Raw genomic sequence first — 57,671 nt, 5'->3', positions numbered from 1 at the left:
AACGTCGCCCTCGCCGTCGCGCTCGGCACGGCCGCCGCCCTGGCCGCCGCGGACCTCGCGGACGGCGCACCCGGGCGGCTCGCGGCGCTCCGCGACAGGCTGCACCGGCGTCTGGACGTCGCCCTGCCCGGCCGGGTCCGTCTCAACGGTCCGGTGGAACGCCGGCTGCCCAACACCCTGAACGTCAGCGTCGACGGGGCCCCCGGGCACGCGCTCCTCGCCTCGGCGCCCGGCCTCGCGGCCTCCACCGGGTCGGCCTGTCACGCCGGGGACCGCCACCCGTCGCCCGTCCTCACCGCCATGGGCCTGGACGGCGACCGGGCGCTCGGGGCGCTGCGGCTGTCACTGGGCCGCTGGACCACCCCGGGGGACGTGGAGACGGCGGCGGAGCTGCTGGCCGGCGCCGCGCGGTCGGTCCGGGCCGGGGTGTCCGCGCGGGCCTGATCGGGCCGTTGTGTGAATTCCGGCGCCGGCTCCTGAAATACTAGGGAGTATCATCATCGGGGCGGCCCTGCCCCGTGAAGAGTGCACCGGACACGTACCGACCGAGAGAAGGTTCTGGATGGCAGTCACGGACGGCGTCGAGGCCGACAATGCCAAGCGCCGCATTCTGGACGCGGCGGCCGAGGCTTTCATGGAGCAGGGATTCGGCGTCGCCATCGACGACATCGCGGACAGTGTCGGCGCCACCAAGGGCCTGATCTATTACCACTTCCGCTCGAAGTTCGATATCTTCCTGGCCGCCTACGAGCACGGAATGCGTACCGTCCGCGCGCAGGTGGAGCCCTTGTCGCAGGCCGGCGGCACCGGACGGGACCGTCTGGTGGCGATGTCGACGCAGCACGTGATGAACCTCATGACGAATCTCGCCTATCACCATGTGGTCCATCTCGGGGTCAGGGAACAGTCGTCGACGGCGCTGAAGCCGCGTCAGCGCAAATCCCTGGACGCGCTCAACATCTTGCGGACCGAGTACGAAGACCTCTTCCTGCGGGTGGTCCAGGACGGAATCGCCGACGGAACACTCCGTCCGGTGCGCGCGAAATTGGCCGCGCGCACCCTGTTGTGCAGTCTCAATGCCGTCGACATGTGGTTCCACCGGATCGAGGGCCAGTCCGCGGACGACCTGCGGCAGCTCGCCGACGACGTCGTGGACATCGTGGTCGGGGGCCTGGTCCTCGATCCGGTGCGCTGAACCGGCGTACGGGCTCACGCGCCCGGCCGCCGGGCGCCGCCGCCGGTCAGAGGGTGCCGGCGGCCATCGACTGGCGCAGGGCGGCCTTGGCGAACTTGCCGGACGCCGTCTTGGGGAGGCCGTCCCGCATCACGACCCGCTCGGGAATCCACCACTTGGCGACCCGGCCGGCGAGGTGCGCGCGGACGTCCTCCGCCGTGAGCCGCGCGTCGGGCAGCGGCACCACGCAGGCGAGGGGCCGCTCCCCCCACTTGTCGTCCGGCACCGCGATCACCGCCGCCTCCAGCACCCCGGGCATCGCCATGATGGCGTTCTCCAGCTCCACCGAGGAGATCCACTCGCCGCCGGACTTGATGAGGTCCTTGGTGCGGTCGACGATGCGCACCACCCCGTGCCGGTCGATGGTGGCCACGTCCCCGGTGCGCAGCCAGCCGTCCTCGGTGAAGGCCGAGGGCTGGGGGTGGGCTCCGTAGTAGCCGGCGGCGACGGTCGGCCCGGCGACCTGGAGTTCGCCCCGGTGTTCCCCGTCGCGCGGGGCGAGGGAGCCGTCCTCGGCGACCAGGCGCAGCGAGCACAGCATCGTCGGGGGGCCGGGGGCGGCCAGGGCGGTGACCCGGTCGTCCTCGCTCAGTGTGGCCGCCTCCTCGCTGGAGATCCGCGCGCTGCACACCAGGGGGCTGGTCTCGGTCATGCCCCAGGAGCTGCGCAGCGGGAGCCCGGTCTTCTCCAGGAAGACGCGGGAGAGGGACTCCGGCAGGGCGCCGCCGCCGCTGACCATGTGCCGCAGCGCGCCCAGGTCGGCGCCGTCGAGGTGGGGCACCATGCCGCGCCAGACGGTGGCGACGGCCGCGGCGAAGGTGACCCGGTGCTCCGCCATGGTGCTGACCAGGCGGTCCGATGCCATGACGGGGCCGGGCATGACGAGGTCGGCGCCGGCCATGAGGGCCGCGTAGGGCAGTCCCCAGGCGTTGACGTGGAACATCGGGACGATCGGCATCACCGTGTCGCCCTCGCTGATGGCGAAGGTGTCGGCCATCAGCAGGGTCATCGCGTGCAGCACGATCGACCGGTGGTCGTAGAGGACGCCCTTGGGCCGGCCCGTGGTGCCCGAGGTGTAGCAGAGGGCGGCGGCGGTGCGTTCGGCGACGGGCTCGAACGCCTCGACCGGCCGGGCGGCGGCGAGCAGGCTCTCGTAGTCGTGCACGCGGGGGTCGGCGGACGGCTCGGCCGGTGAACCGTCGTCCATCACGATCAGGTGGCGCACGCTCGGGCAGGTGTCGAGCAGGGGGCGGACCACGTCGAGGATCGAGCGGTCGACGAAGAGGACGTCGTCCGCCGCGTCGTCGACGATGTAGGCGAGGTCTTCGGTGAAGAGGCGGTGGTTGATGGTGTGCAGCACCCGCCCCGTGCACGGGACCGCCATGTACAGCTCCAGGTGGCGCTGCGAGTTCCAGCCGAAGGAGCCCACCCGGGCGCCGGCCGGGACGTCCAGGGCGTCCAGTACCCCGGCGAGCCGCCGGACGCGCCCGGCCACCTCGCCGTAGGAGGCGGACACCGTGCCGTCCGGCTGGGTGGTGGTGACGTGCTTGCGGCTGAACCGGTGCTCCATGCCGTCCATGAGCATCGGCAGTGACAAGGGGCGGTCCTGCATGAGGCCGTGCATGTGCGTTTCCTTCTGACTCGTTGCGTGTGCCGGCGAACGGGCGGGCCGGACCCCGCGTGCGGGCGGGGTCCGGCCCCGGGGCCCTAGCGCGACACGGTTGCCGCGGTCTCGGCCTCGACCGCGGCGGCCTCGGCCTCGGCCTTGGCCGCGTCCTCCTTGCGGACGGCGCTGGCCAGCAGCGGGGTGAGCGCGACGCCGACGACGGAGCAGGCGATGACGACCCACAGTCCGGCGCTCGGGTTCCCGGTCGCGTCCTCGGCCAGGCCGAAGGCGTACGGGCCGAGGAAACCGCCGAGGAGTCCGATGGTGTTGATGAACGCGAGGCCGGCCGCGGCGACCAGTCCGGACATCCGCGCCATGGCCACGGACCAGAACAGCGGCAGGGTGCCGAACACGAAGATCATGGACACGGCGATCAGGACGATCTGCATCACGGGGGACGAAGAGACCACGTACGCCCCGGCCAGGACCGCCGTCAGGGCGGCGAGGACACCGATGAGCGCCACCTCGTTGCCGAAGCGCCGGTGTACGACCGGCACGAGGAGCACGCCGATGGTGGCGCCGACGCCGGAGCTGCCCGAGACGAGGCCGATGAGGAAGGACCCGCTGATGTTCAGGTCCTCGACGATGGACGGCAGGTTGAAGACGATGCCGACGTTGGTGATCTGGTTGAAGAGGTAGATCAGGGCGACGATGACGATGAAGGGGCGGCCGAAGGCCGACTTCAGGTTGCCCTTGATGCGGCTGTCGCGCTGCTCGCCGCCGGCGGTGGCGCGGGCGGAGAGGATCTCGGCCTCCTCCGAGGTGAGCCACTTGGCGTCACGGGGGGTCTCGGGGAGGCTGACCCAGACGAGGACGCCGACCAGCATCGTCACGATGCCCTCGATGAGGAACATCCACTGCCAGCCGTGCAGGCCCATGGCGCTGTCCAGCTCCATCAGCGCGCCGCCCATGGGGTTGCCGACGATCAGGGCGACGGTCGGCGCGAGGTAGATGAAACCGACCACGGTGGCCCGGTGCTGCTGGGAGAACCAGACCGTGACCATGTACATCAGCGTCGGGTAGAGGCCGGCCTCGGCCATGCCGAGGAAGAAGCGCAGGAAGTAGAAGGACCACTCTCCCTGCACGAACATCATGGCCGCGGAGAGCGCGCCCCAGGTGAGGGCGATCCGCGCGATCCAGCGTCTTGGTCCGATTCTGTGCATGATCAGACTGCTGGGGACTTCGAGGAAGGCGTAGCTGACGAAGAAGATGCCGGCGCCCAGTCCGAAGGCGGTGACGCTGATGCCGACGTCGGCCTGGAGGTGGGTCTTGGCCAGCGCGACGTTGGTGCGGTCGATGTACGCCATGAAGTAGGCGGCGAGCATGATCGGCAGCAGCCTGACCAGGGCTTTGCGGGTGGCGCGCGCGTGAAGCGTGTCCGCCGCCGAAGAAACCGGATGAATAGCCATCGAAGCCCTTCCATCGGGGGTGAGGTGCTCGTGGGTACGTGGATCGCACCCTGGGTGGTGGCGACGTGTCGCCTCGGTACGGCAGCGGGCTCGGCGTGATGCTGTGCTGGGTCCGCGGGGGGACGAAAGGGCGGTGTGCCCGTCCGGTCAGAAGATCTCGAAGAGGCCGGCGGCGCCCATGCCCCCGCCGACACACATGGTGACGACGGCGTACCGGGCGCCGCGCCGGCCTCCTTCGAGCAGGGCGTGGCCGACGAGGCGCGCTCCGCTCATGCCGTAGGGGTGGCCCATGGCGATGGCTCCCCCGTTGACATTGAGTCTGGCCGGGTCGATGCCCAGGCGGTCGCGGCAGTGTACGGCCTGGGAGGCGAACGCCTCGTTCAGCTCCCACAGGTCGATGTCGTCGACGGTGAGCCCGTGGCGGTCCAGGAGCCGGGGGACGGCGTGGACGGGGCCGATGCCCATCTCGTCCGGTTCGCACCCGGCGACGGCGATGCCCCGGTAGGCGCCGAGGGGGGTCAGTCCGCGCCGCTCGGCCTCGCGGGCCTCCATGAGGACGGCGGCGGAGGCGCCGTCGGAGAGCTGGGAGGCGTTGCCGGCGGTGACGGTGGAGGTGGCGCTCACCTTCCCGTCGGGGAGGACGGGGCGGAGGCCGGCCAGGGCGTCGAGGGTGGTGGAGGGGCGGTTGCCCTCGTCCCGGTCGAGGGTGAACTCCTCGGTGGCCGGCTCCGCGGCCGGATCGGTCTCCGCTCCGGCCGGGGCGGCACGCCGGCCGGTGAAGGCGACGATCTCCTCGTCGAAGCGTCCCGCCCGCTGGGCGGCGGCGGTGCGCTCCTGGGAGAGCAGGGCGAACTCGTCCTGCTCGTCGCGGCCGACGCCGTACCGCTCGGCGACGATCTCCGCGGTCTCCAGCATGGTCGCGTAGACCGTGGGCTTCTCGCGGGCCAGCCAGGGGTCCGTGGTGCGGTGGCCGTTGCGGTGCTCGTTCTGGACGAGGGAGATCGATTCGACGCCGCCGCCGATCACGATGTCCATGCCGTCGAGGACGATCTGCTTCGCCGCGGTGGCGATCGCCATCAGGCCCGAGGCGCACTGCCGGTCGATGGTCATCCCGGCGACCGACGCGGGCAGCCCGGCGCGCAGGGCGCCCTGCCGGGCGACGTTCATCCCGGTGGTGCCCTCCTGCATGGCGCAGCCGAGGACGACGTCCTCCACCTCGTGGCCCTCGACGCCGGCGCGGTGCAGTGAGCCGGTGATCGCGTGGGCGGCCAGGTGCTGGCCCGAGGTGTCGGCGAAGGAACCGCGGTACGCCTTGCCGATCGGCGTACGGGCGGTGGAGACGATGACGGCTTCCCTCACGGCACGGCTCCCAGCTCGGTCCCGGCGATGGCCGCGTACCGCTTGGTCTGGTCGAAGGCCGAGCCGGTGATCACCGGTGCGCTCATGTCGCTGATCTCGGCCCACCGCTCGGCGATGACCTCGGGAGAGCGGTCGCCCTCGTGAAGGAAGACGCCCGCGGACTCCTTCATCTGGGCCACGGCGAAGACGCCGGCGCCGGCGGCGAGGATGGTCTTGGTGGGGGCCTCCTCGCTGACGAGGAAGAGGGCGCCCGGCGCGATCGACTCGGGGGTGAGCATGCCGAGGATGTGCTCGTCGATGAGGCCCTCGGTCATCTGGGTGGCCGCGGTCGGGGCGAGCGCGTTGACCCGGATGCCCTTGCGCTCGCCCTCGATGGCGAGGACGTTCATCAGGCCGACCAGGCCGGACTTGGCCGCGCCGTAGTTGGCCTGGCCGAAGTTGCCGTAGATGCCCGAGGCGGACGTGGTCATCAGGACCCGGCCGTACCCCTGCTCCACCATGTGCGGCCAGACCGCCTTGGTGCAGTGGACGGAGCCCATCAGGTGCACGTCCAGGACCTGCCGGACCTGCTCCGTCTCCATCTTGGCGAAGGACTTGTCCCGCAGGATGCCGGCGTTGTTGATGAGGATGTCGACGCGGCCCCAGCGCGTGATCGTCTCGGCGATCATGCTCTCGACGGCGTCGGCGTCCGTGACGTCGCAGAGGTGGGCGAACGCCTCGCCGCCGGCGGCCTGGATCTCGGCCGCGACGTCGGCCGCCGCGCTCTGCCCGGTGGAGACTCCGCTGGGCGTGCCCATGTCGTTGACGACGACCTTGACGCCGCGCTCGGCGAGGGCGAGGGCGTGCGCCCGCCCCAGACCGCCGCCCGCGCCGGTCACCACCGCGACCTGTCCTTCGAAGTTCATCTCGCTCCTGTCATACTACGGAGTATCATGATGACCGTGGCGTGAATGGGGTGTCAACAGTCAATTTCGCGGGAGTGCGGTGACTGATTGGCGGGGGGTTCACGGGGGTGGGCTCGGGGGTGGAGTTCACAGGTCGCCCGGTGTTCACGAGGAGGGGTGCTGTGAACTGGTGTGGGTGGCGTTCACGGCGGGTCCGGGTTCACAGGGATGCCCGGGGTGTAGGGGTTCACAGGGTGGGCCCGCGTTCACGGCGGGCACGCCGTGAGCGGCGCTCACAGTCACCGTGTCGGCGTGGCGCGTTCACGGGCGGCCGGGCGGTGGCGAGCGGTTAACTCGACCGCCACCGTCACGGCCGCCACAGCCCCGACCGCCACAGTCCCGACGCCACCATGTGAACCCGATTCACAACTCCCTTGGTCGCAACCGGAGTTCACCAGACCGACCCCGCCCGTGCTCACTACGCTGGGGCCCCATGACTCACGGGGACCGCACCGCATCAATCCGGCCCGACCCCGAAACCCCGGCCTGGGAACGCACCCGGGTATGGGTGGAGCGCGCGCTCGGCCCCGGGGAACGCGTCGGCGCCGTCACCTCCCTGCGCGGCGGCTGGACCTCACGGATGCGCCGCCTCGACATCGAAGGGCCCGGGGAGCCGTACGCCCTGGTGCTGCGCTCCTTCGTCACCCCGTTCTTCGTACGGCACGCGCCGGGGCTGCTGACCCGGGAGGCGGACGTCCTCCGGTTCCTCGCGGACACGCCGGTGCCCGCCGCCCGGCTGCACCGCGTCGACGCGCGGGCGCGGCACTGCGACCACCCCTCGCTGCTCATGTCGCACCTGCCCGGACGGATTCGGCTCGACCCCGGGACCGCCGAGCGCACGGCTCGGCTCCTCGCCCGGCAACTGGCCGAGATCCACGCGCTGTTCGTTCCGGAGGAGGCCCGGCCCCGGGTCTACGAGGCGTGGACGTCCCCGGACCGGGTACGCGTGCCGGCGGCGACCGGACGGCCGGAGTTGTGGGAGCGGGCCGTACGGGCGATCCGGCGCCCTCCCCCGGACCACCGGCCCCGCTTCCTGCACCGTGACTTCCACCCGGGCAACGTCCTCTTCACCGGGGACGGGGACGACCTGGCCGTCTCCGGGGTCGTGGACTGGGTGGAGACCTCGTGGGGACCCGCCGACCTGGACGTGGCGCACTGCTCCACCGCCCTCGCCCTGCTGTACGGCGCACCCGCGGGGCTGGGATTCGCCGGTCACTACACCGCGGCCGGCGGGGTCCTCGACGACGACCCGGCCGGCCATCTCTACTGGCGGATGCTGGACGCGCTTGCCTTCGCGCCCGACGCGGACAAGGTCGGCACGCCCTGGCGGGAGGCGGGACGGCACGACCTCACCCCGGACCTCCTCGCCGGGCGCCTGGAGGAGTATCTCCAGGGGCTGTTCGACCGGTACGGGTGAGGCGGCGCCGGCCGGCCGGGAGTCGTACGGAGACGGGAATCACCCGGGGCCGACCGCGTGGCTCCCGTAGCTCCCGGGGCTCCCGTGGCTCCCCCGGCGCCGTCCCCTCCCCGCCGACGGCCCCCTCCTCATGCCGCCGTCCGTCAGCCTCCCGTCGACACCGTCTCCGGCCGGGCCGCAGACACCGTCTCCGGCCGGGCCGCGGGGCGCAGCAGTACCTGGGACGCGCGGTCCACGAGGTCGCGGAGGGCGGGCACGTACCCTTCGTGGCCGCCGAGTTCGTCCAGCAGCCGGTGGGCCTGTCCCCGGAAGGCGTCGACGTCGGCCTCGAACCGCCGCAGCACACCCGCGTCGAGGAGGACGCCGGTGAGTTCCGTGCGCGCGTCGGCGCTGCCCTGGGCGGCGGTGTGCAGGGCCGTGATCCGGCCGGCCGGGACGGGGGCGGCGCCGTCGTCGAGGGCGCAGGCGAGGAGGTAGGTGACGGTGCCGTTGCGGAGGTCCTCGTTGCGGCCGGTGAGGATGTCGTCCTGGTCGTTGAAGAGCTGCCACAGGATGCCGAACACCTCGCCGAACCGGCGCCACCGCCCGACCCGGGTCGCGTCCGCCCCCGCCAGCGTCGCGGCCATCGCGGTGACCATGCCGAAGGGCGCCCCGGACTTGCCGAGGTAGACCTCGGTGACCGAGTCCCGGGTGGCGCCCTCGGCTTGTCCGGCGAGGTCCCTCAACTGCCCTTCGGTCGCGTCGACCCAGCAGCGGACGATCTCGGCGGCGAGGGTGCCGCGTAACGCCTCGGGGACGGAGTCCGAGCCGACGACCAGCAGCGGCAGGGGCGTTCCGGCGATGACGGTGGCGAGGAGTGCCTCGCTGTCGTCCAGATCACCGGCGGTGTAGGCGCCTTGGGAGTCGGCGAGGTCGTCGAGGCAGCAGGCGGAGGTCCACCACAGTTGGTGGACGACGGCCAGGGGAAGCGCCGGTTCGGGGTCGCCGGTCTCCGCGGCGTGGACGAGCAGCGGCAGGACGGACAGGGGGTAGGTGAAGGTGCGGTCCGCGAGGAGCGCGGAGACTGCGGTGCGGACGGCGGGCGCCGACGGGCCGAGCAGGCCGAGGGCCTTGTCCGTCTCCGCCTCGATGCCCGCGGCCATGCGCCGGTGCAGATCCAGGTACGACATTGTGGTCACGTGAGCCCTCCATGGTGGGGTGCGGTTTCGCGCACAGATTCGATCATGGAGGGACCGCCCGCGCCACGGCCACCCGGCTCACCGGGGGCGGCCGTTCGTCGTCGTCCGGCCGGGCCCCGCGCGGCCCCGGGGGAAGCGGCCGGGGTCAGATGCGCGGGAGGCCCCGGTGGGGGCTGCCCCTCCACCACGGCCGGCTCAGGGCGGCCAGGCGGATCAGCGGCAGGAGCAGCAGCCAGGTCACGGCGACGCCGACCGGGCCGGTGAAGTCCCCCACGAAGCGGGCCGGGAGGGCGGCGAGGGCGGCCCAGAACGCGTGCGCGCCCAGTGAGGCGAGCCGGGCGGGCAGTCCCTGCCGGGCGTGGCGGCGGGCGTGGCGGACGGCGACGGTCCCGGCGTGGGCGCCGTAGAGCCCGGCGGCCGTCAGCGCGCAGGCCAGGGCCGTGGCCGACTCGGGCTCGCCGACGGGGGTGTCGGCGGATTCCTGGGTGACGCCCTCGTGGGTGACCGCGACGGTGTGGTCCCGCCAGACGGTCAGCGTCACCCAGTCGCCCTCGCGCAACCCGCTCAGCACGGGATCGGCGCCGTACATCTCGAGTTCGGCGGGGACGTCGCGGTCGCCGCGGAGCAGCAGGTGGTACTGCTGGTTCCTGCCCTCGTCACGGATGACGGTGCCCCGGACGGTCGCCAGGACCGGGCGGAGGCAGTCGGCGGGCGCGGGCCCGGCCGTCGGGCACGGCCGGGCGTTCTCGAAGTCGCGTACGTCGTCGAGGAGTTCGGGGACGAAGGCCACCGACACGGCCGCCGTCACGAGGGCCGCCGCGCCGAGGAGTGCGGCCACCGTGCCCCAGACGCGGTGCCACCGGGTCCACCGGCGCTCGTGCCGGACGCGTCGGGGCGCGCGCGGCGAGGCGGCCCGTGCCCTGCTCACGCCGTCCGTCCCCGGCCGGGGCGGATGCGGGAGGCGGTGGTGAACACGGTCAGCGCGACGAGTGTGCCCGCCGCCGTGGCCAGCGCGTCGGCCTCCGGCCGGTCCAGGTGCCGCCGCAGGACGTCGACGAGGAGGAACAGCGCGGGGCAGCCCAGCAGGAAGGCCGCCATGCCCGGCACCCAGCGGCGGTGGCTGTTCACGAACCACCAGCCCAGCAGGGACACGACGGGCGCGGCGACGGGCAGCGTCGGCTCGTCGATGGCCCACAGCACCCCGTACGTCAGGGCGCAGACGGCCCAGCAGCCCGCCAGTACCGCGGCGGCCTCCCGCCAGGGCACGCCGCTGTCTTCGGTCGCGCTGCCGTCCCCCGTCCCGCTGCCGTCCCCGGTCCCCCTGCGGTACATGCGTCCACCCCTCGCCCTCGCTCCTGCCGCGCGTCTGCTTCCCTGCGCGCCGGTGCGATTGAGCCACACGTGCCTGGCACGATGACAGGCGGGTCACCGGCACCCGACAACCGCCCGGGACTGCCGGAGCACGGCAGGCGGCCTGCGCCGCGGAGCGCCGTTATCCGGATGCCCCGGCGGCGCGAACGTGCCTAGGGTGCCGGTGTGAAACCGGCAGACTTTTACACGGGTATGGTCGCGGACCTGTACAGGCCGCTGAGAGGGTCCTCCGAATCCCCGGAGCCCTATGCGGAGTTCGTCGAGCGGTACGGCGGACCGGCGCTGGAGTTGGGATGCGGGGACGGTGATCCCCTGGTGGAGTTGCGCCGGCGCGGTCTGGACGTCGACGGTGTCGACTCCTCGGCCGACATGCTGGAACGGCTACGGCGCCGCGCGGACGCCGCGGGTGTCCCCGTCACCGTCTTCCACCAGCGGATGGAGGCCCTGGACCTGCCGCGCCGGTACCGGGCGGTGTTCCTCGCCGGGCCCACCTTCACCCTGCTTCCCGACGACGCCACGGCTCTGGCCGCGTTGCGCGGCATCCGCGCCCACCTCACGGAGGACGGCACCGCTCTGGTCCCGCTGTACGTCCCCGAGCCGACACCGCTCGAACAACTGGGCCGGCCGCGTACCGCCACCGCGCCCGACGGCGCGGAGATCCGCGTCTCCGTGATCGCCGAAGAGCGCGACGAGACGGCCTGCACCCAGACGTCGGTCCTGCGCTACGAGCGCCGGCACGGCACCGAGAGCGGCGTGCTGGAACGGCCGTGGCTGCTCCACTGGTACCCGAGCGGGGTCTTCGAGGGGCTGGCCGCCGAGGCCGGACTCGCGGTGAGCGCGGTCACCGGCCCGGACGGCGAACCGGCCGCCGAGGGCGCCACGGAGCTGCACTTCCTGTTGCGCGTCGCCGGCTGAGCGGGACGGGCCCCGGCCCGCCGGCCGTTGACCGCTCCCGCCGAGCGGGGCCGGCCCGGACCCCCGGCCTCCGCCGTCGCGGGCCGAGCCGGACCGAGCCGGACCGAGCCGGACCGAGCCGGGCCGGGCCGGGCCGGGCCGGACCGAACCAGGCCGGACCGAGCCAGGCCAGGCCGGACGGCCCCGGCTCGCCCGCCCCGGGCCCGTCGCCCCTGGCCGTCACCGGCTGGGGTCGCGTGGGCCCGGCCCCCGTGTTTCGCTGGAGGTGGACGTGACGTCCCCTCGCCGTGTTCCCTCGCCGCGCGCCCTGCCGACTCCGGCCAGGAGGAGCGATGCTCGACCTCATCAGCCACTTCGCCGTCCTCGACACGCTGCGCGTGAACCTCCGGGATCGGGTGGACTCCGGCGCCGTCACCGACACTCGCGTCGAGGACGCCCTCACGGCGGTCGAGGACCACTATCCCTATGCCGCCTTCGGCAGCGTCGTCGACCACCTGCTCGCCCACGACGGCACGTCCGACGCCGAGATCGGCCTGCTGCGGGCGGCGGCCACGGTGTACGCCGACGCGCACTCCTTCGTCACCGACTTCCGGGACGTCCGGCAGCGGTTCGAGGCCCTGGCCCAGCAGCCGGGCGTCTCCGCCGACACCTACAACGACCTGCGGCTTTCACTCGCGGGGCTGGTGGACCGGTGGGAGCCGCTCGTCTCCTCACTCCAGGAGTACGCCTGGAACCGGCTACAGCGTCCCCTGGACCACCTGGTCCGGCATCCGCGTGCCGACGACCGGCCGGTGGACGCGTGGCCCTGGCGGGACGTGGTCCTCTCCCGCCGTACCGGGGCGTTCGCCGCGTCGCTGATGCGGGGCGCCCGCAAGGCGGGGACGCCGGAGGCGACGGCGTTCGGGGTCGGCGCGCTCGCCGGGTACGCGGGCAACGCCATCGGCAGCCCCTATCTGGTGCGCGGCACCGGCGGGCCCCGCCGCTCGCACCCCTACCGGGACCGGATGGCCGCGTACGCGGTCGGCGCCTGGTTCCGCAACGGGCTGCCGGGCGTGCCGGTCGGCTTCCCGACGGTCCGGTACGTGCCGGTCTTCGGCCCGTACACGAGTCCCCGGCTGCCGGACTGGCTCTCCACCCTGCTCACCCAGTCGCTGGACGACGTCTACGGCGGCATCGGGCTCCCGCTCCCCGATCTCCAGGGCGCCTACGAACGGCTCGTGGAGCACTGGCGGCTGGTGAACGGCTTCCCGCCGCTGCCGCCCGCGGCGCCCGTCGCGGACCCGCTCGACCTGCGGATCGCCACCACGCTCACGCCGCAGGACATCTACCGCCCGCCTCCGCCCCCGGGCACCGGCGGTACGCCGGGCCCCGGGCCGGGCGGGGGCGGCGGGAGCATCTTCGACCCGGGGCCCGGAGCGCCGCCGTGGTACATGCCGGCGCACGAGAACGCCTGGGACTACGTCAAGGAAGCCTGCCTGGACATCCTGACGCTGCCGGTGTTCCTGATCCGGGTCGGCTTCTGGATCGGGCACGAGGCGTCCGACAGCGAGCCCACGCCGCAGCCGACGAGTCCGGCGCCGCCGGTGACGGGGGTCCGGCAGCGGCTCGAAGTCCCGTTGTCCCAGGCGCAGGTGGACGCGGTGACCGGCGGCAAGGACGTGCTGATCGCGGTGGACCTGCTGTCGCAGATGGACCAGTGCCTGCACCGGATGACGGCGGACTGCCTGCGGGTGATGAAGGTGACGGGGCTGCTGTACCCGGAGCCGGAGGAGCTGGCGGACCCGCTGTTCCGGCAGTTCCTGGTGGCGGCGCCCGACGGTGACCTGCGGTGGCCCGCCCGGCCCCAGAGCGACCCGGACCGGTACCTGCGGTGGCCGGACACCCTCGAAGAGCCCCTGAGGGACGCGTCGTCGTGCGTCAACGGGGCGAAGCCGGTCGCGGTCCTCCTCGACGGGTACGGGGGCGGCCCCACGGTGAACCGCGAGGGCGTGGACCTGCTCGTGGCGGAGTTGCTGGAGGACTCCTCCTCCCCGGTGCGGGTGACCAACCTCGACCTGGACGCCGACCGCGGCCTGGGCGAGGAGTGCTGGACACCCCGGGCCGGGACCTCGGTGACCGACGATCCGGTCGTGCCGGAGCGGCTCGGCTACGACGATCTGTGAGGGAAGGTGGCGTGGGGCCATGAGCGTTCAGGGCATGCGCCGGGGCGCGGCGGGCGACCGGCGGGCGGCGAGCTTCGCCCGGTTCTCCCCCGGGGACTCCGGCAAGCCGGACACGGCCGTCCCTCATCTGTACATCCCGTACCACGAGGACGACGACGGCGACCGGCCGCAGCCGGACCCCTTCCCGCCCGGGGTGCTGTCGTACTGGTGCGAGGGGATCGGCATCTTCCTGCCCGACGGCTCGCCCTACACGGGCGGGGAGATCCCGCGCCGGCCCGCCTCGACCGTGCTGGTCGACGTGGTGAACTCCGGGGACCGGGACGCGTCGGCGCAGGTCGGGCTCTACTGGTGCGATCCGGCCGCCGGTTTCGGCGCGGCGAACCTGCGCCGGGCGCCGGTGCTGGGGTCGGCGGTGACGGTCCCGGTCCAGGCGAAGTCGCGGGCGACGGCGCCGCCCGTACCGCTGCTGCCGGGGGACGTGGCACCCGGGCACATGTGCCTGCTGGCGGTCGTCAGCGACCTGTACGACGCGCCGTCCGGCTCCTGGAACCCGCTCGCCGACCGGCACTACGCCCAGCACAACCTGTCGGTGGTGCCCGTCACGCCGGACGGTACGGGGGCGGTGACCTTTCAGGCGGTGAACCCCTTCCCGGACCTCGCGGCGCTCGTCGAGGTGTCCGTGCGCCCCGCCTCCCGGGAGGAGGCGACCACGCTCACCGGGCGGTTGCACGCGCGGGCGCGTGAAGTCGACGCGGACGCGCTGCGGTTGCTGGCCGCGGGTGAGGACCGCGAGCCGTCGCCGGCGCTGCGTTTCACGCTGGACGGCGGCGAGTCCCGCTCCTGCCAGGCGCTGCTCTGGGCGGAGTCCCTGGCGCCGGACGAGTTCACGGCGGTGCAGGTCGAGACCCGGGCCCGGCCCCTGGACGGCGCGCGGACGCCGCCGAGGCTGGGCTCGTTCGGCGCGGTGTTCTTCTCCCGCCGGTAACGGCCGGCGCACGCCGGAGCATCCCGGCGGGCCCCGCGGAGGGCACGCGGGAGCCGGTCGCCGCGCCCGGGTGCGAGCCTGACCTATTTTCACAACCCCCCGTCGTAAAAACCAATCTGCTTCGGTACTACGCTGCCCGCAGGACAGGGCGTCCACCCCTCACGGGCGCCCGCTCTTGAGAAGGGCATGCTCATGGGAAGAGCAGCGGCGGGGCGAGGGTCCCTGCCGAAGTCCGGGGAAGCGCCCCCGAGTCGGCGCCCGCGGATGATCGCCCGCGGATGGGTCCAGGCGGCGGTGCTGGTCACGCTCGGCGGATTCTTCGTCCTCGGCTTCCTCGCGTTCCGCACCTACGAGGCGCAGCCACCGATACCGGACCGCACGGTCAGCGCCTCCGGAGACCTCGTCTTCACCGGCGACGACGTCCGCGACGGCCAGAAGGTGTTCCTGCGCACGGGCCTGATGCAGTACGGCTCGATCTACGGCCACGGCGCCTACCTGGGACCGGACTTCACCGCCGACTACCTCCACCGCAGCGCCACGCTGGTGCGCGAGGCCCACACCGGCGACGGCTCGGCGGACCCCGGTGAGCGGACCGTCGAGGAGTACCGCGCCAACCGCTACGACGAGGCCACCGGCACCCTGGTGTTCAGCGACGCGCAGGCGGCGGCGTTCACCGAACTGACCGGCCACTACGCCGACTTGCTCGGCAGCCCGGACGGCAAGCAGGGCCTGCGGCCCCACGCGGTCACCAACCCGGGCGAAGTCCACGACGTCACGGCCTACTTCGCGTGGACCGCGTGGACGGCGGCGGCCGAACGCCCCGGCCACGACTACTCGTACACCAACAACTGGCCGTCGGAACCGCTCGTCGCCAACGAGCCGACCGGGCACACCGTGACCTGGAGCGTCCTGTCGCTGGTCTTCCTGCTGGTGGGGGCGGGCGCGCTGTTCACCGCGTTCGGGCGGTGGAACTTCCTCGGCTGGCACCACCGCGACCAGCGCGAACTGCGCTTCCACTCGCCCGACCGGGTGCGGCTCACCCCGGCCCAGCGCACCACGGCCTGGTTCTTCCTGGTGATGGCCGGGCTCTTCCTCGTGCAGGTGCTGCTGGGGTCGGCCGCCCAGCACTACCGGGCCGACCTCGCCTCCTTCTTCGGGCTGCCCCTGGACCGCTGGCTGCCGTACAACCTGGCCCGCACCTGGCACACCCAGTTGTCGATCTTCTGGGTGGTCACCTCCTTCCTGGCCATCGGCATCTTCATCGCGCCGCTCATCGCGCGCGGCTGGGAGCCGCGCGGGCAGGGCCTGTTGACCAAGGTGCTGCTCGGCGCGCTGGTCGTCGTGGTGACCGGCAGCCTGCTCGGCGAACTGGCCGGGCAGCGCGGCTGGCTCGGCGAGCTGTGGAGCCTGCTCGGCAACCAGGGCTGGGAGTACCTGGACCTCGGGCGCGTCTGGCAGGTCCTGCTCACCCTGGGCATGGCGGTCTGGGTGGTGATCCTCTTCCGCGGGCTGCGCCGCAGGCTCCAGCAGGAGAGCGTCGCCAACATGCCCTGGCTGTTCTTCCTGGCCGCGCTCGCCCTGCCGTTGTTCTACGCCGTCGGTCTCCTGGCCGGCCCCGACACCCAGTTCACGGCGGCCGACTTCTGGCGCTTCATCGTCGTCCACCTGTGGGTCGAGGACTTCATGGAGCTGTTCACCACGGCGACCGTGGCGTACCTCTTCGTGCTGCTGGGGGTGGTCCGGGAACGGGTCGCGCTCGCCGTCATCTTTCTCGACATCGTGCTGTACGGGGCGGGCGGCGTGATCGGCACCATGCACCACCTGTACTTCTCGGGCGAGCCCGCGGAGCATCTGGCACTCGGGGCGACGTTCTCCGCGCTGGAAGTGGTGCCGCTGCTCTTCCTCACCGTGGAGGCGTGGGGCTTCCTTCAGATCGGGGCCCGGCGGCACAGCCCGTCCAGCACGCCGTTCCCGCACCGGTGGGCGGTGATGTTCCTCGCCGCGGTCGGCTTCTGGAACTTCCTGGGCGCCGGGGTCTTCGGCTTCCTCGTCAACCTGCCGATCGTCTCCTACTACGAGATGGGCACCGGCCTGACCGCCAACCACGCGCACGCCGCCATGATGGGCGTGTACGGCATGCTCGCCGTCGGGTTCGCGGTGTTCGCGCTGCGCTACCTCATCCCGGAGGACCGGTGGTCCGACCGCTGGCCCCGGATCGCGTTCTGGTCGCTCAACCTGGGCCTGGCCTGGATGTCGTTCGCCACCCTGCTCCCCGGCGGCGCCCTCCAGCTCTACAAGGTCGTCGAGAGCGGCTACGCGGACGCGCGCAGCCTCGGCTACCTCCAGGGCGGCACCAACGTCTTCCTGGAGTGGCTGCGCCTGCCCGGGGACGTGGTGTTCATCGCGGGCGGTGTGCTGCCGCTGCTCTGGATGACCTGGCTCGGCGTGCGGCACCGCGCGGGCCGGACCAGGAGCCCGGAGGACGCCGAACTGAGCCTGCTCTTCACGGAGGTGGGCCCCGAACCGGCCCGCGCCGGCGACCACGACGGCGACGGCGTCCGCGACGACGACCGCGACGGTGACGAGGCCGGCGACGTCGCGCGCCGCGACCCCGAGCCGCCCGCCACCGAGGCGGTGGCCCCGTGAGCGGGGAGGCGCTGCTCGCCGCGGGCTACGTGGTGCTGCTCCTGCTGGTGGCGGCCGGCCTCTCCCTCTACGACCGGCAGAGCACCGGCGCCTGGGAGTCCCGCGTCTTCGCCGGCTACCACCGGGCGACCGAGCAGGCGCCGGAGTCCCCCGGGCCGGACACCTGGCCGCACTCGGAGGTGCACCGCTTCCACGGGGCGGTGTCGGTGTCGGTCTGCGTGATCGCGCTGGTGCTGGCCTCCGCGGAGGCGGTACGCCACCACGCCCCCGCCGAGATCGCGCTGCTCGCGGCGGTCTGCCTCCCGCACGGCGGCTACCTCGCGGTGCTGGTCCGCCGGCTGCGGCGGGCGAGGGTGTCGCCGCCCCGGTGAGCGGGGCGCACGGGGGCGGGGGCAGGGACGGTGTTCCCCGCCGTCCCTGCCCCCGAAGGTACGATCCGGGCATGGCCGCCCGACGACAGCTCACCGATCCCCCCGCGGGCAGCGCGCCGCGCCGGGGACGGCGGGCCACCGTCCTGGAGGTGCTGCGCCGGGCGGACGGCCCGATGGGCGCGGCCGAGGTCGGCGAACGGGTCGGCGTCCACCTCAACACCGCCCGGTTCCACCTGGACGCGCTGGTCGGCGACGGGCTGGCGGTGCGCGACACCGCGCCGCGCGACGAGCCGGGCCGGCCCAAGGTGGTCTACGCGGCGGCCGTGACCGGCGCGGCGGACGCATCGCGCAGCTTCCGGCTCCTCTCCGACATCCTTCTGGGCATCGTCTCCTCCTCGGTGGACGATCCGGTGGCCGCCGCCACCCGGGCCGGCCAGGTGTGGGGCTCCTACCTGGCCGAGGCACCCCCTCCCTCCGTACGGCTCAGCGCGGAGGAGGGGGAACGCCGGCTGGTGGCGACGCTGGAGGACATGGGCTTCACCGCCGAGCCGGACGGGCCGATCGAGGCGACGCACCCCGGCCCGCCCACCGACCCCGCCGACCCCGCCGAGGCCACCGAGCCCGCCGAGGCCACCGAGCCCGCCGAGGCCACCGACCATGCCGAGCCCGCCGAGCCGGTGTCCGGCGCCGCGACGGGCGAGGTCCGCCGGCTGCGGCTCCACGGCTGTCCGTTCCGCGAAGCCGCACAGCAGCGGCCGGACATCGTCTGCGCGATCCACCTCGGCCTGCTCCGGGGCACCCTGGAGACGCTCCGAGCCCCGCTGGCCGCCGAGGAGTTGGAGCCCTTCGTGACCCCGCACCGCTGTGTGGCCACGCTGCGGCGCACCGGCACCGCCTGACCGCCCCGGCCTCCCCCTTTCCCCTCCCCCGGCACCACCACCGCCGCTTCGCGAGGGCGCTCGGGCCAGGCGGTACCCGGGCCCCAGGACGGTATAAAGAATTCCTATGCCTGGGGGAACGCGCCTCGCGGTTAGGCTCAGGGCTCACTCAACCGGGGCCGAGATCTGGGCCTTCCGCATTTCGCAGCGCAAGAGGAGTCCACCCGTTGAACGCGATGTGGCGCGTGAATCCGAAGAATACGGCACTGCTCGTGATCGACATGCAGAACGACTTCGTTCTGGAGGGGTATCCGATGGAGGTGCCGATGGCACGCCGGCGGATACCGCAGATGCAGGAGGTCATCGCCGAGTGCCGGGCCGCCGGAATTCCGGTCGTCTACAGCCGGCACGTCCTTCTCGACACGTTCGACGTGTCGCCGCTGGAATCCACCTACAACCCGGCGCTGCTCACCGCGGGAATGCGCAGCGGTACGTCCGGGGTGGAGATCGTCGACGAACTCGCGCCGGAGCCCGAGGACGTCGTCATCCCCAAGCACCGCTACGACTTCTTCCACAACACGCCGCTCGAAACCGTGCTGAACAGCATCTCGGGCCTGCGGCAGGTGGACACGGTCGTCATCATCGGCACCCTCACCGAGGTCTGCTGCGATTCGACGGCGCGCGGCGCCTACATGCGCGATTTCAAGGTGGCATTCGTCGCGGACGCCACCGGTGCGCGCAGTGAGGCCGCGCAGAAGGCCACGGAGGAGAACATCGGCACGTTCTTCGGCCGTGTTCTCCAGACCCGAGAGCTGGTCGCGGAAATCCGCGAGAGCACGGAAGGAAGAGCGGCATGACGACAAAAGAGTACGACGTTCGCTATGAGCGTTCCGCGGTACTGCTGCTGTCCCTCGGTTTCGGTCTCGTAGGTCTGGACCGCTGGATCATCAGTCCGCTCTTCCCTTCGATGATGAAGGAACTCGGTCTGAACTATCAGGACCTGGGGAACATCATCGGTGTTCTCGGTCTGGCCTGGGGCGCTTCCTCCCTTCTCATGGGCGGTCTCTCCGACCGGCTGGGGCGGCGCAAGATCCTGGTCGCCTCGATCGTGTTCTTCTCGGTCTGTTCGCTGCTGACCGGACTGGTGGGCGGGCTCTTCAGCCTGCTGATGGTGCGCGTCATCATGGGCGTCACCGAGGGCGCGTTCACCCCGACGGCGGTGGCGGCCACGGCCGAGGCGTCGCGGCCGCAGCGGCGCGGACTGAACATGGGCATGCAGCAGAGCACCTTCGCCCTGTTCGGCGTGGGTCTGGGTCCCATCATCGCCACCCAGCTCCTGCGCATCCTGCCGAGCTGGCACTGGGTCTTCGGCATCATGCTGCTGCCCGGACTGGTGCTGGCCTGGTTCGTCTTCCGGACCATCCGTGAGCCGCACCAGCTCCCCGCCTTCGAGTCCGCGGTCGTCTCCACCTCGGCCGGGGAGAAGCCCCGCTGGCTGGACGTCTTCCGCTACCGCAACATCCGGCTGGCCATCCTGGCCCTGTGCGGCGCGATGACCTGCATCTTCGTGCTGAGCGCGATGGTGCCGAGCTACCTCGTCGACCACCAGGGCATCGGGACCACCCAAATGGGCGTCATCGCCTCCGGTATCGGTTTCGGCGCCTTCGCCGGACAACTGGTGATCCCCGGACTCTCCGACCGGTTCGGCCGCAAGCCCGTGGTCGTCGCCGCGCTGCTGATGGCGATGGCGATGCTGATCGGCTTCATCTTCCAGGGACCGGTGGTGCCGCTGCTGTTCCTGCTGCTGTTCTTCATCGCCTTCGGCGCCAACGGCTGCCTGGCCCTGCTCGCCGGCACCATCACCGTGGAGTCCGTCCCCGCCGGGCTGATGGGCGCCGCCGCCGGCACCGTCATGGGCGTCGCGGAGATCTTCGGCGGCGGTGTGGCCCCGTCCGTCGCCGGTTACCTGGCGCAGAACCACGGCATCCAGACCGTGCTCTACCTGGCGCTGGGCGGGCTGGTGCTCTGCGTGGTCGCCGCGTCCTTCCTCAAGGAGACGGCGCCGAAGAAGGCCGGGCTCCCCGACCTGGCCGACCCCGCCGCCAAGGCGCCCGCCGGCGCCTGACCGGCCCGGACCTCCGCCCGGACCTCCCTCCCCGTACCGCCGTCTCCGTCCCCCTGCCCCCCTTCCCCCGGGGGCCTGGCGCCCGGACCGGACGCCCCGCGCGCGAGCGCGGGGTCATCCGGCTCCGGGCGCTTCGGCGTCCAGGGACCGGGCGATCGACCGGGCGAACTCCTCGGTCACGCCGTGGTCCCGTCCCGCGTCGCTGATGCCAACGGTGACGTTGATCTCCGGCAGGAGTCCGGGCAGCGGCGTCGCGGGCAGGTCGGTGCCGCAGCGCTCCCGGTCGGCGAGGACCACCCCGGCCGGCACGACCGAGATGCACTCGCCCAGCCGGATGAGGGCGTGCATCGTGCGGTAGTCGTCCACCACGTGGAAACGGGAGATCTCGTAGGTCTCGATCAGCGTCGTGGTAATGCGGGCGTGGTGGGTGAGCACCGGGTTGTCGAAGAGGACGAACCGGTAGCGGGAGAGCAGTTCCGTCAGGGCCGGGGCGCTGTGCTCCTCCAGGACGGTGCCGGGCGGGTGGACCAGCGCCATGTCCTCGGTGCCGATGACCTCGGTGTGGAACGGGTGGGCGGGCTCCGTGGAGTAGAAGAGCCCGGCGTCGAGCTGGTTGAGTTCCAGCAGGTCGATGAGGGTGGTGGCGGGGCGGCTGGTGACCCGGAACTCGTCGGCGCCGTAGGAACCGAGGGCGCTGCTCACCACGGCCCGCACGGAGCGTTCCGAGAGCCAGTTGTCCACGCCGAACATGACCTTGTGCGGGTGTCCGGCGACCTCGTCGAAGCTGCGGGGCCGGGCCGGGTCCTTGGTGCCGAGGACGGCGGAGGCGTTCGACAGGTCGCGGATGAGCGTGGCGGCGTAGGGCAGGAAGTAGGACCCCTGGGGGGTGAGCACCACCCCGGTCCAGCCGCGTTCGAACAGGGCGAAGCCGAGGCTCTCCTCCAGTCGGCGCAGCCGCTGGCTCATCGTCGGCTGGGTGACGTAGAGGCCGGCGGCGGCCTTGGAGATGCTCCGGTGCTTGGCCACCGCGAGGAAGGAGTGAAGGGCCTCAAGGTCCACGAATGCCCCGCTTCGGTCACGTTCGACTTGGTTGAGAGGGACCCTACTGCCTCGCGGAGCCCTTGTGACCTGCTGTAGGTCACGGTTTCGCGTGCTGCTCGGGCCGTGCGGGACGGGTGGCGGGGCGGGTGGCGCTTTCCGCGCGGCGGACGGCGTGCGGGAGCGCGATGAGCGCGTTCCGCGCGGCGCGCTCCTCCTGCCGCGCTCGGGCAGACGGGCGAGGGGAGGGGCGGCTCCCCCTCTCACCCGTACGACTGTTCGACGAATGGGGGAGCGGAGGGGAGCGCGCACGCCCCGGGGTGGCTCCGTTGTGCGCACGGCGCACCACCTTCCGTGGCCGCCCGTGACTTGCCGCCTCCCGGGTGTGGCCGCAGCATGGACTTCATTCCGGCGGGAGACGGCCGGCAGCGACCGACTTGCCCGCTCGCGGCCCTCGACGACGGAGGACCCGAATGGCCCGGTACTTCGAGAACAGCAGTGACGCACTCGTGTCCGACGCCCTTGAGGGCTTCGCCCTGGTCCATGACGACCTGATCACGTTCGATCCGCAGCACGGCTTCCTCCTCGCCCGCCACACGGCCCCCTCACGGCGGGTCGCCCTGGTCTCCGGCGGCGGCGCCGGGCACGAGCCCATGCACGCCGGCTACGTGGGGCGCGGCATGCTCGACGCCGCCTGTCCCGGCCGGGTGTTCGCCTCGCCGCACAACCGCCAGGTCTACGAGGGTTCCCGGGCCGCGGCCCGGCCCGAGGGCGTGCTGCACATCGTGAAGAACTACACCGGCGACCGCATCAACTTCGGCATAGCCGCCGAACGCCTGGCCCGCTGCGACATCCCCTGTGCCCGTGTCCTGATCAGCGACGACCTGGCCTCGGACGCGGACGGCATCGCGTCCGGCCGGCGGGGCACGGGCGGCACCGTCCTGATCGAGAAACTCCTCGGCGCCGCCGCCGACGACGGGCTGGGCCTGGCCGAGCTGCAAGAACTCGGCGAACGCCTCTCCGCCCGCTGCCGCACCCTGGCCGTGGCCTCCGCCGCCCACACCGCGCCCACCCTGGGCGAACCCGCCTTCCACCTGGGCGCCGACGAGATCGAGTACGGCGTCGGCATCCACGGCGAACGCGCCAGCGCCACCGCCCGGCAGGGCCCCCTCGACGCGCTGATCGACCGCATGTCGGAGGAGCTGATCGCCGCGCTCGACCCGGAGCCGGGGAGCACCCTGCTGACCCTCGTCAACGGACTCGGCGCCGTCACCCCGCTGGAGCTGTACGCCATCCACCGCGAGTTCTCCCGGGTGCTCGGCCGGCACGGCCTCTCCCCCGCCCGCACACTCGTCGGCGACTACGTGACCGCTCTGGACATGCGCGGTTTCTCCCTCACCCTGCTCGTCGCCGACCCCTCGGACCTCCCCTTCTACGACGCGCCCGTGCACACCGCCGCGCTGCGCTGGTGAGCCGCCCGCGACCGCGCGGCGGACCCGGCCACCGACCTCCGGGAGTCCCCTCATGACCAGCACGCTTCCCGCCGTCTTCTCCAGCGAACTGTGGATACGCCGCTTCGCCGACTCCGCCCGTGCCACCGAGGCCCAGCTCACCTCCCTCGACCAGCGGGTCGGCGACGGCGACTTCGGCACCAACCTGGCCCTCGGCACCTCGGCGGCCCTCGCCCGCCTCGACGCCCTCACCCGACCGGACGACGCCGCCGCCCTGGACGCCGCCGCGGCGGCCTTCCTCGACGAGGTCGGCGGCACCAGCGGCCCCCTGTTCGGGCTGCTCCTCCAGTCGCTGGCCACCACGGTGACGCCCTCCGGCGCGACCGCGGCGTCCCTCGCGGAGGGCGTCACCGACGGACTCGCCGCCATACGGCGCGTCGGCGACGCCGCCCCGGGCGACAAGACCCTGGTGGACGCCCTCACCCCGGCCGCCGAAGCGCTCCGCTCGGCCTCCGGTTCCTCCCGGCCCGACCAGGCCCTCGCCGACGCGGCCCGCGCTGCGTGGCAGGGGGTGCGCGAGACCGCCCGGCTGCGGGCGAGCATGGGCCGTTCCAGCTACCTCGGGGAACGCGCCGAGGGCATCCCGGACCCCGGCGCGGTCGGTGTCGCGCTGCTCTTCGCCTCCGCCGCCGACGTGGTGCGGGACCTCGGCCCCCACCTCGACGGCGACCGGCCCGGCTAGCGGACCCGGAGGCCCGCGACGCTACGGCGCCGGAGGCGGCACCCGGTCCCGGGCCCATGTCAGGATCTGCTCGGAGTGGAGCGCGCTCACCCACAGGTCGGCCTGCCGGGCGTCCGCCTCGTCGGTCAGCGGGCCGACCCCGAGCACCCGCAGCCCCGCCCGCCGCGCCGATTCGACGCCGGTGAGGGAGTCCTCGACGGCGAGGGCGGCCTCGGGGGGCACGCCGCAGAGCCGGGCCGCCGTCGCGTAGACGTCCGGCCACGGCTTGGGCCGTACGACCTGCGCGTCGGCCCCGGTCACGGGCCGGGCGGCGGTGCCGTCCGGGTCGCCGGGGACCTCGGAGGGGACGACGACGTGCCGGAAGTGGCGGCGCAGTCCGGCCCGGCCGAGGCTCTCCTCGACCACCTCCAGGGGGCAGTTGCTCGCCACGGCGAGCGGCAGCCGGCCGGAGAGGGTCCGGACGAACTCGACCGCTCCCGGCATGGTCAGCGGCTCCTCGGCGACGAGCGCGAGGAAGTGGTGCAGCAGCGCCTTGGTCAGGTCGGGCGCCAGATCGGGCTTGTGCGTCTCCTCGGCCATCATCCGCCCGCAGTCGGCGTAGTGGACGCCCTTGGCCCGGTCCGCGAAACCCTGCGGGGGCTGGAGGCCGAATTCACGGAATGCCCGGTTGCGCGCGTCCTGCCAGTGGCGCTCGCTGTCCATCAGGGTGCCGTCGCAGTCGAAGACGACGGCCTCGGGTGACCAGTCGAGAAGGGGGTGTGCCGTTGTGGACACGGTGGCCTCCTGGGGGAACGGGCGGTCGCGCCCATGGCGGGACCGCGGTTCGGGGTGTTGCGGCTTCTCGTGCCGGACACGCCAGGACCGTCACCGTCCTCGCCGGCGCCCGCTCGGCAGAACCGCCTACATTTCGGGCTTTAAGCCGCAAATGGAAAACATTGCAATGGCTACGTTATTTCTGCTGCGCAGCGTGAGGCAATCACTACTTAGAGTGCTCGACCGTGGGCGGAATGGGGTGTATGGGGAAGGCCGGCGGCCACCGGGTCGGCCGTTGCTGATGAGGCGTCATCTCGGTCTTCGGAGCGGTAAGTTGAGGCATATTCGCCGGGCACACCACAGGTGCCCCGGCGTGACGTGAATCCGACGGACGGCAGGCAAGAAGGGCGCCGGAAGGGGCCAATGGCCACCCGCACGCGTTCATCATCGAAAGAAATGCGTAATTACCGCGCGGGCGGGGGTACTTATCGCTCCCGGCGTACGCGGGCGCACTACATTTCCGTCGTCACATCAGAGCCGAGCGAAGGTGGACGGACGGTGCAGGCACGGGCCAGAGCAACCCGCAGATCACTCCTGGAAGCGGCGGCCTGCCTCTTCGCCGAACAGGGGTACGCGGGCACCAGCGTCAACGACATAAGCGCCAGGTCCGGCCGGACCAGCGGCTCCGTCTACTTCCACTACGCCAGCAAGGAGGGGATCGCGCTCGCCGTGGTCCAGGACGGCTTCGCCACCTGGCCCGGCCTCACCGCCCGGTACACGGACCACGCCGTCCCGCCGCTGGAACGGCTCGTCGCCCTCAGCTACGAGATCGCCCAGGCCCTCGCCGAGGACCCCCTCACCCGGGCGGGGGCCCGCCTGTGGGCCGAGCGCGACAGCATCAACGCCCCGCTTCCCGACCCGTTCGTCCTGTGGACCGCCGCCGTCACCCGCCTCCTCGCCCAGGCGCGGGCCACCGGCCAACTGGCCGGCCATGTCCGGCCCGCGCCCGCCGCGCGCACGCTGGTCCGCGCCTTCTTCGGCTTCTGCACCCTCACCGAGTCCCTGGAGGGGCCGCACCGCCTGGCCGACCGGCTCTCCGACTGGTGGCACCTGACCCTGCCGGCGCTCCAGAGCGACCCGCGCGCGGCCCAGCGGGCGCCGGCCGGCGCCCCGTACCCGGTGGTCCGTACCCGCCCCGCCGACGCGGCCGGCCCCCGCAACCGCCGCCCGCCGGGACCGAGGAACGTCGGCCACCAGCGCACCGGTATCTAGCCGCAGCCCGCGTCCGGCGGGTCGGCGGCCGTCCTCCTCGAAGTACAGCTCGGCATATGCGTGAACGGTGGGCCAGGGCTTCACCGAGCGGGAACATATGACCAGAGGTTCACTCCGGCGGGAGGGCGACAGCACCGCCCCGCAGGAGTACGTTTCACCGCACCCCGACTCACACGCCCCCCGTGAAGGAGTCGGTGGTACACCGGCCCTCGCCTCCCCCCACCATCCCTGGGAGGCGAGGGTCGTCCCGTTTCCCGGTCCGTCGCCGTCCGCCGGCGAAGCTGTGACCTAGGCAATTGCGAAAGTTTGCAATTTATTAGATGCTGTCTTTCCGAGGCTCGCACGTCGATGCGGGCCACGCTCTCCGGGAAGTCGAGGTGTCGTGTCGGTTCCGCTGTACCAGGCCAAGGCCGAGTTCTTCCGGATGCTGGGGCATCCCCTGCGCATCCGCGTGCTGGAGTTGTTGCAGGCCGGGCCGATGCCGGTGCGCGACCTCCTCGCCGCGACCGGGGTGGAGCCGTCCGCGCTCTCCCAGCAACTGGCCGTGCTGCGCCGCTCCGGCATCGTCACCTCGCGCCGTGACGGCGCGACCGTCGTGTACGCCCTGGCCGGAGGGGACGTCGCCGAACTGCTCGGCGCCGCGCGCCGCATCCTGACCGAGGTTCTCACCGGGCAGCACGCGCTGCTCGCCGAGCTCCAGGGGGAGGCCACGGCGTGACCAAGGCGCTCCTCGGTCCGCTCGTGTCCCGGCTGGCGGCCCTCATGCCGGGCCGTACCGATCTGGCGCAGATGCGCCGGGACCCGTGGCGGGATCTGCTGGCCGGGCTCACCGTGGCCGTCGTCGCCCTGCCGCTCGCCCTCGGTTTCGGCGTCTCCTCCGGACTCGGCGCGGAAGCCGGGCTGGCCACCGCCGTCGTCGCCGGCGCGCTCGCCGCGGTGTTCGGCGGCTCCAACCTCCAGGTGTCCGGGCCGACCGGCGCGATGACGGTCGTCCTGGTGCCGATCGTGGCCCAGCACGGGACCTCCGGGGTGCTGACGGTCGGCCTCATGGCCGGTGTCCTGCTCCTCATACCCGCCCTGCTGCGCGCCGGTGCGTACATGCGTTACGTGCCCGCGCCGGTGGTGGAGGGCTTCACGCTCGGCATCGCCTGCGTGATCGGTCTCCAGCAGATCCCCAACGCCCTCGGTGTGGACACCCCGGAGGGCGACCGGGTGCTGGTGGTGGCCTGGCGCGCGGCGGCCGACTTCGCCCGGCACCCGAACTGGACGGCCGTCGCGTTCGCCGTCGGCGTCGCCGCGATCATGCTGATCGGGGCCCGGCTGCGGCCCACGGTGCCCTTCTCGATCGTCGCGGTCATCGTGGCCACCGTCGTGGCGCAGGTCGCCGGCCTGGACGGGGCCCGGCCGATCGGCGAGCTGCCGTCCGGGCTGCCGGCGCCGTCGCTGTCCTTCGTGGACGTGGGCGCGCTCGGTTCGCTGCTGGCCCCGGCGGTGGCGGTGGCGGCGCTCGCCGCGCTGGAGTCGCTGCTGTCGGCGTCCGTCGCCGACGGCATGACCGTCGGGCAGAAGCACGACCCCGACCGGGAGCTGTTCGGGCAGGGACTGGCGAACATCGCCGCCCCGCTCTTCGGCGGCGTGCCCGCCACCGGCGCCATCGCCCGCACCGCCGTCAACGTCCGTACCGGCGCGCGGTCCCGGCTCGCCGCGCTCGTGCACGCCGCGGTCCTCGCGGTGATCGTCTTCACGGCGGCGCCGCTGGTCTCGCGGATTCCCCTGGCCGCGCTCGCGGGCGTGCTGCTGGCGACCGCGATCCGCATGATCGAGGTCGGCTCGCTGCGGGCGATGGCGCGGGCCACCCGCGCGGACGCGCTGATCCTCGTCCTCACGGCCGTGGCCACCCTCGCGCTCGACCTGGTCTACGCGGTGATCATCGGTCTGCTGGTGGCGGGCGCCCTGGCCCTGCGCGCGGTCGCCCGGCAGGCCCGGCTGGACCAGGTGCCGCTGGACCGCGGCGACCACGGCGACGAGGAGCACGCGCTGCTCGCCGAGCACATCGTGGCCTACCGCATCGACGGCCCGCTGTTCTTCGCGGCGGCCCACCGCTTCCTGCTGGAACTGGCCGAGGTCGCCGACGTCCAGGTCGTCATCCTGCGCATGTCCCGGGTGATGACCATCGACGCCACCGGCGCGCTGGTGCTGAAGGACGCGGTGGAGAAGCTGAACCGGCGCGGCATCACCGTCCTCGCCTCCGGGGTCCGCCCCGAGCAGCGGCAGGTGCTCGACTCGGTCGGCGCGCTGGAGCTGATGCGCCCGCTGGGCCGGGAGTACGCGACCACGCCGGAGGCGATCCGGGACGCGCGGGCGCACCTGGAGCGCGCGGGCGTGCTGCCCGCGCCGGCCGCCGCGCACGGGCCGCCGGTCTTCGGCAGGCAGGCGGTGGACGCGGTCCGGGTCGCGGAGGAGCCGGCCGACGGGGGCCTGCGGTGAGCGCGGCGTCCCCGTCGGTGGCCGGCCGGCGGCCGGGTGCCGCCCCGGGTGGTGTGCGTCCGGGGGCGCGATGACCGCGCTGCTCGACCTCGGCCTGACCCACCGGCACTACCTCACGCTGCCCACCCGGCCGGGGGCGGTGCGGCTGGCCCGGGAGACGGCGGAACTGGCGCTCGCCGAGTGGGGCGTCGACGCGCACCACCCGGCGGTGGGACCGGCCCTGCTGATCCTCGGCGAGCTGGTCGCCAACAGCGTCCGGCACGCCGCCCCGCTCTCCCCCCAGGTCACGGTCGGCTACGGGGCCGGGCCCGGCCGGCTGGCCTTCACGGTGCACGACCTCCACCCCGGGCTCCCGCCGCTGCGCGAGGCGGTCTCGGGCGGTCTGGCGACGGTGCGGGAACTCGTCCTCGGCCTCGGCGGCACGGCGGTCGTACGGGCCGACGCCGACGGCCGGGGCAAGAGCGTCGGCGTCTCGCTCCCGCTGTGACCGCGCGGACGCGCCCGGCAACGGCCACCGGGCGGCCACTGGGCGGCCACCGGCGGTCTCGGGGCGGTGACCCGACGACCGGGCCCAGGCGGGCACGGCCGGTCAGGCACGACCGGTCACGTGCGGCCGTACCCCGTCAGTGGCGGGGTGCGCAGGGCGATGACCGCCATGTCGTCGCGGCCGTCGCTGGGGCCGTTCTCGGCGAGCGCCCGGCACAGCTCCTGCGGCGAGCGGCCCGCGTACCGCGCGGCGGTGGCGGCCAGTTCGGCGAGCCCCTGGTCCAGGGACTGGCCGGGGACCTCCACCAGCCCGTCGGTGTAGAGGACGACGGTGCTGTCCACGGGGACCGCCTCGCGCTGGTCGGGGCGGGGCAGCCCGGCCGCGACGCCGAGCGGTGTGCCGGGCTCGGTGTCGAGGAAACGTACCCGCCCATCGGGCAGCACCAGGAGCGGCGGCGGATGCCCGGCGCTGGACCAGCGCAGGTGCCAGGCGCCTTCGGCCGGTTCCAGCCGGGCGAGCAGCGCGGTGGCGATGGGCGCCTCGTCCCAGGCGTGCATGAGCCGGTCGAGGCGGGCGAGCGAGGAGCTGGGCGGCGTGCCCCAGTCGTAGTAGAGGGCGCGCAGCATGTTGCGGATCTGGGCCATGTCAGCGGCGGCCTGGAGGTCGTGTCCGACGACGTCGCCGATCACGGCCGCGCAGGCCCCGCCGGGCAGCAGCATGGCGTCGTACCAGTCGCCGCCCAGGGCCGCGGGGAAGCTAGCCGGGCGGTAGACGGCCCCGGCGGCGAAGGGGGTGAGGTCGGGCAGGCGGGGCAGCAGGGCCCGCTGGAACTGCTCGGCGCTCTTGCGGACCCGCTGGTAGAGGCGGGCGTTGTCGATGGCGATCGCGGCGGTGCCGGCGAGGGCGCGGATCACGCCCTCGTCGTGCCGGTCGAAGGGGCGTCCGTCGCGCCGCTCCGAGAGGTAGAGGTTGCCGTAGATCCGGCCGCGGACGGTGATGGCGATGCCGAGCAGGGTGTGCATGGGAGGGTGGCCGGGCGGGAAGCCGGCGGACTCCGGGTGGCGGGCGATGTCGTCGACGCGCAGCGGTTCGGGGTGGCGGATCAGGTGCCCCAGCAGGCCCCGGCCCCGGGGGAGTTCCACGCCGCCGAGGTCGCCCAGTTCGGCGGCGGTGAGGCCGAGCGGGACGAACTCGGCGAGGTAGCGGCCCTCCTCGTCGAGGACGCCGAGGGCGCCGTAGCGGGCGCCGACCAGGTCCATGGCGGTGCGCACGATGCGGCGCAGCACCGTGGCCAGCTCCAGGTCGCCGGTGATGTCGACGACCGCCTTGAGGAGTTCCTGGAGGGTGTTCTGGGCGCGGGCCAGGGCGTGCATCTGCTCGCCGATGCGGTCCAGGTCGGAGCTGCGCGGCAGGTCGAGCATGGACATGTCGGGGGTGTCGTCCGCGTCCGCCCCGAGGGGGCCGTCGTCCGGGTCCGGCGGCTGCCGTCCGTCCCGCTCCGTCACCTCTGCCTCGCTTCCGCCGTCCGTTCCCGGGTGCCCCGCCGGGCGCCGCCCTCACGGGCGCCGCGTGCGGGTCTCTCCGCCATCTGAACCGGGGCTCCGCCCCGTCGCCCGCCGACTGGCCGCGTGGACACCGCGGACACCCGAACGGCCCCGCGGCTGCCCGCTCCCTCCGGGCCGCCGGTTCCGCCTGGGCCGGATGCCGGGCGGGGGCCCGGGGCGGGCCGTACCGGGCCGGCTCCGCCCGTGGGCCGGAGTTGCTAATCTCGGCAATCGCGCAGGTCGCGGCAGAGGGGCGCGGGGCCCGGCCGGAGCGGCGGGGCACGGGGACGGTCACGAGGTGCTGAGGAGCAGTGGGATGCAGGGAGCCGGGAACCGCCGGACGGGGGCCCGCCGGGGCGCCGGGAGGGCGGCAGGGCGATGAGCACGCCGCTGTACAAGCTGAAGGCCGAGTTCTTCAAGACGCTCGGCCATCCGGCGCGCATCCGGGTCCTGGAGCTGCTGAGCGAGCGGGAGTACGCGGTGGCCGAGATGCTGCCGGAGGTGGGCATCGAGCCGGCGCACCTGTCGCAGCAGCTCGCGGTGTTGCGGCGGGCCAACCTGGTGGTGTCCCGCAAGGCGGGCTCGACCGTGTACTACTCGCTGACCAGTGCGCACATCGCCGAACTGCTCGCGGTGGCCCGCACCATCCTGTCCGGGGTGCTCGCCGGGCAGGCCGAGCTGCTGGCGGACCTGCGCACGGACACCGGGGCGAAACCGCCGTCCTGACGACTCCGGGGCATACCGGGCACCGGCGCACCGTAAAATCGTGCTTTCACCAGGCAGTTGAGTGAAGGAGACACGACGCCGGCATGTTCGACGCGCTGAAGAACCTCAAGGACAAGGACGCCCTGAAGAACCTCAAGGAGAAGGCCGAGCAGGTCGCCGGCACGCACGGCGACAAGATCTCGGACGGTCTGGAGAAGGTCGGCGAGTTCGTCGACGGCAAGACCCGCGGCAAGCACAGCGACAAGATCGACACCGCGGTCGACAAGGCACAGGACTTGGTCGGGAAGCTGGGCGACAAGGACGACAAGGACGCCGAGGACGCCAAGGGCACCAAGGACGAGAAGAAGTCCTGACCGGCCGCTCCCCCGCCGCGCCGCTCCCGCTCCCGGGTCCGGGAGGTCCCGGGAGCGGTGCGGCGGGCAGGAGCGGTGCGGCGGGCGGGGCGCCCGGTCCGCGCCCGCCGGGGCGGGTGGGTCAGGGGGCGGGGATGCCGAGGGCCGTCGCCCAGGCGGTGACGGACGGGTTCTCGGCGAGGTCGGCGACGGCGATGTCGGCGCCGTGCGCCTCGCGCCAGCGGCCGGCGAGGGCCATCAGACGGACGGAGTCGAGTCCGTAGTCGAGGAGGTTCTCGTCGTCGGGGAGGTCGTCGACGGGCTCGCCGAGGACATCGGCGATGTCGTTGCGCAGGCGGTCCAGGGTGAGGGCCACGGTGGTTCGGTTCCCTTCGGTGGCGGGGTCGGGACGCTGACGGGGCGTCCGGGTACGGGTCAGGCGCGGGCGGGGTCGCCGTCCGTGCGGGCGGTGGCCCGCAGGTCCTTCTTGGAGATCTTGCCGACGCCCGTCTGCGGGAACTCGGTCACGAACTCGACGCGGTCGGGCACCTTGTACGCGGCCAGCCCCCGGTCGCGGACGAAGCGTTTGATCGCCACCGGCCGGGGCTGTTCGGCGCCGGAGCGCAGGATGACGTAGGCGCAGGTGCGTTCGCCGAGGTAGGGGTCGGGTTCGCCGACGACGTTGGCGTCGTGGACGGCCGGGTGGGCCAGGAGGTGGTTCTCGACCTCCTCGGCGGCGATCTTCTCCCCGCCCCGGTTGATCTGGTCCTTGGCCCGGCCCTCGACGACGAGGTGCCCGGTCTCGGTACGGCGCACGATGTCGCCGGTGCGGTAGAAGCCGTCCTCGGTGAAGGCCCGCCGGTTGTGCTCGGGGGCGTTCCAGTAGCCGCGGATCGTGTACGGACCGCGGGTCAGCAGGTGCCCCGGCTCTCCGTCGGGCACGTCCTCGTCGGCGTCGTCGACGACCCGGATCTCGTCGTCCGGGGAGATCGGGCGGCCCTGCGTGGTGACGATGGTCTCCTCGGGGTCGTCGAGCCGCGTGTAGTTGACCAGCCCCTCCGCCATGCCGAAGACCTGCTGGAGGGCGCAGCCGAGCGCGGGGCGGACCCGGCGGGCGGCCTGCTCGCTGAACTTGGCGCCGCCGACCAGCAGAATGTCGAGGCTGTCCAGGTCGTACGGGGTGCCCGCGGCGGCGGCCTCGGTCCACACCAGGGCGAGCGGGGGCACCAGGCCGGTCAGGGTGACGCCCTCCCGTTCGATCAGCGGGAAGGCCACGTCGGGGCTGGGCTGCGGGCACATCACGACCCGGGCGCCCGCGTAGAGCGCGCCGAGGGTGCCGGGCGAGGAGAGCGGGAAGTTGTGCGCGGCGGGCAGCACGCACAGGTAGACGCTGTCCTCGTCGACGGCGCAGATCTCGTTGGAGCCGCGCAGCGAGTAGAGGTAGTCGTCGTGGGTGCGCGGGATGAGTTTGGGGACGCCGGTGGAGCCGCCGGAGAGCTGGAGGAAGGCGAGGTCGCCCGGTTCGGGGCCGTCGTCCGGCTCGGTGAGCGCGGGGTGTTCGGCGGCGACGTCCGACAGGGCCTCGAAGGCGCCGGCGTCGGGTCCGGCGACGAACACGTGCCGCAGGGTGGGGACGTCGGCGCGGACGGTGGCGGCGAGGGTGCGGTAGTCGTGGCCGCCGTGCTCCCCGGCGATCACGTAGGCGGCTGCCTCGGTGAACTCGCAGAAGTAGCGGATCTCGGTCTCCCGGTGCGCGGGCAGCGCGAACACGGGCAGGGCGCCGATCCGGAAGAGGGCGAAGACGACCTCGAAGAACTCGGCGATGTTGGGCAGTTGGACGACGACGCGGTCGCCCTTGGCGATGCCGCGGGACCGCAGTCCGGCGGCGAGCCGGTCGGCGCGGGCGTCGAGTTCGCCGTAGCTCCAGCGGTGGCCGCCGGCCGGGTCGACGACGGCGGTCCGGTCGGGGTGTGCCTCGGCTCGGTCGCGCAGCATGGAGCCGAAGGTCTCGCCGCGCCAGTGGCCGGCGGCGCGGTAGCGGTCGGCGAACTCGTCGGGCCAGGTGGGGGTGGGGTGCGTGGTCACAGCCGGGCCCCCACCGCGCCGAGGAAGGTGCGGAACTTGGCCGCGGTCTCGGCGGTCTCCGCGTCGGGGTCGGAGGCGGCCACCACACCGGCGCCCGCGTACAGGCGCAGCGAGGAGTCCTCGGCCTCGGCGCAGCGGATGGTGACGACCCATTCGCCGTCGCCGTCGGCGTCGCCCCAGCCGACGACGCCGGTGAAGAAGCCGCGGTCGAAGGGCTCGCTCTCGCGGATGACGCGGCGGGCGGTGTCGGTGGGGGTGCCGCAGACGGCGGGGGTGGGGTGCAGGGCCTCGGCCAGTTCGAGGGAGGAGGTGTCCGTGGAGCGGAGGGTGCCGGTGACGGTGGTGGACAGGTGCCACATGGCGGCGGTGCGGACCAGGGTGGGGTGGGCGGGGACGGTCAGGCCGGTGCAGTAGCGGCCGAGGGCCTCCTCCACCCAGTTGACGACGACCTTGTGTTCGTGGAGGTCCTTCGCGGACTCCAGGAGGGCGGCGGCCCGGCGGACGTCCTCGGCGAGGTCGTCGCTGCGGGCCACGGAGCCGGCCAGCGGGTTGGCGAGGACGCGGGCGCCGGTCCGGGTGACGAGCAGTTCGGGGCTGGCGCCGAGGAGGGTCCGGCCGGGGGCGGTGGGCAGGGCGAAGGTGTAGCCGGAGGGGTCGCGGCGGGCCAGGCGCTGGAGCATCGCCGGGACGTCGAACGGTCCCGAGCCGTCGACGCGCAGGGTGCGGGCGAGGACGACCTTGCTGAACTCGCCCTTCCACATGCGGTCGACGACGGAGGCGACGGAGGCCGCGTACTCCTCGGGTGCCGGTTCCTGGTGGATGGTCAGGCCGCTGGTGGCGGGCGGGTCGGCGGGGAGGGCTATCAGCGGGTCGGCGGTGAGCGGTGGTGCGGTGTGCAGGGTGGCGGGGACGGCGAGCGCGGCGGGGACCCGGACGTCGAAGGGGATGGCGCCGATGACGACGGGTGCGGGGTGTCCGGCGGCGCGGGCCGCGGCGAGGGTGTCGGCCACGCGGCGGGCGGGCGGGCGCTCGTCGTGCGGCACCTCGCTGTGCACGCCCTCGCCGAGCAGGGTGCGGGTCGGGGTGCCGAGGAAACGGGCGCCCGGGACATAGGAGTTGAGCAGGCCGGTGGCGACGCCCACGGCGGGGTGGCCGGTCTCGGCGAGGGTGGGGGCGGGTGCGGCGACCTGGGGTGCCGTCGACACGGTGGCTCCGTTTCTCGCACGTCCGGCGCCGGGGCGCGGGCGTGCGGTGCGGGTGTGCGGGGTGAGGGTGGTGCGCGGGGTACGCGCGGTGGCGACGGTCAGCGCGGGTTCGCGCCGCCGTCGGCGGAGGGTGCCGGTGGAGCGGCGGGCGGGGAACACGCGGGGCGTCCGGCCGGGCCGGGGCGCACGGCGCCCGCGGTGGCGTGCGCGGCACGAACGGCGCCCGCGGTACGTACGGCATGAGCAGCACGTACGGCACGAACGGCGTGCGCGGTGGCCGCGGCCCGCGCCGGGTCGTCGGCGCGGTCGGTGTGTTCCGCGCCGCCGGCGCGTCGGGGCGCGGGCGGGGACGCGGAAGCGCCGGGTAAGGCGTCGGACATGACGGACCCCCACTTCATAAGGTAAGCCTAACCTTATTAACCCATGGGCGACAGCCGCTCCCGGCCCTGACGGAGAGGCACGCCCGACCGCCACTTATATGGTTAGGCTAACCTCACTTCATGCAGACGCGGGATTCCGAGGTCCATCGCTCACCGGCCCAAGAGGGCGGACATACAGGGACGTTGACGGTCACGGCCGACGCGTCCGCTCCCGTCCCCGCCCCGGCCGGCACCGAGCGAAGCTCCTCCGCCGACCCCTCGCGCCACCGCACCCGGCTGATCGTCGCCGGCTGCGCGGCGGCGGTCGTCCTGCTCGGCGCGCTCTCGCTCTGCGTCGGCGCGGGCGAGGTGGGGCCCGGCGGCGCGCTGGACTATGTGCTGAATCGTCACGGCGCCCGCGCCGACAGCCGCTTGTCCCTGGTCATCGGGGATCTCCGGCTCCCCCGCACGCTCACCGCGCTGCTGGTCGGCGCCGCCCTCGGCATCGCCGGCTGCCTGCTCCAGGCGGTCACCCGCAACCCGCTGGCCGAGACCGGCCTGCTGGGCGTCAACGCGGGTGCCTCGCTGGGCGTCGTGGCGGGCATCGCACTGCTGGGACTGGATTCCGGTTACGCCTATCTCGGATGCGCGTTCGTCGGTGCGGTGGTGGTCAGCGGGCTCGTGCTGCTCATCGCCGGACGGGGCCGCGGCGGCTCCCCCATGCGGCTCGTGCTGGCCGGCTCCGCGCTGGGCGCCACCTTCGGCGGGATCACCAGCGTCATCGTGGTCAACTCGGCGGAGACCTACGACCGGTTCCGCTTCTGGGTACTGGGTTCGCTGGCGGGCGTGGAGGGTTACGGCGAGCTGGGCCCGCTGCTGCCCGTGCTCGCCGTCGGCTTCGCCATCGCCCTGCTGCTGACCCGGCCGCTGTCGGCGCTCGCGCTCGGCGACGACCTCGCGCGCGGCCTCGGCCACCGTCCGTCCCTGATCCGTACGACGGTGGCGGCCGGGGTGACGCTGCTCACCGCGGCGGCGGTCGCGCTGGCCGGGCCCATCTCCTTCCTCGGGCTGCTCGCCGGTTTCCTCGCCCGGACGCTGGCGGCCACCCGTCCGGCCGCGCGCACCGTGCTCGCGGGGCTGATCGGCGCCGGGGTACTGACGGTGGCGGACATCGCGGCCCGGGTGGTCTCACGGCCCTTCGAGGCGCCGGTGTCGGTGATCGTGGCCCTGATCGGCGCCCCGGTCCTCATCGGCATCGTCCGCTCCCGCCAACTGGCCGCGATGGGCATGACCGAACCGGCCGCCGACGGTGCCCCGTCCGGCGCCGGGCGCGGACTGCCCGCCCTGGTGACCGGCCTGTGGCGGCGGATGCGCCCGGCCCGCCCGGAGAGCGGGTCCGCCGAGACGGCGGCCACGGAGCCGGCGGACGGGGCGCTCGCCGCGGGCACGGCCGTGGTGCGGCGCGGCCGGCTCTCCCTGCTGGTGCACCGGCGCCCCGCCTCCGCCGCCCTGCTGCTCGCCGCCCTCGGCGTGGTGGCCGTGGTCCTGTCGGCCTACGCGGGCCAGAGCGACATGGGCGTGTCCCGGACCTTCCGGGCCGTGTTCGGGCAGGGCGACCGCTTCGACGTCCTGCTGGTGCAGAAGTTCCGGCTGGGCCGGATCGTGGCCGGGCTCGCGGCCGGCGCCGCCCTCGGACTGGCCGGCTGCCTCACCCAGACGCTGGCCCGCAACCGGCTCGCCACCCCCGAACTCCTCGGCGTCAACGACGGGGCCACCGCCGCCGTCCTGCTGTCGGTGACGCTCAGTTCCACCGGCACCTTCGGCGCCTGGTGGGCCGGGCCGCTCGGCGCGCTCGCCGCCGTCCTCGTCGTCACCACCGTCTCCGGCGGCCTCGGGCAGCGCGGCTACCGCGTGCTCGTCGTCGGCCTCGCCATGTCGGCGCTCGCCTCGGCCGTCACCCAGGTCGTCCTCTCCCGCCGCTCCCTCAACTCCGCGGCCTCCCTGTACGTGTGGACCTCCGGCAGCCTCAACGGACGCGGCTACTCCGTCGCCGTACCGGTGCTGATCGGGCTCGTGGTGCTGGTGCCGGCGGCGCTGGCGGTGGCCCGGCACCTGTCCGTGCTGCGCTTCGACGACTCCACCGCCGCCTCCGTCGGCGTCACCCCCGGCCGGGTGCGGATGCTGTGCATGCTGCTGGCCGTCGCCCTCGCCGGACTCGCGGTCGGCGTCTGCGGCCCCGTCTCCTTCGTCGCCCTGGCCTCCCCGGTGATCGCCGCGCGGCTCGCCGGGCCGCTCCGCGTGCCGCTGGCCGGGTCGATGCTCACCGGCGCGGTGCTGGTGGTGGCCGCCGACACCCTCGGGCGGATCGCGTTCTCCGGTTCCGAACTGCCGGTCGGCGTGGTGACCACCGTGCTCGGCGGCCCCTTCCTGCTGTGGGTGCTGCTGGGCCGGTCGGCCGCCACCCGCGTCTGACCCGGGCCCCCTCCCCGACCCCCTGACGAAACGACGAAAGGCGGACCACCGTGACCGCACCTGCCAGTCCCGCGCTGCGCGCCCTCGGCGAGGGGGTGCGGGCCGGGGTGCCGGGGGCCGAGGCCGCGTTCCGGCTGCGCGCCGCCCGGACCGGGACGCCTCTGGTCGAGGCCGACCCCGAGGGCGACCCGGACCACCGGCTGGTCACCTTCCTGTGGTGGGACGAGCCCGACCGGCCGGCCACCGACGTGCTGCTGCTCCTGCACACCGTCACCGACCGGGACCGGCACGGCGGCGACCTGACCCGGCATCTGATGCGCCGGGCCGAGGGCACGTCGCTGTGGTGGCTCTCCCACCGGCTGCGCGCCGACCACCGCGCCTCCTACCAGTTCCTGCCCGGCCACCGGGACCGCGCCGAGCTGCTGCGCACCGACCGGGCCTCCTGGCGCTCCACCCTGGACCGGGCCGTGCCGGACCCGCTGAGCAGGGAGCCCGCCCTGCCCTCCCCCGCCCCGCGCCGCCCGGCGTCGGTGCTGTCGCTGCCGGCCGCCCCGCCGCAGCCGTACGCGGCGGGTCCCGTGCCGCGCGCCGGCGGGGATCTGGAGCGGGAGGTGGACGGGCGCCGGGTACGGGTCCACCTGCCGCCCGGACACCGGGCGTCGCGGTCGTACCCGGTCGCCGTGCTGCTCGACGGGGAGATGTGGGGGCCGGTGCTGGAGACCGGGGCCCTGCTCGACCGGATGCACGGGGCCGGGGCGCTGGCGCCGGCCGTGGTGCTGATGGTGGACACCATGGAGCGCCGGATGGAGGACCTGAGCTGCAACGGCGCCTTCGTGGACTGGCTCGCGGAGGCGCTGCTGCCGTGGGCACGGACCGAGTTCGGCGTCACCTCGCGGCCGGAGCGGACGCTGCTCGCCGGGCAGAGCGCGGGCGGGCTGACGGCGGCGTTCGCCGCGTACCGGCGGCCGGACCGGTTCGGGCTCGCCGTGTCGCAGTCGGGTGCCTTCTGGTGGCCGGAGGACGATCCCGGGCTGGGCCCGGAGTGGCTGACCCGGCGGTACGCCTCCGGGGCCCGCCGCCCGGTCCGGCTCTGGCTGGAGGTGGGCCTCCAGGAGTGGATGCTCCTCGCGGAGAACCGGCGGCTGCGCAACGTGCTGCGGGCCCGGGGCTACGAGATCGCCTACCGGGAGTTCAACGGCGGCCACGACTACGCCTGTTGGCGGGGCGGACTGGCCGACGCCCTGGCGGACCTGCTGGGCCCGGCGCAGCCGGAGACACCGGCCGGGGAGCGCGCGGCGCGCTAGCCCAGGCCCCGCCGGAACGGGAGGCGCCCCGCGGTCCCCTCCGCCACGGGGCGCCTCCCGCGCTCAGGGGGCGGTGGTCCGCTCGGGCGCCTGCGGTGCCGGGCCGCTCTCGCCCGGCGCGTCGTCCGCCGCCTCCTCGGGCAGCGGCGGCGGCTGCGACACCGTACGGGGCAGGCGCAGCGCGCACAGCGCCGAGACCGCGACCAGGGCGGCCGTCGCCCACACCGCCGTCCGGAAGGGGCCCGCGTCCATCGTCGTCCCCGCGGCGTCCCCGCCGCCGCCGACCAGCGCCGCGCACAGGGCGATGCCGAGGGCGCCGCCGAGGGTGCGGACGATCTGGAAGAGGCCCATCGCCTGGCCCATGTCGGGCGGCGCGATGGTCTCGAACCCGGCGAGCTGCACGGTGAGCACGGCGGTGCCCAGCACCAGCCCGATGGCGAACATCAGGGCGCGCACGGCCCACTCGTTCTCCGCCGTGCCCGGCGCCGCGAGCGCGCCGAACACCGCGGCGGCTGCGAGGAGCGCGGTCACCGCCAGCCGCCGCGGGCCCAGCCGGGGCAGCAGCCGGTCGACGACCTGGGAGGCGAGCATCAGCCCGATCGCCTCCGGGAAGACGCTCAGCCCGGCGTCCAGGGCGCTGCCGCCCAGGGCCGCCTGGAAGAGGAGCGGCACCACGAAGAGGACGCCCATCAGCCCGGCCGCGGTGAGCGCGGCCAGCGCGGCGGCCGGACCGTAGTATCGGTCGGCGAAGAGCCGCAGGCCGAGCAGGGGGGCCGGGGCCCGCCGCTGCTGGAGGACGGCCGCCACCAGCAGGACCGCGCCGACGGCGCCGCCCACCGCGACGAACGGGTCCGACCAGCCGTGGGCCGGTCCGAAGCCGAGCGCGTAGGTGAGCAGGCCGAGGGCGGGGGTGGCGAGCCAGAAGCCGGTCCGGTCGAAGGGGCCGGCGGTGCCCTCGACGTGCTCGCGCAGGCCGAACGCGCCGAGCGCCAGGGCGGCGGCGCCGACCGGCACGTTGACGAAGAACAGCCAGTGCCAGGAGAGGTGTTCGGTGAGCAGGCCGCCGAGCGGCGGGCCGAGGGCCGGCATCAGCGCCGTCGGCACGATCAGCACCTTCGCCAGCCCGGCCCGCTCCGGCGGGGTGAAGGCGCGGAAGAGCAGGGTCATGCCGACCGGGGTGAGCAGCCCGCCGGCGAGGCCCTGCACCGCGCGGGCCATGACCAGCACGGGCAGGTTCTGGGCGAGGCCGCAGAGGGCGGAGGCGGCGGTGAACACGGCCAGCGAGCCGAGGAAGACCCGTTTGGTGCCGTACCGGTCGCCGAGCCAGCCGGCGACCGGCAGGGCGAGGGCGAGGGCCACCAGGAAGGCCGTCTCGACCGTGTTGGCGGCCGAGACAGGCCGGCCGAAGTCCTCGGCGATGGTGTAGAGGGCCGGGTTGACGATGGTCGAGTCCAGGCCGTTCATGCACATCGCGGCCACGTAGACGAGGACCACGGCCAGGCGGGGGCTCAGCGGCGTCCGCCGTGCGCCCCGCCCGGCGGGGGAGTCGGACGCGGTCACCGGGGCAGCAGCCCGCTGGCGTGCGCGACGACCCAGTCCAGCGCGTCCTGGCGCGGGCACGGTCCGTGGACGGTGGTCCAGCCGTCCGGCACGTCGGCGAAGTCCGGCCACAGCGAGTGCCGGCCCTCGGCGTTGGCCAGGACGAGGAAGGCGCCGGTGTCGCCGTCCGCGTCGAAGGGGTTGACGGGGGCGTCGTGGTTCACGGCCATCGGGGTGTCACTTCTCCAGGTCGGTCAGGCGGTCGGCGACCACGCGGGCGATGTGCGCGATCGGTCCGGGCAGGGTCATGTCCTTGTGCGAGCAGGCGATGTCGGTGTTGTCGACGCGCCCGCTCACGTACGGCTTCCAGAGATCGGGGGTGAGGGTGTCGTCGATGGTGTCGACGGTGGCGCGGAAGAAGAGGACGTCGCCGTCGAAGCGGCGGTGGTCGAAGGCGCGTACGAGGTGGTTGGTGTTGAGGTAGATCTCGGCGAGCGCTTCCAGGGTGGGGGCGGTGAGGGCGGCCAGGGGGCTGCCCTCGCGCTGGAGGACGGCGATCACGTTGGCGGTGGTGAGGGGCTTGCCCTCCAGGGTGTCGGGGCCGTGGCCGCCCATCGCCAGGAGCGATTCCATCGCCTCGGCGTGGTCGGAGACGGGCAGCTCGCGGAAGCCCTCGGCGGGGTAGGCGTCCAGGACGGCGAGGAGTTCGACCTCCTCGCCGAGGTCCTGGAGGTGGGTGGCCATGGCCTGGGCGATGATGCCGCCGGTGGACCAGCCGAGCAGGCGGTACGGTCCCGCCGGCTGCACCTGCCGGACCCGGTCCGCGTAGTGCGCGGCGAGTTCCTCCAGGGTGGCGGGGAGCGGCCGGCCGGCGGTGGCGGGGCCGACGCCCTGGGCCTGGAGGCCGTAGATCGGCACGTCGGCGGGGAGGTGGCGGATGAGCCCGGCGTAGCACCAGCTCAGTCCGCCGGCCGGGTGGACGCAGTACAGCGGCGCGCGGTCGCCCTCGCGGGCGGGGCGCAGCGGCAGCAGGACGTCGAGGGGGTCGTCGCGGCGGGTGTCGGCGGCGTCGAGGGCCGTTTCCAGCGCGGCGACGGTCGGGGAGCGGAAGACGGTGCCGATGGAGACGTCGGTGCCGAGGGCGGCGCGGACGCGGGCGGCGAGGCGGACGGCGAGCAGGGAGTGGCCGCCGAGGTCGAAGAAGTTGTCGTCGACGCCGACCCGGTCGAGGCCCAGCACCTCGGCGAAGATCGCGCAGAGCTGTTCCTCGCGGGGGCCGCGCGGGGCGCGGGAGGGGTCGGTGCCCGCGGTGCGGCCGGGGGCGGGCAGGGCGGTGCGGTCGAGTTTGCCGTTGCCGGTCAGCGGCAGCCGTTCCAGTTCGACGACGGCGGAGGGCACCATGTGCACGGGCAGGTCGCGGGCGGCGTGCTCGCGCAGCCGCGCCGGGAGGGCGGCGCCGTCGGCGGCGGGGACGGCGTAGGCGACCAGGCGCCGGTCGCCGGGGGTGTCCTCGCGGACCACGACGGCCACGTCGGCGACGTCCGGGTGGGCGGCCAGCACGGCCTCGATCTCGCCGAGTTCGATACGGAAGCCGCGGATCTTGACCTGGTGGTCGGCGCGGCCGAAGTACTCCAGGGTGCCGTCGGCGCGGCGGCGGGCGAGGTCGCCGGAGCGGTACATGCGGGTGCCGCTCTCCCCGAAGAGGCGGGCGTAGGGGTCGGCGACGAAGCGGCCGGCGGTCAGGCCGGGCCGGCCGAGGTAGCCGGCGGCGACGCCGCGCCCGGCGACGTACATCTCGCCGGTGACGCCGGGCGGTACCGGCCGCAGGCGTTCGTCGAGGACGTAGACGCGCAGGTCGGGGATGTTGACGCCGATGGTGGAGGAGGTGGCGGCGCCGGCGGTGGCCCGGTCGAGGGGGAAGTACGTGACGTGGACCGTGGTCTCGGTGATGCCGTACATGTTGACCAGGACCGGCGCGTCCTCGGCGTGCCGGGCGTACCAGTCGTCGAGACGGCCGAGTTCGAGGGCCTCGCCGCCGAAGACGACGTAGCGCAGGGCGAGTTCGTGGCCGGGTTCCTCGCGGTCGGCGGCGGCGAGCTGGTAGAAGGCGGACGGGGTCTGGTTGAGGACGGTGACGCGCTCGGCGGCGAGCAGGCGCAGGAAGGCGTGCGGGTCGCGGCTGGTGGCGTGCGGGACGACGACGACCTTCCCGCCGTACAGGAGGGCGCCCCACAGCTCCCAGACCGAGAAGTCGAAGGCGTAGGAGTGGAAGAGGGTCCACACGTCCTCGGGGCCGAAGCCGAACCAGTGGTCGGTGGCGGTCAGCAGGCGGGTGACGTTGTCGTGGGTGACGACGACGCCCTTGGGGCGGCCGGTGGAGCCGGAGGTGTAGATGACGTACGCCGGGTGCTCGGGGGCGAGCGGGCGGACCCGGTCGTGCCGGGTGAGGGGGCCGCCGTCGGGGCCGTCGGCCGGGCCGTCGTCGACGGTGACGAGCGGCAGGTCGTGGGCGGGCAGCCGGGGTGCGGTGGCGGTGTCGGTGACGACGGCCGCGGGGCGGGCGTCGGCCAGCATGTAGGCGAGCCGGTCGGCGGGGTAGTCGGGGTCGAGGGGCAGGTAGCCGGCGCCGGAGAGGGAGACGGCGAGCAGTCCGGTGACCAGGTCGAGGGAGCGGGGCAGGGCGAGGGCCACGAGGGAGCCGGGGCCGATGCCGCGTCCGGCGAGGTGCCGGGCGAGCCGGTGGGCGCGGGCGGAGAGTTCGGCGTAGGTGAGGGTGGCGCCGTCGTGGCTGACGGCGATCCGGCCGGGGTGCCGTCGGGCGGCCTCCTCGTAGCGGTCGGCGAGGGTGGCCGGGGACCCGTGGTGGGCGGTGGGCGGCTGGACGTTGGCCTCGACCAGGGCGCGGCGGTGTTCGTCCTCGCCGAGCAGCGGGAGCAGGCTGATGGGGGTGTCGGGGTCCTGGGCGGCGGCGGTCAGCAGCCGGGCGAGGCGGTCGGCGAGGGCCTGGGCGGTGGAGCGGTCGAAGAGGTCGGTACGGAACTCCAGGAAGCCGGCGATGCCGCCGCCGCCGCGTTCCCCGGCGTTGAGGGTGAGGTCGAACTTGGCGGTGCCGGAGGTCATGGTGGAGAGCCGGGCGGTGGTGCCGGGGGCGAGCGGGAAGGTGGTGTCGGGCACGGACTGCCAGGCCAGCATGGTCTGGAAGAGGGGGTGGCGGGCGAGGGAGCGGGGCGGGTTGAGCGCTTCGACGAGGTGGTCGAAGGGGAGCGCGTCGTGTTCGAAGGCGTCCAGGGCGGTGGTGCGGGCGCGTTCCAGGAGTTCCCGGAAGGTGGGGTCGCCGCCGGTGTCGGTGCGCAGGACGAGGGTGTTGGTGAAGAAGCCGACGAGGTCGGCGGTGGTGTCGTCGTCGCGTCCGGCGACGGGGGTGCCGAGGGGGATGTCGGTGCCGCAGCCGTGCCGGGTGAGCAGGGCGGCGAGCCCGGCCTGGACGGTCATGAAGACGCTGGCGCCGGTGGTGCGGGCGAGCCGGGTGAGGGCGGTGTGGGTGGCCGGGTCCACGGCGAAGGGGACGGTGTCGCCGTCGGTGGCGGCGGCGGGCGGGCGGGGCCGGTCGGTGGGCAGGTCGAGTTGGTCGGGCAGTCCGGCCAGGGTCCGCTTCCAGTGGTCGAGCTGGGCGGTGGCGAGCGCGGTGGGCGCGTCCGGGGTGCCCAGCAGGCGCCGCTGGTGTGCGGCGTGGTCGGCGTACTGGAGGGGCGGTGGCGGGAGGTCCGGGGCGTGGCCGGCGAGGCGGGCGGTGTAGGCGGCGGCGAGGTCGCGGGCGAGGGGGGTGGTGGAGGCGCCGTCGCCGGCGATGTGGTGCAGCACCAGCAGGAGGGTGTGGTGTCCGGCGGACTCGGTGAACAGGGTGGCCCTCAGGGGGAGGTCGCGGGCCAGGTCGAAGGGGTGCCGGGCGGCGCCGGCCAGGTCCTCTCCGTCGGCGGCGCGGCGCAGCTCGGGCCGGGCGGCGGGGTCGTCGGGCGCCAGGATGTGCTGGCGGGGCAGGCTGTCGGGTCCGTCCTCGGCGACCGGGTAGCGGGTGCGCAGCGTCTCGTGGCGGGCGGTGAGGTCGGCGAGGGCGGCGGTGAGGGCGTCCTCGTCCAGGGGGCCTTCGACGGTGAGGACGAGGGGGATGTTGTAGGTGGGGCTGGGGCCCTCCAGGCGGTGGAGGAACCACAGCCGCTGCTGGGCGGGGGCGAGCGGCAGGGCGTCGGTGCGGGGTACCGGGACCGGTGCCGGGGCCTCGGGGACGTCGGGGGTGCCGGCGTGCCGGGCGCGGGTGAGGGCGGCGAGGGCGGCCGGGGTGGGGTCGCGGAAGACGTCGGCGACGGAGAGGGCGATGCCGAAGGTCTCGCGGAGCCGGGCGGCGAGGCGGGCGGCGAGCAGGGAGTGGCCGCCGAGGTCGAAGAAGGAGGCGTGGGGCGCGGGCGGTGTCTCCAGGCCGAGCAGGTCGGCGACGAGCCCGGCGACGATCTCGGTGTGCGGTCCGGTGGCGGGCGCCGGTACGGCGGCTCCGGCCGGGGTGGCCGGTTCCGGGTCGGGCAGGGCGCGGTGGTCGAGCTTGTCGTTGGCGGTCAGCGGCAGGGCGTCCAGGAGCGTCACGGTGGCCGGGACCATGGGGGCGGGCAGCGCGGCGGCGAGGTGGTCGCGCAGGGCGCCGGGCGCGGGGTCGGTGCCGGGGGCGGGGACGGCGTAGGCGAGGAGCCGCTTGCCGCCGGGCGCGTCACGGGCGATGACGGCGGCCCGGCCGACGTCCGGGTGGGCGGCCAGGACGGCCTGGATCTCGCCGAGTTCGACGCGGAAGCCGCGAATCTTGACCTGGTCGTCGGTGCGGCCGAGGAATTCGAGGGTGCCGTCGGGGCGGCGGCGCACCAGGTCGCCGGTGCGGTACATGCGGGCGCCGGGGTCGCCGTGCAGGGCGCCGAAGGGGTCGGCGACGAAGCGCTGGGCGGTCAGGTCGGGACGGCCGAGGTAGCCGCGGGCGAGGCAGGCACCGGCGATGTACAGCTCGCCGGGGACCAGGTCGGGGGCGGGGCGCAGCGAGGTGTCGAGGACGTAGAGGCGGGTGCCGCGCACGGGGGTGCCGTCGGAGTCGGGGCCGGTCCAGTGGCAGGCGTCGACGGTGGTCTCGGTGGGGCCGTAGAGGTTGAGCGGGTGGACGCCCTCGGTGGCGGCGAGGCGGCGCCACAGCGGGGCGGGGACGGCCTCGCCGCCGACGACGAGGACGGCGGGCCGGTGCCGGCCCTCGCCGAGCAGTCCTTCGGCGAGCAGGGCTTCGGCGTAGGAGGGGGTGACGTCGAGGTAGTCGACGCGGTGGGCGTCGACGTAGGCGGTCAGGGCGGCCGGGTCGCGGTAGGTGGCGTCGTCCAGGAGGTGCAGTTCGTGGCCGTGGACCATCCACAGGAGGGGGTCCCAGGAGGCGTCGAAGGCGAACGAGGCGCTGTGGGCGACCTTGAGGGGGGTGCGGCCGGTGCGGGCGACGGCGGGGGCGATGTGGTCGCCGCCGTGCCCGGCGTAGAGGTTGGCGAGGGAGCCGTGGGTGACGACGACGCCCTTGGGGCGGCCGGTGGAGCCGGAGGTGTGGATGACGTAGGCCGCGTCGTGCGGGGCGGGGTGGGCCGCCGGGCGGCCGTCCGGTCTGTGCCGCAGGGCCTCGGTGGTGCCGGGGGTGTCGAGGGCGATGACGGGGAGTCCGTGGGCGGGGAGCCCGGACAGCGCGTCGGCGGTGCCGAGGACGCAGGCGGGGCGGGCGTCGTCCAGGACGGCGAGGGTGCGGGCGGGCGGGTGGCCGAGGTCGAGGGGCTGGCAGACGCCGCCGGCCTTGAGGACGGCCAGGAGGGCGGTGACCATGCCGGTGGAGCGGGGCAGGGCGAGGGCGACGGCGGTCTCGGGTCCGACGCCGTGGGCGGCCAGGTGGTGGGAGAGCCGGTTGGCGGCGGCGTCCAGTTCGGCGAAGGTGAGGCTCCGCTCGCCGCAGCGTACGGCGGTCGCGTGCGGGGTGCGGGCGGCCTGGGCGGCGAACTCCTCGGGCACGGTGCGCGGGTGGGGGGCCTCGTCGCGGCCGGCGGTGACGCGGCGGATCTCGTCCTCGCCGAGCAGGTCGAGGGTGGCGAGCGGGCGCCCCGGGTCGTCGAGGAGCAGACGGGTCAGCCCGTCCAGGCAGCGGCGGAAACCGGCCTGGTGGCGTTCGAGTCCGGCGGCGGTGTGCCGGCGGGCGTGGGCCTCCAGGACGAGGGTGAGGCGGTCCTCGGGGCCGGGCCAGGCGCCGACGGCGAGGTCCTCGACGGGGCCGGCGGCGAGGTTGCGGACGGTGCCGGGCAGTCCGCCGAAGTCGAGCGGTCCGCCGTCGTGCGGCTTGATGTTGACCATCGGGCCGGTCAGCGGGGTCTCGGGCGAGGTCAGCGCGAGGTCGCGGCGCAGGTCGGCCTGGGGGTAGCGCTGGTGGCGGCGGACCTGGCGGATCTCCAGGACGATCCGGCGCAGCAGCTCGGGGGCGGTGTCCTCGGGGCCGACGGTGACGCGCAGCGGGAGGACGTTCACGGTCATGGCGGGGGTGCGCAGGGCGGCGGGGCCGCGCCGGTTGGTGACGGGCAGGCCGAGGACGACGTCCCGGGCGCCGGTGAGGCGGTGCAGGTGGACGGCGGTGGCGGCGACGACGAGTTCGGCCCAGGTGGCCTTGGCGGTGGAGGCGGCGTGGGAGAGCCGGGAGAGTGATCCGGCGGGCAGGGCCGCGCCGCACCGCAGCGGTCCCCCGGCGGCGTCCGGGTCGGCCGGGCTCGCCGGGTCGGCCGGTGCGGGGGGCGGGGTGAGGGTGACGGGGGCGGCGCCCGCCATCCGCTCGCGCCAGAACTCCCGGTCCCGGCCGTACTGTTCGCCCGCGAGGTACTCCCGTTCCTCCGCGACGACCTCCGCGAGCGGGGCGAACCGGGAGGCGGGGGCCGGCCCGTCGCCGGCCGTGTACAGCTCGGCGACCCGGCGGCCGAGCAGGGTCAGCGCGTAGGCGTCGACGGCGATGTGGTGGACCCGCTGGTACCACTGGTACCGCTCCTCGCCGACCCGCAGCAGCGCCTGCCGCATCAGCCCGTCGCGGGTGGCCGGGTCGGCGGGGCGGGTCAGGTCGGCCCGGACCCAGCGTTCGGCGTCCCCCTCCGGCGATCCGCACTGCCTGAGGTCGACCCGGCGCAGGGTGAACGGGGCGTCCGGGTCGGCGTACTGCACGGGCGTGCCGTCCTCCTCGGCGAACCGCAGCCGCAGCGTCTCGGCCTCGGCGACCGTGCGGCGCAGGGCGCGCTCGAAGCGGTCCTCGTCCAGCGGCCCGGTGATCTCCACGACGTCGGCCGTATGGAACTCGGTGCTGTGCGGGGCGAGTTGCCGGGCGTAGTGGATGCCGCTCTGCGCGGTCAGCAGGGGGATCGAGTCCGGACGCTCGGTCATCTGGGAGCAACTCCTCGGTTCGTCAGAGCCTTTGCCGGGTCACACCACGACCAGCAAGGACTTAGGTAAGCCTAAGCTAATTACTTGCATGCGCCCATCCCACCCCCGCCCCCGGGCGGCCGGGCGCCCCGCACCACGGAAGAGGAGCCGATGACCGACCCGCACGAGGGCGCCGGAGCAGCCCCGGACGACGTCAAGTCCCGTATACGCACGGCGATCGAGAGGCACCGGGAGGCGCTGCTCGGCCTCAGCCGCCGCATCCACGCCCACCCCGAGACGGCCTTCGGCGAGCACCGGGCCGCCGCCTGGTGCGCCGAGCTCCTGGCCGCCGAGGGGTTCCGGGTGACGGCGCCCGCCTACGGGCTGGAGACCGCCTTCGAGGCGCGGGCGGGCAGCGGCCCGCACACGGTCGCGGTGGTCTGCGAGTACGACGCCCTGCCCGGACTCGGCCACGCCTGCGGCCACAACCTCATCGCCGCAGCCGGGGTCGGCGCCGCCCTGGGCCTCGCCCCGTTCGCCGACGAACTCGGCCTGTCCCTACGGGTGCTGGGCACCCCGGCGGAGGAACGGGGCGCCGGGAAGGCGCTGATGCTCGAACAGGGCGCCTTCGACGGCGTGGACGCCGCCATGATGGTGCACCCGTGCCCCTTCGACATCGCCGACTTCCGTTCCTTCGCCCTGGGCACCCTGTCGGTGACGTACACCGGCAAGGCCGCCCATCCGAGCCTCAATCCGCACGAGGGCCGCAACGCCGCCGACGCCCTGACCGTGGCCCAGGTCGCCCTCGGCCTGCTGCGCCAGCACCTGCCGTCCGAGTGGCGGGTGCACGGCATCACCACCGAGGCCGGCCGGGCGCCGAACGCCGTCCCCGACCTGGCCCGCGCCGAGTACGAGCTGCGGACGCCGGCCGCCGAGGACCTCGCCGAGCTGCGCGCCCGGGTGGAGGCGTGCTTCCGCGCGGGCGCGCTGGCCACCGGTTGCGAGGTGACGCTGGAGCGCCCCGAGCCCGACTACCTGGACTTCCGGGGCGACCCCGCGCTGATCGCCTGGTGGACGGCGAACGCGCGGGCGCTCGGCCGTCCGGAGCCGGTGGAGCGGCCCCCGTTCGCCTGCACCGACATGGGCAACGTGTCGCACGCGGTCCCCTCCATCCACCCGGTGCTCGACATCAGCGGCGGTGCGTGCGGACCGCACGAGGCCGCCTTCGCCGAGGCGGCCGTCTCCCCCGCGGGCGACCAGGCGCTGCTGGACGGGGCGACGGCCATGGCGTGGACCGCCGCGGACTTCGCCCGCTCCCGGCGGAAGGGGCACGCGGGGCCCACCGGCTGAGGACGCGCGGGGTGCGGGCGGCCGTCGGGCCGCCCGCACCCCCTCCGCAGGACACCGGAGGGCGACGGGGCGTCAGGAGCCGCCCAGCGCCTTGCTGATGTCGCCCATCACCACGTCGGCGGCGAGCGGTCCGCCGCGCGTGGACCAGACCGAGCCGTCGACGGTGACGGCGTGGCCCTTCTCGACCGCGTTGAGGTCCTTGTAGGCGGCCTTGGCCCGGACGTCTTCGAGGGCCTTCTCGCCGTCGGAGGTGAGGGTCGACAGGAAGAGCCAGTCGCCGTCGATCTCGTTGATCTTCTCCAGGCTCAGCGAGGGCGTGTGCGCGTTGCCGTCCTTGTTCTGCGCCTTCGGCCGCTTGAGGCCCATCTCCAGGGCGATGCCGCTGGCGAACTGCTTGTTCTCCATCCAGCTCGGGCCGTCCGGGTTCCAGCGGACGATGGAGACCTCGGCGCCCTTGTTCGCGCCCAGCTTCTCGCCGGCGGCCTTGGCGGCCTCCTCGTGCCCGGTGATGACCTCGTTCGCCGCGTCCAGCTTGTTGACGGCGTTGCCGATGCCCCGGAAGGACAGCTTCCAGTCGTCGGTGGGGGCCATCGTGACGAGGGTGGCCGGCGTGATCTCGCGCAGTTGCCCGAGCACCTGCTCGTCCTGCATGTCACCGGCGAGGATGAGGTCGGGCTTGGCGGCGACCACCTTGTCCATCACGGGCTGGAGCAGGTTGCCGACGACGTCGATGCCGCTCACCTTGGCGGCGAGGTAGGCGGGCGGCTTGTCGAGGCCCTGGCCGTTGGTGATGCCGACGGGCTTCAGCCCGAGGGCGAGGACGGCGTCCAGGTCCTCCTGAGTGAGCGTCACGATCCGCTTCGGCTCGGCGGGCACCTCGACGGCGCGTCCGGTGGCGTCCTTGACGGTACGCGTGGCCGAGGCCGCGGTGTCCTTGCCCGCTCCGCCGGCGTCCTTGGCGTCCGCGTCGTCGGAGTCCGTGCCGCACCCGGCCAGGAGCAGCGCCGCCGCGACCGCCGCGGCGGCGGCCCGGCCGGCGGTGCGGCGGGTGGGCATCGGGGAGGGACGTCTGGACAGGGACATGCGGTCTCCATGGTTCAACGGGGGCGTACGAAAAGGCAGATGGGCAGGGGGAGGTGACACAGCGGGCCACCACCGCACTGCGGTAGTAAGGTTAGCCTTACCTCACGCCTTCCGGGCAAGGGGCTTCGTCTCACTGCGAAAGGTCGGTCCAGGTGGAACTGCGCACCGAGCAGCTCATTGCCGGGTACTCCGGTCGTACGGTCGTGAACCGGGTCGACGTGACCGTGCCCTGTGGGCAGGTGGTCGCCATCGTCGGCCCCAACGGCTGTGGCAAGTCGACCCTGTTGAGGGCGATGGCCCGGCTGCACGCACCGGAGTCGGGCCGGGTCCTGGTGGGCGGCGAGGACGTGTGGGGCCTTCGTCAGCGCGAGGCGGCGCACCGCATCGCGCTGCTCCCCCAGTCGCCGCAGGCACCGGAGGCCGTCACCGTGGCCGGCCTGGTCCGCTACGGCCGCCATCCGCACCAGGGCCTGTTCCGCCAGTGGTCGCACGAGGACGAACGGGCCGTCGGCCGGGCCCTGGAGGCCACCGGCACGACGGAGCTGGCGGGGCGCCGGCTGGAGGAGCTGTCCGGCGGCCAGCGCCAGCGCTGCTGGCTGGCAATGGCCCTGGCCCAGGAGACGCCGGTACTGCTGCTGGACGAGCCCACCAGCGCGCTGGACATCGGGCACGCGGTCGAGGTGCTGGACCTGGTGCGGCGGATCGCGGCCGACGGGCGCACCGTCGTCATGGTCGTGCACGATCTGGCCGCCGCCGCCCGTTACGCCGACTCGCTGGTGGCGATGCGGGACGGCCGGGTGGTGGCCTGCGGCCCGCCCCGCGAGACCATCGACGCCGCGCTGGTCAGGGAGTTGTACGGGGTGGACGCGGAGGTGCTCACCGCCCCGTCGGACGGGTCGCCGGTGGTGGTCCCGGTGGCCGCGGCGGCGACGGCCTCCGCCTGAGCGCGCGCGGACCACGGGGGCCTGACGTGTTCCCCGCATCCGGCGGCGGGGAGCCGCGCGAGCCCTTCCGGCGCGATGCCGGGGAACTGGCTCCGGCACCCCGCCGTGTCCACGCCGCCATCCGCATGGCGGACGCGTCGCCCGCCCGGCGGCGTCGGCGTCTAGGGTGGAGCGTGCAGCTGGTTCGCCCCGTCCGCCAGGCGGGATGCGTCGCAAGAGGGAACCCGGTGGGAATCCGGGACTGCCCCGCAGCGGTGAGCGGGAACGACCGCCGTCATGAGCACTGGGCCGAAGGGCCCGGGAAGCGACGGCCAGTAGGTGTCCTCCTCGGTGACCGAGAAGGACGTGCCCGCGAGTCCGAAGACCTGCCACCTGCCCGAGCGCGCACCCCGCGCGCCCGGACATCCCGGTGACCTCGAGGGCGGGTCGGCGTACACCAGACGGACGAGCGCGGCGGACCGGCGTGCTGTCGTCCCGTCCGGTCCGTCACCCCTTCGCGCGCTCGTCCCGTCGCCGGGACCTCAGGGATCCATCTCGCGAAGGAGATCTCCGTGACCACCGAGTCCGCAGCCGCGGCAGCACGGGCCACCGTGTACGGCTACCCCCGTCAGGGCCGGAACCGGGAACTGAAGAAGGCGGTCGAGGGCTACTGGAAGGGCCGCGTCGGCGCCGACGCCCTCCACGCCACCGCCGCCGGGCTGCGCCGTGAGAACTGGCGGCAGCTCGCCGAGGCCGGCATCCACGAGGTGCCCACCGGCGACTTCTCGTACTACGACCACGTGCTCGACACCACGGTCATGGTCGGCGCCGTGCCGGAGCGGCACCGGGCCGCCGTCGCCGCCGACCCCCTGGACGGCTACTTCGCCATGGCGCGCGGCACCCAGGAGGTGGCGCCGCTGGAGATGACCAAGTGGTTCGACACCAACTACCACTACCTGGTGCCCGAACTCGGCCCGGACACGGTGTTCACCGCGGACTCCTCCCGGCAGGTCGCCGAGGTGCGCGAAGCCCTCGCGCTGGGCCTCGCCGCCCGCCCGGTCCTGGTCGGACCGGTCACCTACCTGCTCCTCGCCAAGCCCGCGCCCGGCGTCGCCGCCGGCTTCGACCCGCTCACCCTGCTGGACCGGCTGCTGCCGGTCTACGCCGAGGTGCTGGCCGACCTGCGCGCGGCGGGCGCCGAGTGGGTGCAGCTCGACGAGCCCGCCCTGGTCCAGGACCGCACGCCAGCCGAGCTGAACGCGGCCGGACGCGCCTACCGCGACCTCGGCGGGCTGGAGGACCGGCCCCGGCTGCTGGTGGCCTCGTACTTCGACCGGCTCGGGGACGCGCTGCCGGTACTGGCGAAGGCGCCGGTCGAGGGGCTGGCGCTGGACTTCACCGAGGCCGCCGCGGGCAACCTGGACGACCTCGCCGCCGTGGGCGGGCTGCCGGGCAAGCGGCTGGTCGCGGGCGTCGTCAACGGCCGCAACGTGTGGGTCAACGACCTCGCCCGGTCCCTGACCACGCTCGGCACGCTGCTGGGCCTGGCCGACCGGGTCGACGTCTCCGCCTCCTGCTCGCTGCTGCACGTGCCGCTCGACACCGCCGACGAGCGGGACATCGATCCGCAGATCCTGCGCTGGCTCGCCTTCGCCCGGCAGAAGACCGCCGAGATCGCCGTCCTGGCCCGGGGCCTGGCCCACGGCACCGACGCCATCGCCGCCGAACTCGCCGCCAACCGCGCCGACCTGGCCTCCCGCGCCGACTCTCCGATCACCCGGGACCCGGCGGTACGGGCCCGCGCCACGGCCGTCACCGACGCCGACGGGCGCCGCTCCCTGCCGTACGCCGAGCGGGCCGCGGCCCAGCGCGCCCGCCTCGGGCTGCCGCTGCTGCCCACCACGACGATCGGCTCGTTCCCGCAGACGGCGGAGTTGCGGACCACCCGCGCCGATCTGCGGGCCGGGCGGATCGACGGCGCCGGGTACGAGGAGCGGATGCGGACCGAGGTGCGGGAGGTGATCTCGTTCCAGGAGAAGGCCGGCCTCGACGTGCTGGTGCACGGCGAACCCGAGCGCAACGACATGGTGCAGTACTTCGCCGAGCAGCTCACCGGCTACCTGGCGACCCGCAACGGCTGGGTCCAGTCGTACGGCACCCGGTACGTGCGCCCGCCGGTGCTGGCCGGTGACATCGCGCGTCCCGAGCCGATGACGGTGGCCTGGACGACGTACGCCCAGTCGCTGACCGGCCGTCCCGTCAAGGGCATGCTCACCGGTCCGGTGACGATGCTCGCCTGGTCCTTCGTCAGGGACGACCAGCCGCTCGGCGAGACCGCCCGCCAGGTGGCCCTCGCGCTGCGGGACGAGGTCGCGGACCTGGAGGCGGCCGGGACCTCGGTCATCCAGGTCGACGAGCCCGCGCTGCGCGAGACACTGCCGCTGCGCGCCGCCGGGCACCCCGGCTACCTCGCCTGGGCGACGGAGGCGTTCCGGCTGACCACGAGCGGGGTGCGGCCGGACACGCAGATCCACACGCACATGTGCTACGCCGAGTTCGGGGACGTGGTGCAGGCCATCGACGATCTCGACGCGGACGTCATCAGCCTGGAGGCGGCCCGTTCGCACATGCAGGTGGCCCGGGAACTGGCCGCCCACGGCTATCCGCGCGAGGCCGGTCCCGGCGTGTACGACATCCACTCCCCGCGGGTGCCGGACACCGAGGAGGTGGCGGCCCTGCTGCGCACCGGTCTGGAGGCGATCCCGGCCGAGCGGCTGTGGGTCAACCCGGACTGCGGTCTGAAGACCCGCGGCTGGCCGGAGACCCGGGCGTCCCTGGAGCACCTGGTGGCCGCCGCCCGCACGGTCCGCGAGGAGCTGTCCGGAAACTGAGGCCGCGGCGGCGGGACGCGGGTGAGGTACCGCCTGGAGCGGTTCCCGGGCCCGCGTCCCGCCTCGCCGGCCCCGCTCCCGGCCGTGCCGGAGCTACGGTGACGGGGGGCGCCCTCCGTCACCGTGGCTCCGGCCGGGGAGCGCGCCGAGGACGACCGGTTCCGCCAAGGAGGTCCCCATGTCCGGTGAACACGTCGCCGAACGCCCCGAGGTGCCCGCGGCCCGCCGGCCCCCCGGGTACGGCCCGTGCGTGCTGCTCAAGCACGGGGAGATCTTCCTCAAGGGGCGCAACCGCCACCTGTTCACCCAGCGCTTGCAGGACAACCTGCGGATCGCGCTGCGCGGGGTGGGCGGCTCGACGTGGATCAAGACCGCGCAGAACGTCACCGTGCTCGGCGGGCAGGTCCCCCGGGAGGTCCTGGTGGAGCGGGCCCGGCGGGTGGTCGGCTTCAACACCGTCGAACCGGCGGTACGGGTGCCCAGCGAGCAGGACGAGATCACCCGGGCGGCGGTGGACGCGGTGCGCACGGCCCTCGCCGGGCGCCCGGCGGCCACGTTCGCCGTGCGGGTGAAGCGGCGGGACAAGGGGTTCCCCGTGACCTCGTTCCGGATGGCGGGGCACCTGGGGGCGCGGGTGCGGGAGGCCGTGCCCGCGCTGCGGGTGGACCTGACGGCGCCGGAGCTGACGCTGACGGTGGAGATCGACCGCAAGGAGACGTACCTCTCCTGCGAGCGGCTGCCGGGTCTGAGCGGGCTGCCGGTGGGCTCCAGCGGCCGGGCGCTGGTGCTGCTCTCCGGGGGCTACGACTCCCCCGTCGCCGCCCACCGCGCCATGCGCCGCGGACTGGCCTGCGACTTCGTCCACTTCACCGGAGCCCCCTACACCAACCCCGCCTCCGTCTACAAGGCATACGCCCTCGCCCGCGAACTCAACCGCTACCAGCCGCCCGGCGACCTCCACGTCATCGCCCTCGGCAAGGCACAGAAACAACTCGCCGTCGCCGGAGCCGGACGCCTCCAGGTCGTCGCCCAGCGCCGCCTCATGGTCCGCACCGCCTCCGCCCTCGCCGCCACCACCGGCGCCGACGCCCTCGTCACCGGCGACAGCCTCGGCCAGGTCGCCAGCCAGACCCTCGCCAACCTCGCCGCCGTCGACGAAGCCGCCACCCTCCCCCTCCTGCGCCCCCTCATCGGCTGGGAGAAACAAGAGATCATCGACGAGGCCCGCACCCTCGGCACCGCCGACATCTCCGTCCTCCCCGACGAGGACTGCTGCACCCTCCTCGCCCCGCCCCGCGTCAGCACCCGGGCGGGCCTTCCCCCGCTGCACGCGGTGGAGCGGCGGCTCGACCTGGAGGAGCTGGTGGGGACGCTGCTCGCGGGCGCGCAGGTGATGCGCCCCGGCGACGGGGCGGTGGTTCCGGCCGGAGCCGGTGACGCGGCCCCGGCGTCCGGCCCCCGTGTCCCGACCGCCTAGTCCGCCGCGCCCGGCGCTCCCGGCTCGCCCGTCTCGCCCGCCAGGCCGAGTTCGCGGGCGCCCAGGCGGGCGAAGTAGCGCTCGACGTCGGCGTCGGTGACCTCGGCGAGGGTCGCCGGGGACCAGCGCGGGGCGCGGTCCTTGTCGACGACCTGGGCGCGGATGCCCTCCACCAGGTCATGGGTGCCGAGGCCCGCCAGGGAGCTGCGGTACTCCTGGTCGAGGACGGCTTCGAGGCTGCCCAGGGCGCGGGCCCGGCGCATCGCGGCCAGGGTGGCCTTCACGGCGGTGGGCGACTTGGCGAGCAGCGTCTCGGCGGCCTCCTTGGCGGCCGGGTCGCCGTGGTCGAGGAGCCGCCGGACGATCTCCTCGACGGTGTCGGCGCGGTAGCAGGCGTCGATCCACTCCCGGGCGGCGGCGAGATCGCCCCCGGGCGCGGGCCGCGCATGGCGGGCGACGGCGTCGGCGACGGGGAGCGCGGCGAGGTCGGCGAGGAGGTCCGGCAGGGCCGCGGAGGGGATGTAATGGTCGGCGAGCCCGCACAGCAGGGCGTCGGCGGCGCCGATGCGGGCGCCGGTCAGCGCGAGGTGGGTGCCGAGTTCGCCGGGGGCGCGGGAGAGCAGGTGGGTGCCGCCGACGTCGGGGACGAAGCCGATCCCGGTCTCGGGCATGGCGATCACCGACCGCTCCGTGACGATCCGGACATCGCCGTGGGCGGAGACGCCGACACCGCCGCCCATGACGATCCCGTCCATGACGGCCACGTACGGCTTGGGATAGCGGGCGATGCGGGCGTTGAGCCGGTACTCGTCGCGCCAGAACGCGGCCGAGGCACTGCCGTCGCCGTCCCGGGCATCGGCGTGCACGACGCGGATGTCGCCGCCCGCGCACAGCCCCCGCTCCCCCGCGCCGGTGAGGACGACCGTCTCGACGGCCGGGTCGGACTCCCACACCGTCAGTGCCTCACCGAGGCGCAGCACCATCTCGTGGTTGAGGGCGTTGAGCGCCCGGGGCCGGTTGAGGACGAGGTGGGCGGCCCGTCCGTCGGTGCGCAGCAGGACCGGGGCGCCGGTTCCGTCGCTCATCCGCGTGCCTCCGTCGTAGCGCCGGCCGCGATGACTCGCATGTCTCCTCGACTCCTTCCGGGACCCGGTGGACCTCCGTTCCGGATGATCCTCTCAGGGCCCGGGGATGTGCCGGGCGGCCGGGGCGGGGTCTCGCGGAGGACGCCGGGACCCCTCACGTGATCTCCAGGACCTCCCGTACCGGGCGGCGGGGGCTCGCGGGGCCCCGGGGCCCGTAGCCGAGGCGCAGCACCATCTGGACCTGACCGGCGCCGGACCCGGGGTCGCGCACCAGCCGGCGCAGGTCCCGTTCCTCCAGGGCGTGGGAGGTCAGGGAGGTGACCAGTCCGGCGAGGGTGGCCTCCAGCAGGACCCGTTCCAGGGCCTGGCCGGCGCGCAGCCAGTCGGCGGGCCGGTCCTCGGGGGTGCTCAGCAGGGCGAGGAGCGGGGTCTGCTCGAAGGACGCGGCGCCCCGGTCGGCCACCGGCCGCTCCCCGGCGAAGTCCCGCACGGGGGCCCTGCCGCCCGCCTTGCGCGGCCCGAAGGCGTACTCGGGGACGCCGTCCGTCGCCGAGGCGGCATCGGGTCCGAGCCGGGTCCAGCGGTCGATTTCCTCCCGGGCCGCCGGCGTCATGGCCTCCCGGCTCTCCGCGTCCCGGACCAGGTCGAGCACGGTGTCGGTGTGCCAGGGGTGCGGGAAGACCAGTTGGGCGCCCTCGCGCGCGGCGGCCTCCACCAGCAGGTCGAGGACCGCGGCGGGGACGGCCTTCTCGGTGAAGGGGTAGCGGCTGGCGTGCCGCTGCCTGATCGCCGGGTACAGCGGGGCCAGCGCGGCGTCCGGCGGGGTGCCGTCGGGCTCGGCCAGGTCGACGGCGGCGAGCAGGAAGGGGACGTCCGGTTCGGGCAGCGGCCGTACGCGCGGATCGAGCCCCGCGTGCACGGCGGCCACGCGCAGGTTGAACAGCGCCGTGCCGCAGCCCA

At 74.2% G+C, this 57,671-nt stretch carries 44 protein-coding genes and 1 riboswitch (2 of these 45 running past the window's edge); of the genes, 25 read left to right on the top strand and 19 right to left on the bottom strand.

From position 1 onward, the window contains the following. Positions 1-444, top strand: the final stretch of a protein-coding gene (locus J5Y05_RS11600) for a cysteine desulfurase family protein (RefSeq protein ID WP_307853851.1). 768 nt of this gene lie to the left of the window's left edge; only the last 444 of its 1,212 coding nucleotides appear in the window; the start codon falls outside the window, past its left edge; the stop codon is at positions 442-444. A gap of 118 nt (positions 445-562) precedes the next feature. Further along, on the top strand, positions 563-1,195 hold the full coding sequence (locus tag J5Y05_RS11595; RefSeq protein ID WP_210871204.1) for a TetR family transcriptional regulator: 633 nt from the start codon (positions 563-565) through the stop codon (positions 1,193-1,195). A gap of 46 nt (positions 1,196-1,241) precedes the next feature. On the opposite strand, the gene J5Y05_RS11590 is transcribed toward J5Y05_RS11595, so the two are convergent. From J5Y05_RS11590 to J5Y05_RS11575, 4 genes are all read right to left on the bottom strand, one after another. Then, on the bottom strand, positions 1,242-2,858 hold the full coding sequence (locus tag J5Y05_RS11590; protein WP_210871202.1) for a long-chain fatty acid--CoA ligase: 1,617 nt from the start codon (positions 2,856-2,858) through the stop codon (positions 1,242-1,244). A gap of 83 nt (positions 2,859-2,941) precedes the next feature. Then, positions 2,942-4,309, bottom strand: a complete 1,368-nt coding sequence (locus J5Y05_RS11585) for an MFS transporter (RefSeq protein ID WP_210871200.1) — start codon at positions 4,307-4,309, stop codon at positions 2,942-2,944. A 147-nt stretch (positions 4,310-4,456) separates the two neighbouring features. Further along, positions 4,457-5,668, bottom strand: a complete 1,212-nt coding sequence (locus J5Y05_RS11580; RefSeq protein WP_210871198.1) for an acetyl-CoA C-acyltransferase — start codon at positions 5,666-5,668, stop codon at positions 4,457-4,459. Beyond that, a complete protein-coding gene (locus J5Y05_RS11575; RefSeq protein ID WP_210871196.1) occupies positions 5,665-6,573 on the bottom strand; it encodes an SDR family NAD(P)-dependent oxidoreductase in 909 nt (302 codons plus the stop codon). Before J5Y05_RS11575 ends, J5Y05_RS11580 begins: the two co-directional genes overlap by 4 nt. A 472-nt stretch (positions 6,574-7,045) precedes the next feature. Here J5Y05_RS11575 and J5Y05_RS11570 point away from each other — a divergent pair, with 472 nt between their 5' ends. After that, a complete protein-coding gene (locus tag J5Y05_RS11570) occupies positions 7,046-8,029 on the top strand; it encodes a phosphotransferase family protein (RefSeq protein WP_210871194.1) in 984 nt (327 codons plus the stop codon). A 143-nt stretch (positions 8,030-8,172) separates the two neighbouring features. Here the strand turns inward: J5Y05_RS11570 and J5Y05_RS11565 are convergent, their stop codons facing one another. The 3 genes from J5Y05_RS11565 to J5Y05_RS11555 all read right to left on the bottom strand — a co-directional run bounded on the left by J5Y05_RS11565 (position 8,173) and on the right by J5Y05_RS11555 (position 10,539). Then, the gene (locus tag J5Y05_RS11565) at positions 8,173-9,198 is read right to left on the bottom strand and encodes a polyprenyl synthetase family protein (RefSeq protein WP_210871467.1); all 1,026 of its coding nucleotides are present in this window, start codon (positions 9,196-9,198) and stop codon (positions 8,173-8,175) included. Between the two features lie 154 nt (positions 9,199-9,352). Further along, positions 9,353-10,135 carry a hypothetical protein gene (locus tag J5Y05_RS11560; RefSeq protein WP_210871192.1) on the bottom strand — a complete coding sequence of 261 codons (783 nt, stop codon included), beginning with the start codon at positions 10,133-10,135 and terminating at the stop codon, positions 9,353-9,355. Further along, positions 10,132-10,539: a hypothetical protein gene (locus J5Y05_RS11555; protein WP_210871190.1), complete on the bottom strand. Its 408-nt coding sequence runs from the start codon at positions 10,537-10,539 to the stop codon at positions 10,132-10,134. The genes J5Y05_RS11560 and J5Y05_RS11555 overlap by 4 nt, the downstream gene beginning before the upstream one ends. A 204-nt stretch (positions 10,540-10,743) precedes the next feature. Here J5Y05_RS11555 and J5Y05_RS11550 point away from each other — a divergent pair, with 204 nt between their 5' ends. From J5Y05_RS11550 to J5Y05_RS11515, 8 genes are all read left to right on the top strand, one after another. Beyond that, positions 10,744-11,493, top strand: a complete 750-nt coding sequence (locus J5Y05_RS11550; protein WP_210871188.1) for a class I SAM-dependent methyltransferase — start codon at positions 10,744-10,746, stop codon at positions 11,491-11,493. A gap of 332 nt (positions 11,494-11,825) precedes the next feature. Next, positions 11,826-13,655, top strand: a complete 1,830-nt coding sequence (locus tag J5Y05_RS11545) for a hypothetical protein (RefSeq protein WP_210871186.1) — start codon at positions 11,826-11,828, stop codon at positions 13,653-13,655. A gap of 19 nt (positions 13,656-13,674) precedes the next feature. Continuing rightward, positions 13,675-14,640, top strand: a complete 966-nt coding sequence (locus J5Y05_RS11540) for a hypothetical protein (RefSeq protein ID WP_210871184.1) — start codon at positions 13,675-13,677, stop codon at positions 14,638-14,640. A 264-nt stretch (positions 14,641-14,904) separates the two neighbouring features. Further along, complete coding sequence (locus J5Y05_RS11535; protein ID WP_210871182.1) at positions 14,905-17,286, top strand: nitric-oxide reductase large subunit; 2,382 nt, start codon at positions 14,905-14,907, stop codon at positions 17,284-17,286. After that, on the top strand, positions 17,283-17,657 hold the full coding sequence (locus J5Y05_RS11530; protein WP_210871180.1) for a hypothetical protein: 375 nt from the start codon (positions 17,283-17,285) through the stop codon (positions 17,655-17,657). Before J5Y05_RS11535 ends, J5Y05_RS11530 begins: the two co-directional genes overlap by 4 nt. Positions 17,658-17,728: 71 nt before the next feature. Continuing rightward, a complete protein-coding gene (locus J5Y05_RS32215) occupies positions 17,729-18,556 on the top strand; it encodes a helix-turn-helix transcriptional regulator (RefSeq protein WP_210871178.1) in 828 nt (275 codons plus the stop codon). Between the two features lie 215 nt (positions 18,557-18,771). Continuing rightward, positions 18,772-19,392 carry an isochorismatase family protein gene (locus tag J5Y05_RS11520; protein WP_247614588.1) on the top strand — a complete coding sequence of 207 codons (621 nt, stop codon included), beginning with the start codon at positions 18,772-18,774 and terminating at the stop codon, positions 19,390-19,392. Further along, the gene (locus tag J5Y05_RS11515; RefSeq protein ID WP_210871174.1) at positions 19,389-20,660 is read left to right on the top strand and encodes an MFS transporter; all 1,272 of its coding nucleotides are present in this window, start codon (positions 19,389-19,391) and stop codon (positions 20,658-20,660) included. The genes J5Y05_RS11520 and J5Y05_RS11515 overlap by 4 nt, the downstream gene beginning before the upstream one ends. A gap of 114 nt (positions 20,661-20,774) precedes the next feature. Here the strand turns inward: J5Y05_RS11515 and J5Y05_RS11510 are convergent, their stop codons facing one another. Then, positions 20,775-21,719, bottom strand: a complete 945-nt coding sequence (locus tag J5Y05_RS11510; RefSeq protein WP_210871172.1) for a LysR family transcriptional regulator — start codon at positions 21,717-21,719, stop codon at positions 20,775-20,777. Between the two features lie 452 nt (positions 21,720-22,171). Between J5Y05_RS11510 and J5Y05_RS11505 the strand changes: the two genes are divergently transcribed. After that, the gene (locus J5Y05_RS11505; RefSeq protein WP_210871170.1) at positions 22,172-23,170 is read left to right on the top strand and encodes a dihydroxyacetone kinase subunit DhaK; all 999 of its coding nucleotides are present in this window, start codon (positions 22,172-22,174) and stop codon (positions 23,168-23,170) included. 52 nt (positions 23,171-23,222) lie between these two features. Beyond that, positions 23,223-23,891, top strand: coding sequence for a dihydroxyacetone kinase subunit DhaL (gene dhaL / locus J5Y05_RS11500; protein WP_210871168.1), 669 nt, complete (start codon positions 23,223-23,225; stop codon positions 23,889-23,891). A 21-nt stretch (positions 23,892-23,912) separates the two neighbouring features. On the opposite strand, the gene J5Y05_RS11495 is transcribed toward dhaL, so the two are convergent. Then, positions 23,913-24,665 carry an HAD family hydrolase gene (locus tag J5Y05_RS11495; protein ID WP_210871166.1) on the bottom strand — a complete coding sequence of 251 codons (753 nt, stop codon included), beginning with the start codon at positions 24,663-24,665 and terminating at the stop codon, positions 23,913-23,915. A gap of 537 nt (positions 24,666-25,202) precedes the next feature. Between J5Y05_RS11495 and J5Y05_RS11490 the strand changes: the two genes are divergently transcribed. The 4 genes from J5Y05_RS11490 (at position 25,203) to J5Y05_RS11475 (ending at position 28,890) form a co-directional block, all read left to right on the top strand. Further along, positions 25,203-25,916 (top strand): ScbR family autoregulator-binding transcription factor, encoded by a 714-nt coding sequence (locus J5Y05_RS11490; RefSeq protein WP_307853848.1) that lies wholly within the window; start codon positions 25,203-25,205, stop codon positions 25,914-25,916. Between the two features lie 382 nt (positions 25,917-26,298). After that, positions 26,299-26,634: an ArsR/SmtB family transcription factor gene (locus J5Y05_RS11485; RefSeq protein ID WP_210871164.1), complete on the top strand. Its 336-nt coding sequence runs from the start codon at positions 26,299-26,301 to the stop codon at positions 26,632-26,634. Positions 26,635-26,678: 44 nt separating this feature from the next. Continuing rightward, positions 26,679-28,403 (top strand): SulP family inorganic anion transporter, encoded by a 1,725-nt coding sequence (locus J5Y05_RS11480; RefSeq protein WP_210871463.1) that lies wholly within the window; start codon positions 26,679-26,681, stop codon positions 28,401-28,403. A 70-nt stretch (positions 28,404-28,473) separates the two neighbouring features. Then, a complete protein-coding gene (locus J5Y05_RS11475; protein ID WP_210871162.1) occupies positions 28,474-28,890 on the top strand; it encodes an ATP-binding protein in 417 nt (138 codons plus the stop codon). A 116-nt stretch (positions 28,891-29,006) separates the two neighbouring features. Here J5Y05_RS11475 and J5Y05_RS11470 read toward each other — a convergent pair whose 3' ends face one another. After that, entirely contained in the window at positions 29,007-30,317 is a 1,311-nt protein-coding gene (locus J5Y05_RS11470; protein ID WP_210871461.1) for a PP2C family protein-serine/threonine phosphatase, read from the bottom strand. 495 nt (positions 30,318-30,812) lie between these two features. On the opposite strand from J5Y05_RS11470, the gene J5Y05_RS11465 reads away from it, so the two are divergent. Beyond that, a complete protein-coding gene (locus J5Y05_RS11465; RefSeq protein ID WP_210871160.1) occupies positions 30,813-31,160 on the top strand; it encodes an ArsR/SmtB family transcription factor in 348 nt (115 codons plus the stop codon). 83 nt (positions 31,161-31,243) lie between these two features. After that, complete coding sequence (locus J5Y05_RS11460) at positions 31,244-31,513, top strand: antitoxin (RefSeq protein WP_210871159.1); 270 nt, start codon at positions 31,244-31,246, stop codon at positions 31,511-31,513. Between the two features lie 121 nt (positions 31,514-31,634). On the opposite strand, the gene J5Y05_RS11455 is transcribed toward J5Y05_RS11460, so the two are convergent. Genes J5Y05_RS11455 through J5Y05_RS11445 form a run of 3 tightly spaced genes read right to left on the bottom strand, consistent with a single transcriptional unit; the run spans position 31,635 to position 34,782 of the window. Continuing rightward, positions 31,635-31,868: a phosphopantetheine-binding protein gene (locus tag J5Y05_RS11455; protein ID WP_210871157.1), complete on the bottom strand. Its 234-nt coding sequence runs from the start codon at positions 31,866-31,868 to the stop codon at positions 31,635-31,637. A gap of 59 nt (positions 31,869-31,927) precedes the next feature. Further along, complete coding sequence (locus J5Y05_RS11450) at positions 31,928-33,577, bottom strand: (2,3-dihydroxybenzoyl)adenylate synthase (protein ID WP_210871155.1); 1,650 nt, start codon at positions 33,575-33,577, stop codon at positions 31,928-31,930. Next, positions 33,574-34,782 carry an isochorismate synthase gene (locus tag J5Y05_RS11445; RefSeq protein WP_210871153.1) on the bottom strand — a complete coding sequence of 403 codons (1,209 nt, stop codon included), beginning with the start codon at positions 34,780-34,782 and terminating at the stop codon, positions 33,574-33,576. Before J5Y05_RS11445 ends, J5Y05_RS11450 begins: the two co-directional genes overlap by 4 nt. A 500-nt stretch (positions 34,783-35,282) precedes the next feature. Here J5Y05_RS11445 and fhuB point away from each other — a divergent pair, with 500 nt between their 5' ends. Further along, the gene (gene fhuB / locus J5Y05_RS11440; RefSeq protein WP_210871151.1) at positions 35,283-37,613 is read left to right on the top strand and encodes a Fe(3+)-hydroxamate ABC transporter permease FhuB; all 2,331 of its coding nucleotides are present in this window, start codon (positions 35,283-35,285) and stop codon (positions 37,611-37,613) included. Positions 37,614-37,663: 50 nt separating this feature from the next. After that, positions 37,664-38,917: an enterochelin esterase gene (fes, locus tag J5Y05_RS11435; RefSeq protein ID WP_210871149.1), complete on the top strand. Its 1,254-nt coding sequence runs from the start codon at positions 37,664-37,666 to the stop codon at positions 38,915-38,917. 63 nt (positions 38,918-38,980) lie between these two features. Here the strand turns inward: fes and J5Y05_RS11430 are convergent, their stop codons facing one another. The 3 genes from J5Y05_RS11430 to J5Y05_RS11420 are packed head-to-tail and all read right to left on the bottom strand — an operon-like array spanning position 38,981 to position 47,923. Further along, on the bottom strand, positions 38,981-40,477 hold the full coding sequence (locus tag J5Y05_RS11430) for a DHA2 family efflux MFS transporter permease subunit (RefSeq protein ID WP_307853846.1): 1,497 nt from the start codon (positions 40,475-40,477) through the stop codon (positions 38,981-38,983). Next, positions 40,474-40,686 (bottom strand): MbtH family protein, encoded by a 213-nt coding sequence (locus tag J5Y05_RS11425; RefSeq protein WP_210871147.1) that lies wholly within the window; start codon positions 40,684-40,686, stop codon positions 40,474-40,476. The genes J5Y05_RS11430 and J5Y05_RS11425 overlap by 4 nt, the downstream gene beginning before the upstream one ends. Before the next feature lie 7 nt (positions 40,687-40,693). Further along, positions 40,694-47,923 carry a non-ribosomal peptide synthetase gene (locus tag J5Y05_RS11420; RefSeq protein ID WP_210871145.1) on the bottom strand — a complete coding sequence of 2,410 codons (7,230 nt, stop codon included), beginning with the start codon at positions 47,921-47,923 and terminating at the stop codon, positions 40,694-40,696. Between the two features lie 150 nt (positions 47,924-48,073). Here J5Y05_RS11420 and J5Y05_RS11415 point away from each other — a divergent pair, with 150 nt between their 5' ends. Then, complete coding sequence (locus tag J5Y05_RS11415) at positions 48,074-49,252, top strand: M20 family metallopeptidase (protein ID WP_210871143.1); 1,179 nt, start codon at positions 48,074-48,076, stop codon at positions 49,250-49,252. Positions 49,253-49,324: 72 nt separating this feature from the next. Here the strand turns inward: J5Y05_RS11415 and J5Y05_RS11410 are convergent, their stop codons facing one another. Next, a complete protein-coding gene (locus J5Y05_RS11410) occupies positions 49,325-50,335 on the bottom strand; it encodes an ABC transporter substrate-binding protein (RefSeq protein ID WP_210871141.1) in 1,011 nt (336 codons plus the stop codon). Between the two features lie 152 nt (positions 50,336-50,487). Between J5Y05_RS11410 and J5Y05_RS11405 the strand changes: the two genes are divergently transcribed. From J5Y05_RS11405 to thiI, 3 genes are all read left to right on the top strand, one after another. Continuing rightward, positions 50,488-51,279, top strand: coding sequence for an ABC transporter ATP-binding protein (locus tag J5Y05_RS11405; RefSeq protein ID WP_210871139.1), 792 nt, complete (start codon positions 50,488-50,490; stop codon positions 51,277-51,279). Between the two features lie 163 nt (positions 51,280-51,442). Then, positions 51,443-51,666, top strand: a riboswitch (cobalamin riboswitch). Between the two features lie 164 nt (positions 51,667-51,830). After that, a complete protein-coding gene (metE, locus tag J5Y05_RS11400; RefSeq protein WP_210871137.1) occupies positions 51,831-54,149 on the top strand; it encodes a 5-methyltetrahydropteroyltriglutamate--homocysteine S-methyltransferase in 2,319 nt (772 codons plus the stop codon). 178 nt (positions 54,150-54,327) lie between these two features. After that, positions 54,328-55,626: a tRNA uracil 4-sulfurtransferase ThiI gene (gene thiI / locus J5Y05_RS11395; RefSeq protein WP_210871134.1), complete on the top strand. Its 1,299-nt coding sequence runs from the start codon at positions 54,328-54,330 to the stop codon at positions 55,624-55,626. Here the strand turns inward: thiI and J5Y05_RS11390 are convergent. Continuing rightward, positions 55,623-56,711: an enoyl-CoA hydratase/isomerase family protein gene (locus J5Y05_RS11390; RefSeq protein ID WP_210871132.1), complete on the bottom strand. Its 1,089-nt coding sequence runs from the start codon at positions 56,709-56,711 to the stop codon at positions 55,623-55,625. The two genes, thiI and J5Y05_RS11390, sit on opposite strands and share 4 nt — an antisense overlap. A gap of 154 nt (positions 56,712-56,865) precedes the next feature. After that, positions 56,866-57,671, bottom strand: partial view of an Acg family FMN-binding oxidoreductase gene (locus J5Y05_RS11385; protein ID WP_210871130.1) — the 3' portion only. It continues 187 nt past the right edge of the window; 806 of the gene's 993 nt are visible here — the last part of the coding sequence; its start codon lies beyond the right edge, outside the window; its stop codon occupies positions 56,866-56,868.

The sequence above is a fragment of the Streptomyces tagetis genome (assembly GCF_018069565.1).
Lineage (GTDB): Bacteria > Actinomycetota > Actinomycetes > Streptomycetales > Streptomycetaceae > Streptomyces > Streptomyces tagetis.
This window is presented reverse-complemented; position numbering and strand designations above follow the sequence as displayed.

Excerpts from the sequence above, each read along its gene's own strand:
- J5Y05_RS11420 (WP_210871145.1), bottom strand. The coding sequence starts at position 47,923 with ATGACCGAGCGTCCGGACTCGATCCCCCTGCTGACCGCGCAGAGCGGC.
- J5Y05_RS11590 (WP_210871202.1), bottom strand. The coding sequence starts at position 2,858 with ATGCACGGCCTCATGCAGGACCGCCCCTTGTCACTGCCGATGCTCATG.
- J5Y05_RS11480 (WP_210871463.1), top strand. The coding sequence starts at position 26,679 with ATGCCGGGCCGTACCGATCTGGCGCAGATGCGCCGGGACCCGTGGCGG.
- thiI (WP_210871134.1), top strand. The coding sequence starts at position 54,328 with ATGTCCGGTGAACACGTCGCCGAACGCCCCGAGGTGCCCGCGGCCCGC.
- J5Y05_RS11555 (WP_210871190.1), bottom strand. The coding sequence starts at position 10,539 with ATGTACCGCAGGGGGACCGGGGACGGCAGCGGGACGGGGGACGGCAGC.
- J5Y05_RS11425 (WP_210871147.1), bottom strand. The coding sequence starts at position 40,686 with ATGGCCGTGAACCACGACGCCCCCGTCAACCCCTTCGACGCGGACGGC.
- J5Y05_RS11415 (WP_210871143.1), top strand. The coding sequence starts at position 48,074 with ATGACCGACCCGCACGAGGGCGCCGGAGCAGCCCCGGACGACGTCAAG.
- J5Y05_RS11540 (WP_210871184.1), top strand. The coding sequence starts at position 13,675 with ATGAGCGTTCAGGGCATGCGCCGGGGCGCGGCGGGCGACCGGCGGGCG.
- J5Y05_RS11410 (WP_210871141.1), bottom strand. The coding sequence starts at position 50,335 with ATGTCCCTGTCCAGACGTCCCTCCCCGATGCCCACCCGCCGCACCGCC.
- J5Y05_RS11585 (WP_210871200.1), bottom strand. The coding sequence starts at position 4,309 with ATGGCTATTCATCCGGTTTCTTCGGCGGCGGACACGCTTCACGCGCGC.
- J5Y05_RS11505 (WP_210871170.1), top strand. The coding sequence starts at position 22,172 with ATGGCCCGGTACTTCGAGAACAGCAGTGACGCACTCGTGTCCGACGCC.
- dhaL (WP_210871168.1), top strand. The coding sequence starts at position 23,223 with ATGACCAGCACGCTTCCCGCCGTCTTCTCCAGCGAACTGTGGATACGC.
- J5Y05_RS11460 (WP_210871159.1), top strand. The coding sequence starts at position 31,244 with ATGTTCGACGCGCTGAAGAACCTCAAGGACAAGGACGCCCTGAAGAAC.
- J5Y05_RS11465 (WP_210871160.1), top strand. The coding sequence starts at position 30,813 with ATGAGCACGCCGCTGTACAAGCTGAAGGCCGAGTTCTTCAAGACGCTC.
- J5Y05_RS11470 (WP_210871461.1), bottom strand. The coding sequence starts at position 30,317 with ATGTCCATGCTCGACCTGCCGCGCAGCTCCGACCTGGACCGCATCGGC.
- J5Y05_RS11545 (WP_210871186.1), top strand. The coding sequence starts at position 11,826 with ATGCTCGACCTCATCAGCCACTTCGCCGTCCTCGACACGCTGCGCGTG.
- J5Y05_RS32215 (WP_210871178.1), top strand. The coding sequence starts at position 17,729 with ATGGCCGCCCGACGACAGCTCACCGATCCCCCCGCGGGCAGCGCGCCG.
- J5Y05_RS11570 (WP_210871194.1), top strand. The coding sequence starts at position 7,046 with ATGACTCACGGGGACCGCACCGCATCAATCCGGCCCGACCCCGAAACC.
- J5Y05_RS11595 (WP_210871204.1), top strand. The coding sequence starts at position 563 with ATGGCAGTCACGGACGGCGTCGAGGCCGACAATGCCAAGCGCCGCATT.
- J5Y05_RS11575 (WP_210871196.1), bottom strand. The coding sequence starts at position 6,573 with ATGAACTTCGAAGGACAGGTCGCGGTGGTGACCGGCGCGGGCGGCGGT.
- J5Y05_RS11565 (WP_210871467.1), bottom strand. The coding sequence starts at position 9,198 with ATGTCGTACCTGGATCTGCACCGGCGCATGGCCGCGGGCATCGAGGCG.
- fhuB (WP_210871151.1), top strand. The coding sequence starts at position 35,283 with ATGCAGACGCGGGATTCCGAGGTCCATCGCTCACCGGCCCAAGAGGGC.
- J5Y05_RS11520 (WP_247614588.1), top strand. The coding sequence starts at position 18,772 with ATGTGGCGCGTGAATCCGAAGAATACGGCACTGCTCGTGATCGACATG.
- J5Y05_RS11515 (WP_210871174.1), top strand. The coding sequence starts at position 19,389 with ATGACGACAAAAGAGTACGACGTTCGCTATGAGCGTTCCGCGGTACTG.
- J5Y05_RS11535 (WP_210871182.1), top strand. The coding sequence starts at position 14,905 with ATGATCGCCCGCGGATGGGTCCAGGCGGCGGTGCTGGTCACGCTCGGC.
- J5Y05_RS11390 (WP_210871132.1), bottom strand. The coding sequence starts at position 56,711 with ATGAGCGACGGAACCGGCGCCCCGGTCCTGCTGCGCACCGACGGACGG.
- J5Y05_RS11475 (WP_210871162.1), top strand. The coding sequence starts at position 28,474 with ATGACCGCGCTGCTCGACCTCGGCCTGACCCACCGGCACTACCTCACG.